This is a genomic window from Alteromonas sp. S015 (assembly GCF_036864485.1).
Lineage (GTDB): Bacteria > Pseudomonadota > Gammaproteobacteria > Enterobacterales > Alteromonadaceae > Alteromonas.
This window is the reverse complement of the sequence record NZ_JAZETO010000004.1, coordinates 115,343-173,013: the sequence shown is the minus strand read 5'-3', so window position 1 is coordinate 173,013 and position 57,671 is coordinate 115,343. Positions and strand designations below refer to the sequence as shown.

The 57,671-nt window shown below is 44.3% G+C and carries 46 protein-coding genes (1 of these 46 cut by a window edge); 25 read left to right on the top strand and 21 right to left on the bottom strand.

Annotated features, from left to right (window positions below; translation table 11 throughout):
• A protein-coding gene (gene tal, locus V7R42_RS09440; RefSeq protein ID WP_334019935.1) for a transaldolase crosses the window boundary here: on the bottom strand, window positions 1-587 show its 5' portion. The gene continues 373 nt to the left of window position 1, outside the view; the window shows 587 of its 960 coding nt (coding positions 1-587); its start codon is at window positions 585-587; its stop codon lies beyond the left edge, outside the window.
• A gap of 376 nt (window positions 588-963) precedes the next feature.
• Here tal and yaaA point away from each other — a divergent pair, with 376 nt between their 5' ends.
• Window positions 964-1,737, top strand: coding sequence for a peroxide stress protein YaaA (yaaA, locus tag V7R42_RS09435; protein ID WP_334019934.1), 774 nt, complete (start codon window positions 964-966; stop codon window positions 1,735-1,737).
• A 53-nt stretch (window positions 1,738-1,790) separates the two neighbouring features.
• Here yaaA and V7R42_RS09430 read toward each other — a convergent pair whose 3' ends face one another.
• Both V7R42_RS09430 and V7R42_RS09425 read right to left on the bottom strand, forming a co-directional pair.
• The gene (locus V7R42_RS09430) at window positions 1,791-4,709 is read right to left on the bottom strand and encodes a TonB-dependent receptor (RefSeq protein WP_334019933.1); all 2,919 of its coding nucleotides are present in this window, start codon (window positions 4,707-4,709) and stop codon (window positions 1,791-1,793) included.
• A 366-nt stretch (window positions 4,710-5,075) separates the two neighbouring features.
• Window positions 5,076-6,632, bottom strand: a complete 1,557-nt coding sequence (locus V7R42_RS09425; protein WP_334019932.1) for a rhamnogalacturonan acetylesterase — start codon at window positions 6,630-6,632, stop codon at window positions 5,076-5,078.
• 339 nt (window positions 6,633-6,971) lie between these two features.
• Here V7R42_RS09425 and V7R42_RS09420 point away from each other — a divergent pair, with 339 nt between their 5' ends.
• A complete protein-coding gene (locus V7R42_RS09420) occupies window positions 6,972-7,322 on the top strand; it encodes an RNA recognition motif domain-containing protein (RefSeq protein ID WP_334019931.1) in 351 nt (116 codons plus the stop codon).
• A 60-nt stretch (window positions 7,323-7,382) separates the two neighbouring features.
• On the opposite strand, the gene V7R42_RS09415 is transcribed toward V7R42_RS09420, so the two are convergent.
• Window positions 7,383-8,642, bottom strand: a complete 1,260-nt coding sequence (locus V7R42_RS09415) for an MFS transporter (protein ID WP_334019930.1) — start codon at window positions 8,640-8,642, stop codon at window positions 7,383-7,385.
• A 576-nt stretch (window positions 8,643-9,218) separates the two neighbouring features.
• On the opposite strand from V7R42_RS09415, the gene V7R42_RS09410 reads away from it, so the two are divergent.
• Genes V7R42_RS09410 through V7R42_RS09400 form a run of 3 tightly spaced genes read left to right on the top strand, consistent with a single transcriptional unit; the run spans window position 9,219 to window position 10,781 of the window.
• Window positions 9,219-9,710 carry a helix-turn-helix domain-containing protein gene (locus V7R42_RS09410; protein WP_334019929.1) on the top strand — a complete coding sequence of 164 codons (492 nt, stop codon included), beginning with the start codon at window positions 9,219-9,221 and terminating at the stop codon, window positions 9,708-9,710.
• The gene (locus V7R42_RS09405; protein ID WP_334019928.1) at window positions 9,707-10,429 is read left to right on the top strand and encodes an AzlC family ABC transporter permease; all 723 of its coding nucleotides are present in this window, start codon (window positions 9,707-9,709) and stop codon (window positions 10,427-10,429) included. Before V7R42_RS09410 ends, V7R42_RS09405 begins: the two co-directional genes overlap by 4 nt.
• Window positions 10,419-10,781 (top strand): AzlD domain-containing protein, encoded by a 363-nt coding sequence (locus V7R42_RS09400; RefSeq protein ID WP_334019927.1) that lies wholly within the window; start codon window positions 10,419-10,421, stop codon window positions 10,779-10,781. The genes V7R42_RS09405 and V7R42_RS09400 overlap by 11 nt, the downstream gene beginning before the upstream one ends.
• Here the strand turns inward: V7R42_RS09400 and msrA are convergent.
• On the bottom strand, window positions 10,778-11,389 hold the full coding sequence (gene msrA, locus V7R42_RS09395; protein WP_334019926.1) for a peptide-methionine (S)-S-oxide reductase MsrA: 612 nt from the start codon (window positions 11,387-11,389) through the stop codon (window positions 10,778-10,780). The two genes, V7R42_RS09400 and msrA, sit on opposite strands and share 4 nt — an antisense overlap.
• Before the next feature lie 431 nt (window positions 11,390-11,820).
• On the opposite strand from msrA, the gene V7R42_RS09390 reads away from it, so the two are divergent.
• A complete protein-coding gene (locus V7R42_RS09390) occupies window positions 11,821-12,255 on the top strand; it encodes an OsmC family protein (protein WP_334019925.1) in 435 nt (144 codons plus the stop codon).
• Window positions 12,256-12,388: 133 nt separating this feature from the next.
• Here the strand turns inward: V7R42_RS09390 and sodC are convergent, their stop codons facing one another.
• Together sodC and V7R42_RS09380 are read right to left on the bottom strand one after the other, a co-directional pair.
• Window positions 12,389-12,934, bottom strand: a complete 546-nt coding sequence (gene sodC / locus V7R42_RS09385; protein ID WP_334019924.1) for a superoxide dismutase [Cu-Zn] SodC — start codon at window positions 12,932-12,934, stop codon at window positions 12,389-12,391.
• Window positions 12,935-13,193: 259 nt separating this feature from the next.
• Window positions 13,194-13,721: a hypothetical protein gene (locus tag V7R42_RS09380; protein ID WP_334019923.1), complete on the bottom strand. Its 528-nt coding sequence runs from the start codon at window positions 13,719-13,721 to the stop codon at window positions 13,194-13,196.
• Between the two features lie 354 nt (window positions 13,722-14,075).
• Between V7R42_RS09380 and V7R42_RS09375 the strand changes: the two genes are divergently transcribed.
• The 13 genes from V7R42_RS09375 (at window position 14,076) to V7R42_RS09315 (ending at window position 34,308) form a co-directional block, all read left to right on the top strand.
• Entirely contained in the window at window positions 14,076-15,368 is a 1,293-nt protein-coding gene (locus tag V7R42_RS09375; protein WP_334019922.1) for a class I SAM-dependent methyltransferase, read from the top strand.
• A gap of 36 nt (window positions 15,369-15,404) precedes the next feature.
• Window positions 15,405-15,890: a GNAT family N-acetyltransferase gene (locus V7R42_RS09370; RefSeq protein ID WP_334019921.1), complete on the top strand. Its 486-nt coding sequence runs from the start codon at window positions 15,405-15,407 to the stop codon at window positions 15,888-15,890.
• A 113-nt stretch (window positions 15,891-16,003) separates the two neighbouring features.
• Window positions 16,004-16,306 carry a DUF6916 family protein gene (locus tag V7R42_RS09365; RefSeq protein WP_334019920.1) on the top strand — a complete coding sequence of 101 codons (303 nt, stop codon included), beginning with the start codon at window positions 16,004-16,006 and terminating at the stop codon, window positions 16,304-16,306.
• 18 nt (window positions 16,307-16,324) lie between these two features.
• Entirely contained in the window at window positions 16,325-16,852 is a 528-nt protein-coding gene (locus V7R42_RS09360) for a phage tail protein (RefSeq protein WP_334019919.1), read from the top strand.
• Window positions 16,853-16,863: 11 nt separating this feature from the next.
• The gene (locus tag V7R42_RS09355; RefSeq protein WP_334019918.1) at window positions 16,864-17,394 is read left to right on the top strand and encodes a phage tail protein; all 531 of its coding nucleotides are present in this window, start codon (window positions 16,864-16,866) and stop codon (window positions 17,392-17,394) included.
• A 13-nt stretch (window positions 17,395-17,407) separates the two neighbouring features.
• Window positions 17,408-17,950 (top strand): phage tail protein, encoded by a 543-nt coding sequence (locus V7R42_RS09350; RefSeq protein ID WP_334019917.1) that lies wholly within the window; start codon window positions 17,408-17,410, stop codon window positions 17,948-17,950.
• 252 nt (window positions 17,951-18,202) lie between these two features.
• A complete protein-coding gene (locus V7R42_RS09345; protein ID WP_334019916.1) occupies window positions 18,203-19,381 on the top strand; it encodes a TIGR03032 family protein in 1,179 nt (392 codons plus the stop codon).
• Window positions 19,381-28,869 carry an Ig-like domain-containing protein gene (locus tag V7R42_RS09340; protein ID WP_334019915.1) on the top strand — a complete coding sequence of 3,163 codons (9,489 nt, stop codon included), beginning with the start codon at window positions 19,381-19,383 and terminating at the stop codon, window positions 28,867-28,869. Before V7R42_RS09345 ends, V7R42_RS09340 begins: the two co-directional genes overlap by 1 nt.
• A gap of 14 nt (window positions 28,870-28,883) precedes the next feature.
• On the top strand, window positions 28,884-29,489 hold the full coding sequence (locus V7R42_RS09335) for an outer membrane beta-barrel protein (RefSeq protein ID WP_334019914.1): 606 nt from the start codon (window positions 28,884-28,886) through the stop codon (window positions 29,487-29,489).
• Window positions 29,490-29,753: 264 nt separating this feature from the next.
• Complete coding sequence (locus V7R42_RS09330) at window positions 29,754-30,395, top strand: glutathione S-transferase family protein (protein WP_334019913.1); 642 nt, start codon at window positions 29,754-29,756, stop codon at window positions 30,393-30,395.
• 182 nt (window positions 30,396-30,577) lie between these two features.
• The gene (locus V7R42_RS09325) at window positions 30,578-32,422 is read left to right on the top strand and encodes a DUF885 domain-containing protein (protein ID WP_334019912.1); all 1,845 of its coding nucleotides are present in this window, start codon (window positions 30,578-30,580) and stop codon (window positions 32,420-32,422) included.
• Between the two features lie 276 nt (window positions 32,423-32,698).
• Window positions 32,699-33,034 carry a VOC family protein gene (locus tag V7R42_RS09320; protein ID WP_334019911.1) on the top strand — a complete coding sequence of 112 codons (336 nt, stop codon included), beginning with the start codon at window positions 32,699-32,701 and terminating at the stop codon, window positions 33,032-33,034.
• A gap of 116 nt (window positions 33,035-33,150) precedes the next feature.
• On the top strand, window positions 33,151-34,308 hold the full coding sequence (locus V7R42_RS09315) for a tetratricopeptide repeat protein (RefSeq protein ID WP_334019910.1): 1,158 nt from the start codon (window positions 33,151-33,153) through the stop codon (window positions 34,306-34,308).
• 31 nt (window positions 34,309-34,339) lie between these two features.
• On the opposite strand, the gene V7R42_RS09310 is transcribed toward V7R42_RS09315, so the two are convergent.
• The 5 genes from V7R42_RS09310 to V7R42_RS09290 all read right to left on the bottom strand — a co-directional run bounded on the left by V7R42_RS09310 (window position 34,340) and on the right by V7R42_RS09290 (window position 39,363).
• Window positions 34,340-36,394: an NADPH-dependent 2,4-dienoyl-CoA reductase gene (locus V7R42_RS09310; RefSeq protein ID WP_334019909.1), complete on the bottom strand. Its 2,055-nt coding sequence runs from the start codon at window positions 36,392-36,394 to the stop codon at window positions 34,340-34,342.
• 298 nt (window positions 36,395-36,692) lie between these two features.
• Window positions 36,693-37,133: a DUF4426 domain-containing protein gene (locus V7R42_RS09305; protein ID WP_334019908.1), complete on the bottom strand. Its 441-nt coding sequence runs from the start codon at window positions 37,131-37,133 to the stop codon at window positions 36,693-36,695.
• A gap of 102 nt (window positions 37,134-37,235) precedes the next feature.
• Window positions 37,236-37,772 carry a YggT family protein gene (locus tag V7R42_RS09300; protein ID WP_334019907.1) on the bottom strand — a complete coding sequence of 179 codons (537 nt, stop codon included), beginning with the start codon at window positions 37,770-37,772 and terminating at the stop codon, window positions 37,236-37,238.
• A 20-nt stretch (window positions 37,773-37,792) separates the two neighbouring features.
• On the bottom strand, window positions 37,793-38,614 hold the full coding sequence (gene proC, locus V7R42_RS09295; RefSeq protein ID WP_334019905.1) for a pyrroline-5-carboxylate reductase: 822 nt from the start codon (window positions 38,612-38,614) through the stop codon (window positions 37,793-37,795).
• Window positions 38,615-38,664: 50 nt separating this feature from the next.
• A complete protein-coding gene (locus tag V7R42_RS09290) occupies window positions 38,665-39,363 on the bottom strand; it encodes a YggS family pyridoxal phosphate-dependent enzyme (RefSeq protein ID WP_334019903.1) in 699 nt (232 codons plus the stop codon).
• Between the two features lie 27 nt (window positions 39,364-39,390).
• Here V7R42_RS09290 and V7R42_RS09285 point away from each other — a divergent pair, with 27 nt between their 5' ends.
• The 3 genes from V7R42_RS09285 (at window position 39,391) to V7R42_RS09275 (ending at window position 42,040) form a co-directional block, all read left to right on the top strand.
• Window positions 39,391-40,434: a type IV pilus twitching motility protein PilT gene (locus tag V7R42_RS09285; protein WP_014950464.1), complete on the top strand. Its 1,044-nt coding sequence runs from the start codon at window positions 39,391-39,393 to the stop codon at window positions 40,432-40,434.
• An 8-nt stretch (window positions 40,435-40,442) separates the two neighbouring features.
• Window positions 40,443-41,555 carry a PilT/PilU family type 4a pilus ATPase gene (locus tag V7R42_RS09280; protein WP_334019901.1) on the top strand — a complete coding sequence of 371 codons (1,113 nt, stop codon included), beginning with the start codon at window positions 40,443-40,445 and terminating at the stop codon, window positions 41,553-41,555.
• A 167-nt stretch (window positions 41,556-41,722) separates the two neighbouring features.
• Complete coding sequence (locus V7R42_RS09275) at window positions 41,723-42,040, top strand: putative signal transducing protein (RefSeq protein WP_334019900.1); 318 nt, start codon at window positions 41,723-41,725, stop codon at window positions 42,038-42,040.
• Window positions 42,041-42,064: 24 nt separating this feature from the next.
• On the opposite strand, the gene ruvX is transcribed toward V7R42_RS09275, so the two are convergent.
• The 4 genes from ruvX to V7R42_RS09255 form a co-directional block, all read right to left on the bottom strand.
• On the bottom strand, window positions 42,065-42,496 hold the full coding sequence (gene ruvX / locus V7R42_RS09270; RefSeq protein WP_334019899.1) for a Holliday junction resolvase RuvX: 432 nt from the start codon (window positions 42,494-42,496) through the stop codon (window positions 42,065-42,067).
• Entirely contained in the window at window positions 42,489-43,055 is a 567-nt protein-coding gene (locus V7R42_RS09265) for a YqgE/AlgH family protein (RefSeq protein WP_334019898.1), read from the bottom strand. The genes ruvX and V7R42_RS09265 overlap by 8 nt, the downstream gene beginning before the upstream one ends.
• Before the next feature lie 128 nt (window positions 43,056-43,183).
• On the bottom strand, window positions 43,184-44,137 hold the full coding sequence (gshB, locus tag V7R42_RS09260) for a glutathione synthase (RefSeq protein ID WP_334019897.1): 954 nt from the start codon (window positions 44,135-44,137) through the stop codon (window positions 43,184-43,186).
• 144 nt (window positions 44,138-44,281) lie between these two features.
• Window positions 44,282-45,010 carry a 16S rRNA (uracil(1498)-N(3))-methyltransferase gene (locus V7R42_RS09255; RefSeq protein ID WP_334019896.1) on the bottom strand — a complete coding sequence of 243 codons (729 nt, stop codon included), beginning with the start codon at window positions 45,008-45,010 and terminating at the stop codon, window positions 44,282-44,284.
• Window positions 45,011-45,791: 781 nt separating this feature from the next.
• On the opposite strand from V7R42_RS09255, the gene V7R42_RS09250 reads away from it, so the two are divergent.
• Window positions 45,792-46,634, top strand: a complete 843-nt coding sequence (locus tag V7R42_RS09250; RefSeq protein WP_334019895.1) for a mechanosensitive ion channel family protein — start codon at window positions 45,792-45,794, stop codon at window positions 46,632-46,634.
• A 97-nt stretch (window positions 46,635-46,731) separates the two neighbouring features.
• On the opposite strand, the gene V7R42_RS09245 is transcribed toward V7R42_RS09250, so the two are convergent.
• Complete coding sequence (locus V7R42_RS09245; RefSeq protein WP_334019894.1) at window positions 46,732-47,529, bottom strand: M48 family metallopeptidase; 798 nt, start codon at window positions 47,527-47,529, stop codon at window positions 46,732-46,734.
• Window positions 47,530-47,934: 405 nt separating this feature from the next.
• Between V7R42_RS09245 and V7R42_RS09240 the strand changes: the two genes are divergently transcribed.
• Entirely contained in the window at window positions 47,935-49,737 is a 1,803-nt protein-coding gene (locus V7R42_RS09240; RefSeq protein ID WP_334019893.1) for a choice-of-anchor I family protein, read from the top strand.
• Between the two features lie 304 nt (window positions 49,738-50,041).
• Here the strand turns inward: V7R42_RS09240 and V7R42_RS09235 are convergent, their stop codons facing one another.
• The 4 genes from V7R42_RS09235 to V7R42_RS09220 form a co-directional block, all read right to left on the bottom strand.
• Window positions 50,042-53,068, bottom strand: a complete 3,027-nt coding sequence (locus V7R42_RS09235; RefSeq protein WP_334019892.1) for a TonB-dependent receptor — start codon at window positions 53,066-53,068, stop codon at window positions 50,042-50,044.
• A gap of 92 nt (window positions 53,069-53,160) precedes the next feature.
• Window positions 53,161-53,331: a hypothetical protein gene (locus tag V7R42_RS09230; protein WP_334019890.1), complete on the bottom strand. Its 171-nt coding sequence runs from the start codon at window positions 53,329-53,331 to the stop codon at window positions 53,161-53,163.
• A gap of 355 nt (window positions 53,332-53,686) precedes the next feature.
• On the bottom strand, window positions 53,687-55,000 hold the full coding sequence (locus V7R42_RS09225) for an MFS transporter (protein WP_334019889.1): 1,314 nt from the start codon (window positions 54,998-55,000) through the stop codon (window positions 53,687-53,689).
• A gap of 51 nt (window positions 55,001-55,051) precedes the next feature.
• Window positions 55,052-55,930, bottom strand: coding sequence for an NAD(P)-dependent oxidoreductase (locus V7R42_RS09220; RefSeq protein WP_334019888.1), 879 nt, complete (start codon window positions 55,928-55,930; stop codon window positions 55,052-55,054).
• Window positions 55,931-56,546: 616 nt separating this feature from the next.
• Here V7R42_RS09220 and V7R42_RS09215 point away from each other — a divergent pair.
• A complete protein-coding gene (locus V7R42_RS09215; RefSeq protein ID WP_334019887.1) occupies window positions 56,547-57,671 on the top strand; it encodes a beta-ketoacyl-ACP synthase III in 1,125 nt (374 codons plus the stop codon).

Sequence of the window (57,671 nt, the reverse complement as noted above, 5' to 3'; positions counted from 1 at the left end):
GCGTATGACTCAGTACCAGTCGCTTTCTTGTACCAGTCTAAAATACGGCCTACAAATGGAGAGATAAGATAAACACCGGCCTCTGCACAAGCTTGTGCTTGGGCGAAGCTAAACAGAAGCGTTAAGTTACATTGAATGCCTTTCTTCTCTAGTTCCTCTGCTGCCTGGATACCTTCCCAAGTCGACGCAATTTTAATAAGAATGCGTGACTTATCGATACCTGCGTCTTCGTATAGCTGTACCAAACGCTCCGCTTTTTCGATAGTGGCGGCAGTGTTGAACGATAGGCGTGCGTCTACTTCAGTTGAGATTCGGCCTGGAATAGTTGCAGAGATTTCTTTACCAATCGCTACCGCTAGTTTGTCTGCTGCATCGGTAAGCTGCTGGTCAGCGTCGTTTGACTGAAGTTTTGCCCATGCTACAGCATCATCAATTAGACTTGCATATTGAGGAAGACCAGCCGCTTTTAAAAGTAGCGACGGGTTAGTTGTGGCATCGACTGGTTGATACTTTTTAATGGCATCGATGTCGCCCGTGTCGGCAACAACGGTAGTGATATCACGTAATGAAGCTAACTGATTGCTCATAATTCTCTCTGTTCTTTATCAAAATAAATTTGGACAACTCGCTGGAAAAGCCAGTTGAATAAAACGGTTCGCTTGCGCGTGTGTAGGGCTTCGCGCTTGCGTTCTTTTTTACCAGTTCTTAGTTCTTTAATAAGTACTGGTACATGCAGCGCTTTGGTAATTGAGGTACGTTCACGGAGGGTGTATCTCAATTATTGTTTGAATAATTATTTGTAACGCTATTTATATCAAACCCGTGTGACAATTCATACATTGAATAGCGACAAAATGGCTAATCGGATTTCTCTGTTAAGCCAATTTACGTCTTTCTTATGCCATTTTGCTTTTTGAAGCGTATCAGGTGGTACAATACCAGTGTAAAATTTAAGGAGTCGAAATGTTAGTTGTAGTATCCCCAGCAAAAAACCTAGATTTTGAAAGCAAAGTTCCTGTGAGTCAGTTCACTCAGCCTGCCATGCTTGAAGACACTGAACGTTTGATGGAAGTATGCCGCACTCTATCTCCGGCTGACTTATCATCGCTGATGAAGATAAGCGACAAGTTAGCAACGTTGAACGCCAACCGTTTTGCTGAGTTCTCTACACCGTTTACTCCCGATAATGCACGCCAAGCAATGTATGCGTTTAATGGTGATGTGTATACTGGGTTGGATGCCTACTCGCTTGATAGCGATACCGTAGACTATGCGCAAAAACATCTTCGAATTCTGTCTGGCCTATACGGATTACTTCGTCCTTTAGACTTAATGCAGGCCTATCGATTAGAAATGGGCACTAAATTAGCAAACCCTGAAGGTAAAGATTTGTATGCGTTTTGGGATGATCGCATTACTTATATGCTTAATAAGGCATTGGAAGCGCAGGGTGATAACGTGTTGATTAATCTTGCTTCGAATGAGTACTTCAAAGCGGTGAAGAAGACGTCTTTAGACGGCATGATCATTACGCCAACGTTTAAAGACTGTAAAAACGGTCAGTATAAAATTATCAGTTTCTTTGCTAAGAAAGCGCGTGGATTGATGGCGCGTTATATTCTTGAAAACCGAGTTGAAGATGTTGATGGTTTGAAAAACTTCGACGTAGACGGCTATGCGTTTAGTGAAGAACAGAGCTCATCAACTGAACTCGTTTTTCTGCGTAATCAAGAGTGACTATTAGTTAAGTAAAATAGGGGCTGTTAGCCCCTATATCTACATACTGCTATTTACATCTTATAAGTGAAGCCAACAGAAAACTCTCTTCCAGAGTATCGGATGTCACTGATACGGCCTGGGCCATTGACATATATATTACCTTCTTTAAGTAGGTTTCTAACGTCGAAGTGAAATTTGAAGTTCTCCAACATGCCATCTTGAGGGCGATAGACTACTTTCGCGTCTAAGAAACCTGCATCATCTACGTATACAGGGTTACCGCCCCTATCTGCAGGTGCTTGAAGATAGCTGTCTCTGTAATTATAAGCGAATTTAACGCTCACTTGTGGCGTTTCATAAAACCACGTTATGTTATAGCTGTTTTGCGATTGAGAAGGGAAATCTAGTTCCTCCCCCGTTAGTTGATTGAACAAGCCGACATCTTCAGAAGTCATGTAAGTGTAGTTTGCGTTGATGCCCATATTGTTAAACGGGGCTGGTAGCATAGAGAAGAAAGTTGACCCTGCCAATTCTATACCATTTGTTGTTACGCCACTTCCATTAATTTTCTGTCTTACATCGTATAAGTTCCCGTCACCAAAAAAGTCCTGATCGAACGTTTCAATTGCATCTAGAATCCAACTATCCATTTTCTTGGTAAAATACGCTCCAGAAACCATTGAATCCTCGTTAGGATACCAATTTAATGCCACGTCCAGTTGCTTAGCCACGTAGGGCTGAAGGCGAGGGTTACCCGCAGTACATGTATTTGGGCGTCCTTCTTGTTGTGAGAGTGCGTCTAAACGGAGAGTACAGCTCGCTGATATATTGAGATCTTTAGCTTTTGGGTGGGCCATAACTTTGGCAGCGCCAAAATAAAGAATTAGTTCATCAGGAATCAATCCAAAGTTTACGTTAAAGCTGGGCAAAAGCTCATTATAGTCGTTTGATAACGTCGTTTGGTCGTTAAAAGCTTCCGGGTGGTCTGGGTCAATCACATTGCCTTGATCTGGATCGCCATCTACCACATCTACCTGTACTTGAACGATAGCATTACCCGTTGTATCTACTTGAGTGCGAACGTAACGCATACCCATGTTCCCCCAAAAAGGAATATCGCCTATTTCAGATTCAAAATCAGCCTGGACATAAAAGGCCTGGGAGTCCATCTCTACTTCATAGTAGCCTGCCTGAGTAAACGCTTTTTCAGTGTCGGATATATTGTCTCCATGAATGTCCATAAAGCCGTTGTAAAAATCGAGTGGCTTAAGTGCTAACCAGCTATCAATAACCGGCACTCCAGGATCATAGTTTCCAAAATAGTTATCTACAGTATAAGAGTTAGCGTCAATTAACGAGGCCTGGTCTTCTAACGTCCACTCACTACCGCCGTATTCATTGCCAGCAATTCTAGTAATACGGCGGTCTAGCAATTCATGATCTTGGTACTCTGAGCTTACACGCACACCTGAACGGACTTTGGAAAAAAAGCCTTCTGATATATAGTAGGTAAAATCAAGTTTACCCATTAGTTGGTCATTATCTTGCGCAATTGGCTTATCGTAGATTCGAGAGTAAAACCAATATGAATCTGCGCTATTCGCGTCAAACACTTGATTAACATCAGCGCGATCGTTACCGGTATTGAGGTCATATATCGGAGCGCCATTGTCAGCAAATTCTACCAAGATATTCTCGACTCTGTTGGCATTTACCCGTGATTCGATTTGATAAATATTTTGAGTCTGCTTGGTATAACCTAACACCCCTGCGACTGAAAATAGACCGTTGCTATAGTCAAAACCTGCATCGTATATTGCCGTTTTTAAATTCCAATCATTATAAATGCTACGGTTTACTATTGTGGCATCACGTGTGAGAAAAGATGAAGCGTTGTGATTATCGCCAACAGTAAAGCTGTCTTCATATAGATGACTTTCACTAGGCACTTCTAGTTGAAGATTAGTATCGACTTGAGTAAAGTCGCGCTCGGTATATGTCACGCCAAAATGAGTTGAAAGGTCTGTACTAATGCGATATTGAAACATAGCGTTAGCACTTATTCTGTCTTCATCCCTAGACCATACACTGTTTCGCGGGATTCTCGCACGGAAATCATACCATTGAGCTTCACAGGCTGAGTCGGGGCAATTCGTTACGTCAGTTATATCGGCGTAGTCTTCATCAACAAAAGTTTTTTCTAAAGAGCCATCGTAATCAGCTTGTCGTACCCATTCTGTATTTCTCAATGCATGAAAAGCTGTTGCGCGATCTTGAGTTGTAAGGTTTAACATGGCGCCAACGTCATCGCTAAACTTATAAACACCTGTGAAATTGTACTTCTGATTATTAATTTCAGTTAAGTCGTTGTACTGATTTTCAGCGCTTACTTGCAAGAAGTTTTCTTCGAAATCGTTAGGCTTACGAGTTATCACTTTAATTGTGCCGCCAATGCCCCCTTCGGTTAAACGAGCCTCAGAGCCTTTAATGACGTCTAGGGCTTTTACTAGTTCAGAAGACATACTAGCAAAGTCAACAGAGCGTCCAGAGCCGGCAAATGGATCAGATGCTCCTACAGCAGCAACGCCGTTAACTTCAACATTCACTAATTGAGGCTCAACACCGCGGATACTTACAGCTGTACCCTCACCGAATTCTCGTCCTAACTGAACGCCAGTTACGCGTTGTAATGCTTCACCAATATTTTTGTCAGGAAACTCACTAATATCTTCAGCTACGATAGAATCCGTTGCTGTGCCAGCTTCCTTTTTTCTATCGATAGCACTTCTCAAACTAGAGCGCATTCCGTAAACTTCAATAATTTCAGTTAGCTCCTCTTTCGCTTCTTCATCTTTATCTGAAACCTGCTCTTGAGCAAATGTTGGTATCGAAGCAAAGCTGGCTCCAGTTAATAGAGCAATTGAAATACTGTTTGCAATAAATTTACGTGTAGCAGGCAATGAACCATCGGCGTATTTTGTGTTTTTCATTGTAACCTCGTTCTCCATATCAAAACTGGTTTAACAATCTGGCAATTAATGAATGGCCTAAACCAACCCAAATAAACGTTTTTTTAATATTTTGTTTACATATGTTGCATGCTAGTGACAATTAAGGTGTCAAGTCAATACAAAATCCATCAAAACCACTCATAATGAAGCTTTATTGGTCAAGGAGTTTCATATATGAATTTTTAAAGTTTCGAATAAAACCCCAGAGCGTTGGTGAAGCGCTTGGTGCTCAATAAGGTTGATATTCTAATTGCTTGTGGAATCTGATTGACCATGTGTGGGTAAAGGGCTTAGCGTTACCCACGCACACTGTTCGAACTGGCTAGAAGCATATTAATTTAGGTTTTAACTTTCTGGAATTGCTGAGATTCCAACTATTGGCGCAAGTTGCTTCGCTACGATACCTGCAGTGAGCTTCGCGCCATCTTTATTCGTGTGAGTGCGGGCATCGCCAAAGAGAGCGTTGACTTCTTCTCGACCTAGCGCTTCGTAGCGTTCAGCAACTAAATTGTGTAAATCGAAAAAAGGCGTGTTGCTTTGTCGGGCTACCTGCAAAGCCCACAAAGGATAACTTTCATCATCTCTAGCAATAAAGGGTGTATTTTCATGCCATATTTTGCGGGGGACAGGCGAGCATATTATTGGAAGTATTCCATTTGCTTTTGCATCACCGATAATTTGTCGCAAATAAGCACCATAACTTTTCACAACTTCCTTTTGTCCTGTTAGCATATTTTCTATTGCTTTTCGCTCATGTCCTATTCCAGGAAGCGTACCACGTGCCCGAGTGGCATCATTGATTTGACTTGAATCATTATGACCAAACTGCACAAGTACGATGTCTCCAGGTTTCATCATAGCAAGAGCGCGTTGCCAATGTCCTTGGGTAATGTAAGTTCGGCTAGATAACCCTCCTACCGCGCGATTAACAATATTTATCCCAGAATCATCTAGCCACTCATAAACAAAATCACCCCAACCCCATTGTTGATCAGCGCCGTCTCCTCGACCATTTCTCACCGTAGAATCTCCTACAAAGAAAACACTTCTGAGCTCTTTATTGGCTACAACGGGTAGTTTTACAAAAGTCCACTCATAACCTTTTACCGCGTTTCCTTTATCAGAATAAAGAGATTGAGCTAATGACGGCCGTAAACCTTTAAGCTGGGCCACTATTAAACGGGCATGGAGGTCTGCTCCTTCACTATTGAAATGAGTATGATCTTTGGGGTATAAGGCGTCAGTGCTTGTTTTACCTAGGCTTTCAAGTTCGTCAGCTGCGGCATTTGAAAGGTCGATATAAGGAATGTCGAGTTCTTTTGCTAACTGATACATCCATAAGCCATACTGTCCTGAGCCTCGTTCTATTCGGTGGTTTTTCCAGATGTTCCTAACAGTAAGAGAGACTAATATAGGCAGCGCCTTTTTTGCTTTCACATCCTCGACCATTTTGCGAATATAGTGGCCAAAAGAATAGACGCGCTCTTGTTGATTGGTTATCAGGTTTTGTATATCAACAGTATTATCACCAATCCCTGCTAGTGTGCCGCGTGCCCTCCGACTATCATTAATTGGGCTTGCATCATTATGACCAAATTGAATTATGACTACATCTCCGGCAGTCACATTAGCAATCAATTTCTGCCACAATCCTTCAGTTATGAATGTCCGTGAACTTTTACCGCCACTAGCGTGATTTTCAATACTTATATTGTCATTGTTAAAATAGCGCTGGAACATTGGACCCCAGCCTTGCTGCGCCGAGTTTGTATAACTGGCTGCTGTCGAATCTCCAGCGATGAAAATTGTTGAAGGACTTAGGGGATCGAAAGACTCCGCGCTCGCTTTATGGGCGAATAATAATATAAATAGGAACAAAGCGTTTTTTGTTATAAATTTCATGTGTATAAATCTCATTGATGAGGGGTTGTAAACGCGATAACCAAATAGCTGTAGCCGCGATTAATGTAAGTTTGAATTTTTGTTAATTTATTTGTTGGGACATTAACACTGCATTATCTAAGCGAAAATATCGTGACTGTGTGGAAGTACGTGATTTGATGATTTGTTCCATATTTGGAAAAAGCGTATTTTTCCATTGAAATTTGTTTCCAAAAGAGGCGGGGACAAGCGGGCGGTGTCTATTTCGAAAAATAAATGTGCTCGGATTAAGACTATAGAGCAAGCGAGCGCATGCTATAATAGATTTTACTATCAACATTTAATGAACTGAGTTACACATTGAGCATATTAGTTCGCAATTTACCTAAATCCTTCACTCAGGAAAATCTTGAAGACTTGTTTATTGAGTTTGGCACCATAGCGTCGTGCGACTTGGTGATGGATGAGGCTTCTGGTTTATCTAAAGGCTTTGGTTTCGTAGAAATGAGCACGCAAGAAGAAACCGATAAAGCCATTGAAAGACTTAACGCCAAGGTTATTGAAGGTAAGAAAATTCGCGTTAAGTGGTCAAATCAAGAGAAGAAGCAGGCTGAAGCGATAGCCAGCGCGCCAGCGCCTAAAAGAGACATTCCCGAAGATGTATGGGGAACGGCTCGAAATGCTTCTGAGCGCGAAAACGACGCCGAATAATGCTGAAAAAATGTAACGATGTAGCGCTGACAACCAAGACTGTCAGCGCTGAATGTTAAATTAACCAGATGCGGTTGCTGTTTGTACTTGAGTATTGCGAGCAGTCATAACAATGGCCAACCATACCAGTACACCACCACCGGCAAGTGCTAGGCCTACCCAACCCGTTGATGTATAGCCATAACCCGCTGACAGTGTCATTCCTGCCAACCAAGGGCCAAGCGCATTAGCCGTGTTAAACGCCGCATGGTTCATGGCGCCGGCCAAAGTCTGTGCCTCGCCTGCGACGTCCATAAGCCTTGTTTGCAGTGGTACTACCATGCCGCCACCGATGCCGATGAAGAACAGCGATGCTGCCATTAGGTACGGATTGCCCATGGACGCGGCGTAAGCGGTAGCTGATAGGCCCAGCAAAACCTGAAACGTAATCGCTGACGTCAATAGCCTGCCTTCAGAATAGCGGCCTGCAATAATATTGCCCAAGGTTACGCCTATGCCATAGATAAGCAAAGTAGCCGAGATCCCCCATTCTGGTGAAGTGGTGGTATTGAGGTGCGAGGCACTGAAATAAGAATACACGGAGAACATGCCACCAAAGCCAATAGCGCCCATTAGTAACACTAGCAGCACATCTTTGTTTTTCAGTGCTTTAAGCTCGGTTAGCGGTTTGGCATCTGGGTTAGGCCCGCGGTAAGGTGCGGTTTTCCACACCATTAAAGCAGTAACTAACGCAAAGGCTGAAATGATAAAGAAGCCGGTTCGCCATCCGAACATTTGCCCAATACCACTAATTGACGGCACACCAATAATATTGGCAATAGCCAAGCCTAAAATGACGTTACTTACAGCTTGCGCTCGTTTGTTTTTCCCGGCAATGTCTGCAGCAAATAGCATGGCAATACCGAAGTAAGCGCCGTGAGGAAGGCCAGCAATAAAGCGTGCTATGTTCATTGTCCATTCTGACCATGCTAGTGCTGTTAGGAGGTTTCCACCGGCGTAAAAGACCATCATCGAAATGAGCATGGTGCGTCGGGCCAGTCTGGAAAAAAAGATAGTGATAAGCGGCGCGCCCACTACAACGCCAATGGCGTAGGCGCTTATCGCATGACCTGCGACATTTTCAGTAATGCCAAAATCGTGCGCAAAGTAAGGCAATAAACCCATTGCCGCAAATTCGCTGCAACCAATTACAAAAGTACCGAAAGCTAGCCATAATGTAATCGTTGCCAGTGAATATTCTACTGTCGCTGATTTTTCTTCCGAACAGGCTTGCACAGACGTAGCCTGAGTAGAAGTGATATCGTCAGTCTGATTCGCCATAAACTACCTTTGTTCCTTCATTTCTCACCATTTATTCGCTTGCTTGCTGCTTGAGCATGGCGCACTTGCACAAGGCTAAATGAAAAACCGGCAAATGGTATGTCTGCCGGTTTTCTATTTTTAAAAGCTATTGTTTTGGCTATTCAGAAAAAGCCAAAAGCCCCAAACTTGTGCTTTTTTCATTCATTAATAGTCAAAGATTTTAGCAGCGAATGAATATCTAGTAACGGTAGTTGATAAGATTTCTTAATCATTTCAGCGCTTTAAATGTAGTGTGTTTGTTAATGGCTTGGGTCGGTTAATTATTTTAGTAGAACGCATGAGTTCTAACTCAATACTGAAGTGATTGTTTTGTGAGCTGAAAAGCCCTCATCTTCTAACGTTATTACTTAGCTAACTATTAACATTTAATGCTGGGCTAGCTGGCATAGCTGTTTCTATATTCGAACAATTATTTGAGTCAAAAAACAAAATTCTTGACTTTACTTTGTTCAATATATAGAACGTTCTTTAAATGGAACAAAATTAAGTTGGCAAGTTGTGAATCAATCTACGCATAACATCCTCGGTAGGCATTTGCAGAAACTCAGGCAGAATAAAGGTGTCTCGCTGTCTCAATTAGCCGCAGGGGCGGGCATTGCTAAATCTAATCTTTCCAGATTAGAGCAGGGCAACGGTAATCCTACGTTAGATACGATATGGCGATTGGCAAAACAACTAGACGTGCCCTTTGGTCAGCTTGTCCAACCCCTTAGTACAAGCGTTGGAGAGAATGGGGTGGAAGTGCGTCTCATTGAACAAGGGCAGGGTGTACCCAATGTCGATGCTTACTGGATGTCTGTAGCACCTAGTACATTTCGCGAAGCCGAGGCGCATGCTACAGGAACTCAAGAAACCATAACCATGGTAAGCGGCGTGTTAGAGGCCGGCAATGTTGGGTCAACTCGGGTTTTGCGTCCTGGTCAAAGTGTGACATTCAATGCTGATTTGCCTCACATCTACAAAACACAAGACGACTGGGCGACATGTCTTATCACAATCGTGTATCACAAAGAGGCTAAGGAATGAGCCAACTTTCATTAAATAGCGGACTTAAGCAAGGGGTTATTGACGGGTTACCTTTGTTAGGTGGCTACATTCCGGTAGCTATTTCATTTGGCGTGATTGCAGTTCAAGCCGGTTTCTCCACACTAGAAGCCACGCTTATTTCCGCATTCATCTACGCAGGCGCGTCACAGTTTCTTTTGGTAGCCATGGTGGCATCAGGTGCGCCACTTTGGTTAGCAGTTTGTATGACGTTATTAGTTAACGTACGTCATGTGGTTTATGCGCCAAACTTGGTGCCTTATTTACCGCAAAGTAAGGCATGGCCCTACTTAATGCATGGACTTACTGACCAAATTTTTGCGCTAGCCCACACTTGTTTGCCGGGAATGGATGATACTAATAAGGTAGGTTGGTTTAAAGGTGTATCGATGGTGGCATGGCTTAGCTGGATAATAGGAACGGCGCTTGGCGGTATTGGAGGTGATTCGCTTACCCAACAATGGCCAATGTTAGACAGCGTGATGCCTTTTGCCCTGCCTGCACTTTTCCTAGTGTTATTAGCGCCTAAATTCTCAAGTAAATTGTGGAGTCTTACCTTGCTTGTTACCATGACGGCGGCCCTCGTGTTGGCTCTCAGCACCTTTAAAAACGCAGCAATTCCACTGGCTGCAATGTGTGGTGCGATAACCTACTATCTTCTTACCTTGAACGGTGAAAGGAAGCAATCTCATGCAAATTGATATTTGGATAGCCATTGTTGTTGCAGCCATCGGGACATATGCATTGCGCGTAGGCCCGTTGTTGTGGACTCAGCGTCACTTTAATAAACATAAAGCTAACAACACCGAAGCGCGCTTGCCCCTGTGGTTAAGTGTATTAGGCCCACTGATGATTGCCGCAATGTTAGGGACGTCACTTATTCCAAAAACACCGTCTACTGCAAGCTGGATAGCAACTGTAATTGGCACCGTTGTAACTGTATTTATTTGGCGCAAAACCAAGAGTTTAGGGCTACCCGTATTTTGCGGTGTGCTTTCTTTTGGTATCGTTTTCGGTTTGGTTCTGGGCGCAGACGTTAAGTTGCCGGGCTAAGACTTTTTCTTGCCCAACGCTTTCTCGCCCCAAATTTCTTTCAAGCGCTGGTCGCGCCCACAGTTCCATCGATAGAACTTGTAGCGAACGGGACTTTTTTTATAGAAATCCTGATGACCACTTTCATCACCTTTAATTGGATAAAAGGTAGATGCGTTGAGTATGGGCGTTACCACCTCTTTATTGGGAAACTGGGCTACCACATCAGCTTTCGTTTTTTCGGCGATAGCACGCTCTTTATCGTTCGCCACAAAGATGGCGCTTAGGTAGCTGGGTCCTTTGTCACAAAACTGGCCTCGGTCATCAAAAGGGTCAATGTTCACCCAAAAATGATCGAGAATATCCTTGTAAGAGAGTTTGTTTTCATTATAGGTGATCTTTACTGCTTCGTAGTGTCCTTTGTGGTTTCCATAATAGGTTGGGTTCGGGGCAGCTCCACCAGTGAACCCTGATACCACATCAGTAACCCCTTCTAACTTTTCAAAATCAGATTCCATACACCAGAAGCACCCCCCAGCTAAAATAGCTTCACCGGCATTCGTTGATGGTGTGAATATCGAAGTGCTCAACGCTGTGCTAATTAAAACTGCAGAAAGTGTTAATTTCATCATTCACCTTTTATGTGTTGGTTTAACGTTGAAGCGACCTTCGCGTTTAATTCTTCAGGCCCCAGTTCGCGAAGATATACGGTTATCGAATAAAGAACGGTTTAAGCTGAAATTAATTTCATCGCAGTGCAGCGAGTTAATTCGCTTTTGTTTTACAAGCGTACATTTTTTTTACAAGTGTACATTGCGAAGCTTGATGCTTGGCGCGAAAGCATAGGTAGTGAAAAAGACTAAGAGGATGTAAGTAAAATTTTCATCTCACTCTGTAGTCTTCTTTCAAAAAAGGAACTGTCCTTAATTCCTCCATTTACAAGACGGGGCTGTAAAGCCCCTATGACAGGGGATAGAGCGATTTCTTATGATCGGCAGAGCACTTGCATCTTATCCAACTACATGAAAATCAGTTTAGTTAAAATGAAAGGAAAGATGATATGTCGATAGTCAAATCAGGTAGTGCAGTTTACAAACCGCTAGGTAAAAAGGGAAAGGGGAGCATTTCTACGGAAACCGGTGCTTTATCAAACCAGCCTTATGGTTTTAACACGCGGTTTGAAGATGGCAAGGGAACCAACCCCGAAGAATTAATCGGTGCGGCGCATGCGAGTTGTTTCACCATGGCACTTTCTTTTGCGCTTTCAGACGCGGGATATGATGACGGCGAGTTAAATACCACTGCAAAAATCAGTTTAGAGAAAAACGACGACGGCTTTGAAATAACTCAGTCGGCGCTAAGCCTTGATGCTAATGTCGAAGGTATCACCGAAGATGAATTCGAAAAGGTTGCGCAGGAAGCAAAGGAGAATTGCCCAGTATCTCAACTTCTTAATGCCAACATTACGTTGGAATACCGATTGAATAAGGGATAAAGGTTATTACTATCCTTATCGAAAGATAGAACTCGCTTTGTTAGACAAGAGCAGACACGTTGTTTTTATCACGTGAGGTATAAAAAAGCGGCTTTTGAAGCCGCTTTTTTGTATAAGATGAGGTAGCGTTAGTTTATTTCCCAATTACGCCGCAAGCGACGCGTTCGCCACCGCCGCCTAATTTTTTAGGTGAATCAGAGTAGTTGTCCCCGCCTGCATGGACCATTAGTGCGCGGCCTTCGATATCTTCCAGCTCAAGCTCTGGCGCGAAGATAGGCTGGGTTGCTTTTCCGTTTTCATCAACATAAAGCACTGGTAGATCGCCTTCATGACCCTTTTCAGACCATGGCGCACGGTGTTTACCGGTATCTTCTGGGTCGTAATGTCCGCCTGCTGCACCACCTAAAATCTTTTTCCCATCTTTCATCGCAGGCGAACAATTACCATTTTGATGAACATGGAAACCATGAGCTCCCGGGGTTAACCCTGAAAGTTTAGGCGTGAAAACTACGCCGTCATCATCGTAGCCACTCACCATAACGGTGCCCATGCTGGCGCCTGTCTTGAGGTCATTGAATACTACTTCTTTTCCATCGCTTTCATGATGCCCTGCAAAACTACTTGCACTTAGCACTAAAGATAATGAACCTGCGATGGTCGACAAAAAACGTTTCTTCATGGTGTTCTCCTTCACTCGACGGTTAACGCATTTGTAAAATTACGAAGTTACATGAGCATAAAGTAAACCAGCTCGGCGAATAGCTCTTAAAAGGTGCTAGACCTCCCAGAACTTATGGCTTAGCGGCATCTATCGAACGTTGAAGTGAAAGTAGCTATGGGGGCCTTTACTGAAATGGTTATAATCGCGGTGTGAAAAAGTTACCTATTTGACACTCTATGTTTACCGTGGCGCTTTCTTTTGCGCTGTCAGATGCGGGTTATATCAAGTTCCGAGTGTTCAAAGAGGGTGTAATTGAGGATTGTCTCAACCAAACGCGCATCTTGGGGAAACTTAAAGGATGCTCTCCTAAAGGTTCGCACATTCGCCAATAACTCAACATGGGATGACCGAAGCCAAATCCCTCGCTAAATGCTTTAATAATGTTGGGTGATTCGCCTTTGTAGCCATTTTTATGGAATACTATAGAAGGTGCTAACCCTATGGCGGTAAGCGCTGCCCAAGACCAGGCAATTGCAGCCATTTCTTCAGCGGGACCTTGACCGAATTTTGCGACGTCGTCCTGCAGTGTTGGACGAATGTCAGGCGGCGCGATGGCGATATGACCGGCTTCATGAAGTAAATCACCGGGAAACATTAACTTTTCGGGGTCATAAACCAATTCGCCGTTTCTAATTTCGACACCTCGTAAAAACGGGTTGCTCATTACTTTGCCTTCCTTTACCACGATATCTATTTTGGCAAGAAACTGCTTTATCTCTTTTAGAATGTCGGCATTGTTTTCCATCAACCTTCCTTACATGCTCGTATTAATCCGTTGCTAAATAGCACGTGTTCAGCCATTCACAATAAACCACATTAATGGCGCAGTTTAATCAATGGTAGTGGCGGCTAGTACTACCACAATGAATTGGTAATTAATAAAGATTAAAGTAGTCTTGATTTGAACGGGTGTCTAAAACTTGAACTAATCGGTGAAATGTACAGCGTTAATTAACTCAAGTTAAAAGAGATGGAGAGATGGAAAAACTATCCCCCTTTTCATTGAATTTATGCTAGCCGGATTGTGGGCTAAGCATAACCTAATTGGCTGCAAGCTGGCGACGAGTTTTCTGTGCTACGTAAGAAAGGTTTCGTGTATATGCTACCAAATAAAGCGCACTTTATCGACTGTGTGAAAACGTTACTGAAGTCCACAACAAAGAGCGTTAATAGCTATGAGTTTTCAGCTATGTCCGCCATGTTATCTCAGGTTACCGGAATATCGGTAGACGATGACATGGCGACATACCATGACGTGAAAACAGACGCTGGTATTGCAATTTCACCGGTAAAAGCCGCTAAGTGTTTCCAAGAAGTAATACGTACGAAAGTGTTTCTTCAGGGCGTTAATGAGGCAATTTCCCAGCGCCTAAAGGCCATTAAAAACGACACATTACATGTACTCTATGCCGGAACCGGGCCTTACGGTGCTATTCTTTTGCCCCTATTACCCTTGTTCAGTGGGCAAAAAGTCACGGTTCACTGCATTGACATCCACCGAGCCAATATTGAAGCGCTTAAGAAAGTTATTGCTTGGTTAGAAATTCGTGACCTCGTGGTGGGGGTTGACCTTGCAGATGCAAAGCAATGGCGGCCTGATAAAGGGCAATTACCTTTATTTGACCTAATCATTTCAGAGACCATGAACACCTTTTTACAGAGAGAGCCACAAGTAAGAATCTTTGCTCACCTTTGTCAGTTTCTTAAGCGCGAAGGTACGTTGATCCCTCAAGAAATCCGTACAAGTGTTGAACTTAACCGTGTTTGTGATGAAAAGGAAGAAATTTACAGAAAGGATTTATTGGTACTAAACGTAAAGAGCTGTCGTCGAATTGCCCGTGGTAAAGACGAGGACTTTAAGCATGAAGTCGTGTTGCCAGCTTCTGACAAGCTATATCAGCACATGTCGTTGAATACAGATATTCAGGTTTATCAATCTCATCATTTAGGCTTGGGTCAGAGTAGCCTTAACCTTCAACATAGCCGCACTGGTTTGGCCGCTGAAGCAGGTCAAGTAGTTAAGTTTGAATATAAATTAACAGATAGTCCTTATTGGGAAATAGATATTCCTAATGCGTTTGAAAGCCTTGATTTGTGTTCAATAAATGATCAGGGGACGTTAGGGCTCTACTATCTCGCTAGGTTCTGGGATAAATATCGCAGACTGGCTTTTGAATATTACGATACCACGTTAGCTAAGACTGAATTTGAACTCGATATAAAGCTTGCGGCTTTGGTGGGTGTAAACTTGCAGGTGTTAATGGCTAAGGCGCTCGAGTTTATGAGTAGTTTTAACGCTTTTGAAGCATGGGTAGATTCACATGTGGGAAGTATTAGCACCGACGCTATCGATAGGTTCAACGGCGAATGTACGAAGTTTCAAGTGCAGTGATAGTATTTTGTATACATTATATAAAAGGAAGTAAAAATGAACGTTACTATTCCCGAAGGGTTAAAGATGAGACCTTCGCAGCCATCAGACGCTCCGTTTCTTGAGCAATTACACCGATCACAAAGGGATGATTTACAGCTTATTGATGGAGAACAGGATTTTATCGAGAGCATCGTCGATATGCAGTTCAGGGCACAAAATGAAGGTTATGGTCAGCAAACGCCTAATGCGATGTACTTTGTCGTAGAGAAGCATCAGGACAAAGTTGGAAAAGTCACAGTAGATTTTGGGCACAACAGCGTACATGTTGTCGATATTGCATTTATTCCTCAGGTGCGTGGCTTGGGGTTTGGAAAGGACGTTTTACGGAGCCTCCAGGTTGCAGCAGCGCAAAGCCGTGTGCCTTTAACGTTGAATGTGTCAGAACAAAATATACATGCTCGAAGGCTTTACACATCACTTGGCTTCCAAATTGAACATCATACGCCGCCGACAATAGGAATGATTTGGTACCCACAATAGTGTTTTCGATACGTCATGCCTATCAATAATTGAAAATATTGAGAAAGCATCTAGGCTAATTATAGGCACTATAATCATTAGTGGATTTGCGTCAACAAGGAGAGTGTATAGCAATGTCGAAATTTAACTTTCCAACACTGTCAAAAATGAAAGGCGAGATGATTGATGTCACGCTCACTGGCACTGATCATAACTTTGAAGCCGAGCTTACTGACGTCTTTGAAGCCAGAATAAATGGTGAGAGATGGGAGTCGTTCATTGTGATAATGGCAATTCCCAATGCATTGGATGTGCCGCTTGAGCAAGGGCATTACCACATAGAACATGAAAATTTCGGTGGACTTACGTTGTTCTCCAGTCCAAATAGTCCAACAGAACTTGAGTTTGTGATCTGTCGGGATCGCGTTCCTTCCTAATTCAACTCGGAGACAGTTATGTCCGATCCATTTACGAGCATGATTAACATGACCGGTTTTGCCTGGGCACCAGAGAAGTACGCCTTATGTGATGGTCAGACTATGACAATTAGTGACAATACGGCGCTCTTCGCACTCATTGGCGATAAGTTTGGTGGTGATGGTAAAACGACATATAAATTGCCAGACTTACGAGGGAGAACACCAGTAGGGTTAGGCGAATGGGATGAAGAATATCCACGAGGTAAAATAGGTGGGCAAGAAAGTGTTGTGCTTACAGAAAGTAATCTTCCTCCTCACTCGCACCGTGTCATGTGTCAGCCTGAAACCTCTTCGACGAATTCCGCTAATCCTGAAGGCAGAACATACTCGTCGACGATTCCGCAAGTTCAAGCGTATAGCACGTTACCCACTAATTTTGTTGATTTGCACCCCGCTGCGTTGCCAACTGCTGCTGGGGGGAATGCTCCTCATACTAACATGCAACCTTATACGGTGATTAATTTCATCATCGCTATTTCTGGTCAATTTCCAACGCGCAGTTAAAGGAGAATGGGATGTCTGATGCTTATGTCGGTGAGATTAGAATGTTTGCTGGTACTTATGCACCCCAACATTGGTCTTTTTGTCGCGGCACGTTGATGGGAATAAGCGAAAACACGGCGCTTTTTTCGCTGATTGGTGCTCAATATGGTGGTGACGGAAGAACGTCATTTGGCCTACCTGATATGCGGGGGCGGGTTCCTATCCATTTTGGGCAGGGCGATGCATTACCTTTTTACGCTATAGGGCAAAGGGGGGGAGAGGAAACGGTAGTGTTAACGTCGTCACAAATGCCTGCTCATTCTCACCGAGTAAAAGCGTCCCAAAATCTTGCTAATTCTATCAACCCGAGCGGGAATGTGCCCGCCAAAGTTACAAATACGTTTTATTCTGACAAGGTTGCTGATGAGAGTGATCCTCTTGAAATGATGGCTCAAGGCATGGTTAGTAATACAGGCAACAATAATGCGCACAGCAATATAATGCCTTATCAGACCTTGTCTTTCATTATATGTCTTACAGGTATTTATCCATCCAGAAGCTAAAAGGAGAAAGCACATGGCAGATCCGTTTATCGGTCAAGTACAAATCTGGGCCAACAATTATGTTCCCTCTGGATGGGCTATATGCAGAGGAGGATTATTAGATATCAACCAAAATACGGCATTGTTTTCCCTTATAGGAAACACGTATGGCGGTGATGGGCACATCTCTTTTGGAGTCCCAAAACTTGACGGTCACGCAGTGATGTCTTGGGGAACTGGCCCTGGCTTGTCGTCATATGTGTTTGGAGAGAGAGGAGGCTACCACCACGCCGCTCTAGCTGTTGATGAATTGCCTACTCATACTCACGGTACTATTCATGCCCAAAAGCGAGCAAATTCGAATGTGGGAACACCTTCAAATAATGTTGTGCAAGCAAGGCTTCACGCTCCAGGGGTCACTCGCTCGTTTGATACTGTTGGCACGGATGATAGCGAATATATGAATGAAGATATGATTTCTACGGTAGGTGGGTCTGCTCCCCATGAAAACAGACAGCCGTTTCTGGCATTGCAATTTTGCATTGCGTTAATGGGAACTTACCCAAGTCGAAGTTAGATCCACATTAAATGTAAGTTGGCTTAAAGTTGATGTATATTACGTAAAATGAATGTATGAAAAGATAATACGCACTAAACAGTCAATAAATCGAGTTTTTCTCGTGTGCCAGTAAACTTCTGATTTAGTGTGTTGTTGTGTTCCACGATAGCAAAACGTTGTTTTGTTGTTAATTGGCGCTAAAAGCTTGGGGCGCACAGTCTTACTTAGAAAAATAACAACTAAAAATGCAAAAAATACAAAGTTTTCTTTATGGATGATATTTCTAAAAGTTCCAGTCAGGACAAATCTGAAGACAATAGTCAAGACAACTATGGCTGTCGTTACTCTAACTCTTTTCCCGCTTTTCTTCTAAAACACAGAATATCTTTGGCTTTTACCAGTTATCAAGCGTCTAGGGTGTGTTTTTTACGCGCTACTGACAACAAGATTAACTTGCATTTACGCGCTTTTCCAAGGCCAATGGGGATTTATGCAGACGAAGAAAGGATAACGCTTGGAACGTTTTCCGAAGTTATCGATTTCAGAAGAAGTCAGTCGGTGTTAGACGAAGTACAACAAGGTGTACACGATAATGACGCTAGGTTGAGTCGCAAGCTGAAAGAAAAGGCTCAACAGGCTCGGGAGATAGTGAGATTACGGAAAAATCGAGAATTGGAAGAGGTTAAGCAAGCCGATGCGCTGTATTTACCTCGTGCCTCACACTATTCGGGCATGATTAATATTCATGATATCGCGTGGGGAAAATCAGGACTTTGGGTAGTAAACTCTACGTTTTCCTGCCTGTCTACCCTCTCTCCCGATTCAAGTTTTGTCGCCAGATGGAAGCCATGGTTTATCAGTGAGTTGGTACCAGAAGACCGGTGTCACGTAAATGGTATGTCGCTTCGCGATGGTGATCCTCGGTATGTCACCACCTTTAATCAGCACGACCATATGGACTCGTGGTCACAAAGCGCTATTGGTAAAGGCACATTAATTGATATTGAAGATAACCGAATTATTCTGGACGATTTAACCATGCCCCATTCACCCAGATATCACAACGGGTATGTCTATGTGTGTAATTCTGGTAATGGCACTGTGTTAAAAGTTAATCCAGACACCGGAGTTACACAAACAATACTTGAACTTCCCGGTTTTACTCGTGGCATCAGTTTTTACAAAAATTATATGTTTGTAGGCACGTCGAAAACCAGAAAAAGCGAAGTCAGAGAGCAAATTCCGTTACTTAATAAATATGACACTACACAAAGTGGTGTTTGGGTGTATAACTTTGACACAAACGCGATTATTGACCACCTTATATTTGATGACAGTTTAGAGCAAATTTATGACATTGCCGTCATTCCCGAGAGCACAACCCCTGAATTAGTGTCACCTCAAATGGTTACGCCACGACATATGTTCGACGTAAAGGATGCCATATAGTGAAAAAAAATATGTTGAAGAAAAATAGTAAAGTAAAGGCACTGGCTGCGTTAGCGCCATTAATTGCCGTTGGTGGCGTTCACGCTTCTGTGTCATCCAGTCGTAGGCGAGTTATCAGCTCTGGACATCCTAGCTACACTATAAGCGATATTAAGAAAGCAGCACCTGAACATACCAACGCACCACTGCATTCGGTGTTTGAAAGAGGGATTGAACAAGCCCAAATAGATGCTCTCGACAATCCGCGGGTTACCAATCAGCCACCCGCGGCTCAATCTTCATGTTCTGACTTTCCTGCACGAGGTAGTGACTACCTGAAGAGCGTAAGGATGAGTACGTGCTCTGTCAGCGGAGACGACCTTGTAAATGCAAAGGCCGCTGCTGGTGAACTTGAAGCATTATATGAATCTATAATGGTGGAAAGCGAAAACCAATCAGCGTCAGAAAAAGAGGATAATATTGAACATCGGGTTTCCGTAACCGATGTGTTGATTTTAGACCAAGGCGTAGACGGAGGCGAAGCGCTCCTAAACGGTCTTGATCCAAATATCATGGTGCTGCATATCTCGAAAGATTCTAATGGCGTTGAGGCATTAATAGATTTGCTATCATCGCTTAAAGATATCAAGCGGTTGCACTTAGTTTCTCACGGTGGAAACGGTCAACTGAATTTGGGGGCGTCGTCGCTTTCAAGTGCAAATATGAAAGAATACAGCGAGAAACTTTCAGCGCTATCACATTCATTTGCTGAGAATGCCTCTATAAATTTATACGGCTGTTCACTGGCTGCTGATGAATCTGGCATAGCATTTATCGATACACTTAAAGACACACTCAATGTGGCTTCTATCTCTGCGTCTAATGATATTACTGGCCCCGCTTATCTTGGAGGCGACTGGGAGCTTGAGCATACCTCTGGCGACCTTATTGCCAATGTCCCCTTTCAAGAGTTGGCAATGGAGCAGGCAAAGTTCACACTGGCAAGTTGTACCATTAGTGGTAACAACATTTATCATCCTTTTGTTAATGGCGGGACAGGGTTCGCTAACCGAGTAGGTGTGCATGTTGGTGGAACAGGTGCTCGCTCTGTTACATTTTACACCAAAAGCGGCGTGGTAACGGTTTACAATGCTCCAGGAGTAAATAGGCTTTACCGTACGTTAACATTGAATGCCGCTATGAACGATTCAGTTTGTACGGCAAAAGGAGGGGGCGGCGCACCAGAAATCAATTTACAAGGGAACGGGAATACGATTTCGTCAGGTGATAGCTCTCCTTCAACCACGGATGACACTGATTTTGGTAATATTGCAGTGGGCAGTAACGATACTCATACCTTTACAGTACAAAATACAGGTAATGCCGACTTAACAATTACTTCTGTGGCTGAATCGTGTGCCGATTTCTCGATTTCTCATTCATTGAGCACAATAGCGCAAAGTGGGTCTGGCACCTTTGACGTTACCTATACCCCTTCTGGGGTTGGCAGTGCCACTAACTGTACTATTACCATTAATAATGACGATGCGGACGAAGGTACGTATACGTTTGTGGTAGGGGGAGCTGGCGTTGATAACGATCCTCCTGTTGTTCAATCAATAACTGAGTCAAGCGCTGATGATGCAACCTCTGTAGATTTCACCGTCACCTTTAATGAAAACGCTAACAACGTTTCGGTAGATGATTTTACTATCACTAATGTTGTAGGCGATGCGTCAGGAACGATTAGTAGTGTTACCACGGCAGTCGCGAACACAACTTACACGGTAACCGTAACGCCAATTAGCGGAGAAGGAACATTTAGACTCGATTTGTTATCCAATACCAATATTACCGATGACGCAGGCAACGGTAATGGTACCAATGGCAGTGTTGCAGCGTTTACATCTGGTACGCCGCAATTAGTTTCTTTTACATCAGCATCAACGTCAGCAACGTCTTTTGATACGACAGACGGTAGCAATTTATCGCCTTCATTTACCTTTGATTCAAGCGATGAAACGCTCACGATTGGAAATGCTAGTCATACAGTGGGTACCGCGAATGGTGGGGGCGGGACAGATGAACTAGTCACGGTTGACAGTTGGGATATGTCCAGTGTGTCAGTGTCTAATTTTGAAACCCTGACTATACCTGCAAATACATCATTAACGATGACGTCTTCGCAGCATGAGTTATTTACCACGTTTACCGACAATGCAAGCCAATCGATAACATTAAGTTCAGGCAGCGACGACATTACTGGTGATGGTGCCATAGAGAACTTTTCACTAAGCGCCTCTTATTCGGGAACCTTTACGCTAGGTAGTGCAGGGCAAAATATTACCGGTGCAGACAGTGCTGTTGATACTATAAACATTGGTGCTTTGACGGTAACGGGGAGTCTTGAGGGGGGAACGGGTGAAGATGTTCTGCAATTGTCTACTGGAGCAAATATTGCCGGTGCAAGCACGTTAACAGGGTTTGAGACTGCACAGATTAGTGGTGCAGTTACCATGACAGAAATACAACATGATGGCTTTACGACTGCGATTACGGCGTCCGGGGGCTCAGATCAAATTACCATAAGTGCCGCTAATGATGGGCTTAATGCAGACGCAGATATTGAAACGTATGTGTTGGGTGTAGCGAATACTATCACCGTGGGTACGGCAACAAGCAATCTTGCACAAAATGTAACGGGAAGCTCAGGTGACGATACGGTTAATTTAGGGAGTGGCTCCTACACCGGGACGTTAAATGGTGCGGGTGGCACAGGCGATACACTTAGCTTGGTGAGTGGTGCTGGCGTTGCGGGCGCTACGGTATCAAATTTTGAAAACCTGACCTTGGCAAGTGGCGCTTCTGTATCTCTTGGAGCTAGCCAGTTCAGTAGTTTTAGCGGTTCTGTTAGCTCACCAGGCAATGAGACTATTTCAGTAAGTGGCGATGGAGATTTTACTACATTAAATAATATCGAAAACTGGGTGATTGGTGATGATTCGTCCAATACCCGCACCGTTACACTGGCCGCCAATGTCTCAAGCATTTCCGACTCAAATACGAACGACGCCGTTACCTTTAGTATTGGCACCTTAAACTTTACAGGCAGTATAACCGGTGAAGATGCTAATGATACCTTGCAAATGGGCAACGGAAGCAGCATTACTGGTGCAAGCATAGATGCTACCAACGTGCTTAATTTAACTGTTGATGCAGGTGCAGCTGTTACGATGACCGAAAGCCAGCATGATGGCTTTACCGGCACAGTGACTGCGCTGGGTACAAATCAGATTACGATAAGTAGTGCTAGCGATGGTTTTAACGCCAATGCTGATATTGAAACCTACGTACTGGGCGCGGCTAACAGCGTTACGCTGGGAACGAGCGGTGGCTCTCTAAGTCAGAATATTACTGGCAGTAGTGGCAACGATAGCGTCATACTAGGCAGTGCAACATATACTGGCACACTTGATGGTAGCGGTGGTGCCGCCGATACGCTATCTGTGGTCAATGGTTCCAATATAGAAGGGGCTACCGTTAGCAATATTGAAAACCTCTCGTTGTCATCTGGTGCAACATTGACCTTGTCGGCAGCAGATTTAAGTAGCTTTAGCGGCACGATTACCGCGCCCGGTACAGAAACCCTTATCGTTAACGGCGACGCCAATTTCAGTACACTAGATACTGCTGTTATCGAAAATTACACGGTGGGCGCAGATAATACCGATGACGCGCGCACTATTACCCTGGGGAGTAGTAATACCGCTACCAATATAACGGCATCAGACGGTAGCGACGCCATTACGTTTTCGTTGCCTGGAATTACCTATACCGGTGCACTCACTGGGGCTGACAACAACGATGTTCTTGCTTTGGCGACAGGGGCTGAATTAGGCGCTGCGGCAAGCATTACCGATATAACAACGCTCTCTGTAACGGGCAGTGTCACCATGACAGACGTTCATTACAATGGTTTCACTGCGGGTATTACCGCGCCAGGTAACAGTGGTACTGCTGAATCTATTACGATTACTGGCGACGGTGATATTACCGTTAATGACTCTGATATTGAAAGCTACACTATTAACGATGCTTCAGACGATGCTCGTACTATTACATTAGGCCTATCTGTAAGTAACAACTTTACATCCACGTCAACATCCGACGCCATTACATTGGATATCGACACCTTCGACTACACAGGTTCATTTGCGGCAAATGCTACCGTGGCAAATACCTTGATATCTGAAGGTACCAACAGTATTAGTTCGGCAGCGTTAACGGGTTTTTCTAACCTGATATTAAATGGCGCAACCAATGACCTTTCGTTGCTGGTTGCACAACTCAATAGCTTTTCAGGCACTGTTACCGCTTCGGGCACCGATACATTGACAATCGTGGATTCGGGAACGTTAACAGGGGGGAATCTTAGTAGCATAGAGAGCTTTGCAACCGGAACTGGAGGCGGTATCACTGTCACCATGTCTGCGTCTGATGTTGATAACAAAACCCTTGTGGCTACTACACCTGCCAGTGATAGCTTTGTTGTTACCGGAGCGACGGGTAGTCAAACCATTACCGGTAGTGCTGGTGGGGATAACCTTAGCGGCGGAGATGGCGCCGACATCATTAATCCAGGTGCAGGCACAGATTCTATGTCTGGTGGAAGCGGCAATGATACCTTTGCTGGCTCTAGCAGCGATTTAAATGGTGATACCATTTCCGATTTAGCTGGAGGTGATACGGTCAAATTGAATGGAGTGACAGGCCTAGCGCTGGCCAATGTCCGATTTAGCGGTTCAGGAACGCTACAAATTGATACTGATGCTACTGACTTTTCTTCCGTAGAAGTCTCACTTTCGCTGGCCAATAGCGCGGGTGATAGTTTGAATTTATTGGCGGTAAGTGACAACGGTGGCGATACAGATATTACGTTTGAACAAAACAACACATTACCTGTGTTCTCTGGTCTAAGTATTTCTCCACCAGTTGCATTTACGGAGGATGGCAGTGCGGTCACCTTAGATGATAACGTAACGGTGTTTGATACTGAACTAGACGCTAATTCAGACAATTATACTGGATCAACGTTAACTATTAGCCGAAACGGTGGAGCAAGTGTCAACGATGTATTTAGCGCTGATACTGCCTCTAACTTAAGCTCGTTAAATTCAGGGCAACTGCTATACAACGGTATTGATTACGGATCAGTGACCAATGCGAGTGGTACGTTAACGCTGTCATTCGAATCAAACGCGCCTAGTGCGGCGATCATAGCCAGCATTATGCAAGCTATTCAGTATAGTAATGCCAGTGACACACCTGTACCAAGCGTAACGCTCAACTGGGTGTTTAATGATGGTACTGCTGATAGCAACGTTACCGCCAGTACCCAATCGCTCATCAATATTACAGCCGTAAACGACGCGCCAGTGTTAGATAACGCTCTTAGTCCTGCTATTACTGCCATTGATGAAGATAGTGGCGATGACGTGACTAATAATCCTGGTACTGATGTCGCTGCTATGGTTGTAGATACCTCTATTACAGACCCTGACGGCGGTGCTGTAGAGGCCATTGCGGTCACTGCCGTCAATAACACAAATGGTGTTTGGCAATACAGTACCAACAACGGAACAAGCTGGAATAACTTCTCGGCAACAACAGAGGGGCAAGCAAGTTTCGAGTCTACTTCACGTCTATTGGATGGAACCTTATCTGGCGCAAGTACACACAAAGTTCGCTTTGTGCCCGCAGATAACTACGTGGGTACAAGTACCTTAACTTTTAGGGCTTGGGATAAATCTACGGGGACAGCTGGTAATACTGCTGACGCATCTACCAATGGTGGAACAAGCGCGTTTTCAAGTGCCAGCGATACTGCGTCAGTCGCTGTTAATGCAATTAATGACGACCCAGTCGTGGATATCAATAACGGTGTCGCGGTACAAAATGGCTCAGTTGTTACCATTGGGAGCAGTGTGCTAAGCGCAAGTGACATTGAAGATACCGATGCCACAGATATTACGTACACGGTAACGGCGGTACCTACAGGGGGGGCGCTGCAAAAATCGAATGGCAGTTCTTTTAGTGATTTAAGCGTTAATGGTACGTTTACCCAGCAAGATATTAATAATGGATTTGTGCGCTATGTGCATGCGGGAGGGAGCAATACTGCTGATAGCTTTACCTTTAGCGTGGCTGATACACAAAGTGGGTCAGTAACCGGCCAAACCTTCGCGATCACGGTAACTACAAACCAAGCGCCTGTCTTTACTTCAACGCCTGTGACGGGGGTTGCAGAAGGCAACTTATATAGCTACGCGGCGAGCGCATCAGACCCCGATACTGGCGATACATTAAGCTTTTCATTGACCACTGCGCCTAACTGGTTGAGCTTGAATACCACTACGGGGCTATTAAGAGGCACACCGACAGCGAATGATATTGGCAGTCAAACCGTTGTTTTAGTGGTAACCGATAATGGTGGTTTGACCGCCACGCAAGCCTTTACCATTATAGTGAGTGACGTCAACGCGGCGCCAGAAATTAGCGGTAATCCAGCAACGCTTGTTGTAGAGAATAATGCATACAGCTTTACACCTACGGCCAGTGACGAAGACGGCGATACGCTTACTTTTTCAATTAGTAATGCGCCGAGCTGGAGTAGTTTTGATACCACCTCTGGCAGACTGTTTGGTATTCCTTCTAATGATGATGTGGGTGTGACAGAGGGGATTAGCATAAGCGTTAGTGACGGGACTGATTCTGCATCCTTGCCTATCTTTTCCATTACGGTAGAAGCACGAGATGAAGCCCCTACGGGCGAAAACATGCAGGTTGAATTGTTAGAAGACGAGAGTATTACTATTACGCCAACTATTGAAAGTGAAGGTGCGCAAACCTTGACGTTAGATATAGTTACTGGTGTCGAGAATGGTACGTTGAATCGCTCGGGTTTAGGATTTTTCTATCAGCCTGATGCTGATTTCAATGGAGAAGACCGCTTTACTTATCGGGTTTCAGACGGAGAATTCACATCAGACGTTTATACCGTAGATATTAATGTGATAAGTCAAAATGACGCCCCCGTAGCAGAAGATGATCAATTTAACTTCAGTGAAAATGAAACCGGGGTTTACTTATTGCCTGTTTTAGATAATGACTTTGACGTTGATGAGGACGAGCTTACCCTTTTGGCGGCTAATACTGAATTTGGTGAAGCAGTCATTGAAGGCGAATCACTGCGACTTACTGTGGGTGAGAACTTCGCGGGAACGATTAACGTTGGTTATTCTATCGACGATGGAAATGATGAAACAGCGACGGCAATGGCAACGGTAGTAATAGGAGAGGGCGTCAATGATTCCTCCCCTTTATTAACTGTTCCAGAAGATATCAGTGTCAATGCTACTGGTATAATTACTGAAGTAAATTTAGGGGTTGCGACGGCAGTAGATCCTGTCACCAATAATCCTATTGCAGTTACTGTTGAGCGAGAGCAACTTCGCTTTAAACCTGGCCGCCACAATGTAGTGTGGTCAGCGACAGGCACTAATGGCAATAAAACGACAGGCAGTCAGCAAGTAGATGTCAATCCACTCATTTCTTTCAGTAAAGATTCGTCTGTAAAAGAAGGCTCTCAGGTGAAAGTGCAGCTTTTATTAAATGGGCAGTCACCGGTTTACCCAGTCATTATTCCACTTACAGTTGGTGGAAGCGCTGAGATCAATACAGACTATACATTGAGCACTACAGAAGTGGTTATTGACCGTGGCCGCTCTGCAACGGTTGTCGTTGATGTTCTGGCTGACGGTGAGTTAGAAGAAGAAACTATTGTGCTAGGAATGGGCGGAGATCTCAATGTTGGCGTAAAAAATACCATCACACTGACCGTGGTTTCTGACAATGTTACTCCTGAAGTTAACCTTTCTGTTCATCAAGATAGTGAGACAAGATTAACGGTGGAACGCGCTGGGGGAAATGTCACTATTGAAGCATCTGCAACAGATGCAGACACGCAAGATGTGCTGTCGTACCAGTGGCAATCTGATGAAGATGTCATCAATATCAGTGACAATGATGCCACTTTCGTATTCACTCCAGCGGATTTGGAAACCGGGGTGTATCGCTTCTCGGTTACGGTGAGCGACAGTGCTACCGTTCCTCTGTCTGATTCGGATCAAGTGTTCATCAATCTTGTGGATAGTTTGCAAGCTTTGGGCAGTGAAGATTCAGACGGTGATCTTATTCCTGATAATCAGGAAGGCTACAATGATAATGATGGGGATGGAATTCCAGATTATTTAGATGCTATTACTGATTGTAATGTGGTACCGGAACAGGTGTCTAATCAAAACAGTTTCCTTGTAGAGGGTGAGCCTGGATCGTGTTTGCGGCGTGGAGCGGCATCTATTACAAGTGAATCGGGAGGCTTGCAGGTCACGCAAGAAAGTGCCGACGGTTTACTCGTGGAAGATGAAAACGCTGAGAACATTGGTGGACTGTTCGACTTTTACGCGACGTCTCTTCCTGAACCGGGCCAGGTATTTAGCATCGTCTTTCCTCAACGACTACCTGTACCAAGTGGTGCGGTTTATCGCAAATACCGAAATGGAGAGTGGGTCGATTTTGTAGTCGACAGTGAAAACACGGTACGTAGTGCTATGGGTTCAGAAGGTGTCTGTCCTCCACCAGGCGCTGAGCAGTTTACTGATGGATTAATAGAGGGGGCATGGTGTGTGGAAGTCAATATACAAGATGGTGGTCCCAATGATGACGATGGTGTGGCGAACGGCGCTGTGCTCGATCCGTCTGGTGTAGCTATTCCAGTTAGCAGTAATAAAGCTCCGCTTCTGCAAAGCGATACTGTTACCCTGACATTCAACACAAGTGTGACCATTGATGTGCTAGAAAATGACAGCGATCCTGATGGTGATGCGCTAACGGTCACCAATGCCTCAGCCAATTTTGGTCGTGTTGAAATTAATACTGACAATACCCTAACGTACACGCCATTCATTGACTATGTGGGCAGTGATATCATTAATTATGTAGCGGTTGATGGCAATGGAAGGAGTGGCATGTCTCAGGTTAATGTCTCTGTTATATTTAACCGAGCGCCTATCGCTGTTGATGATACGGCGTCTGGGTTCAATACAGATGTCATTACTATTGACGTGCTGGCTAACGATACCGATGAAGATGGCGACACGTTAACAGTTATAAATGCAAGAGCAGATGAAGGAGATGTAGCTATTGCTGGCGATGGCACTTTACGCTATACGCCGAGGGCGGAGTATAAGGGAACAGCAACCATTACATATACGATCGGTGACGGTAACGGAAATACGGCAACTGGTGAGGTGGAGGTCACTGTGAAAGGTTATGACAACGTTTCCGTAACGAATAAGGCGTCGGGCGGTGTACTCTCGTGGCTCACCTGTTGGTTCTTGATCTTAGCTGCTAGTTGTCGGCTTACGTATCGCTTTTCGTCCAAAAGATAAACGGGATTATAACTATGTCGAGGAAGATAAAAGGTTTTTTTATCTCAGTATTAATGTGTGTTGGCGGTGCCGCAACGGCAAATGATTATTTCGTCTCGGTTGAAGTGGGGAATGCTTCAACCAACGCACCTACGGTTAACGTACCCGAAGACATCGCTGAAAATGTCATTACGTCAGCTGATGACAGCGATGTTGGCTGGGCACTACAATTTGGCTATCGCTTCAATCAAAACTGGTCTGCGGCTATCGGTTATGTAGATTTAGGTGAAGGGAAAATGGTGTTTGAGGGAGATACCGATGATCCCGCCTCGTTTTTGCAGTTTGCGAGTAACGCGCCTATTTTAGCGAAGGGAGGAACCGCTTCGGTTGTTTACCATTTATTTCGAAAAGACAACCTTTTTGTGGATGTGGAATTTGGTGTGTTTAAATGGGATTCAGACATTGAAAGTGTCACTTCGTCAGCGCGTTTACGTCGCGAAGAGAGTGGAACGGATCTTGTGGCTGGAGTTACCATTGGTGTAGAAGTAGCAACCCAATGGAATGTTGTGGCTGGATACAAGCATTATAATTTGGATGAACCCATTAAAGTACCCTATTTAGGCGTTAAATATCGCTTCTAATTGCCCGGGCAACGTACGGTTAAGCTAACACTTACTTGAGTAGGTGTTAGTTTTTCTTAGGGTCATCCGCGGTACGTCTCTAGATTTCAATCACTTTATTTCAACAGCAATAAATACCTTCCCCATTTTACGCTATTGGTTCATTGCGCAACGTTTTATGACGTCAGTTGTTACAAATCCTATGTCTTCAAAATAGTATAATTTTGCTATGGTAGCGCTCAATCATTACACATAGCCTTACTCTTAAATAAAGGGAATAGAGTCATGTATACACTTTACGGTTATCCGAAAACCCGCTCGGTTCGCGTGGCATGGGCACTGGAAGAACTAGGTTTGCCTTTCAAGTACAAACTGGTTGATTTAAAACAAGGTCAACACCTGTCTGAGGAATATAAAGCCATAAGCCCTGCAGCAAAAATTCCAGCCCTTGTGACAGACGAAGGTACTTTGACCGAGTCGGCCGCTATTGTCACTTTTTTGGCAGAACGTCACGGCATGCATGAGTTTGTTTCAGAGCCGGGAAGTTTCCAGCGGGCAAAATATGAAGAGATGATGCTGTTTCTTACTAGTGAATTGGAGCAGCCCATTTGGAACTTAGCAAAACACACCTTTGCGTTGCCTAAAGAACAAAGGTTGGAAGAGATGCGTGGTGTGGCGGTATGGGAATTTAAGCGCGTTTTGCCAGTATTTTCTACTATGCTGGGCGACAAAGAATTTGTATGTGGAAATATGTTTACCATGGTCGATATCATAGCTGGGCATATTTTAGCGTGGGCTAAAGGCAGCAAATTAGATATTACTTTAGATGGTAAAACAGACAATGTAGCCGCATATGCGCAACGTGTGTTAGGTCGTGATGCGTATGAGAGGGCGTGGCGAAACGAGATGGCTCATCTGCCAGAATAAACAGCGCTGGGTGCAAAAACTGAATTATATCGTGCCGATGATATGCCTGATATTAGGCAGTCGGTTCGCGTGGCGGACGTTGATAAATGTTTGCAACGCGTTGTATGGCATCAAAAACATAAAGCGACAGCGCTATTTTGCAAAATAAGGGCAAAATAGCGGCAAATAACGAGGGAATAAAAATGAGAGCATTTAAAACACTACTTGTAAGTAGTGCTGTAACCATGGCATTAGGGCTAAGCTCGGCCTTGGCACACGAACACAACAACGCAAACATGCAAAGTTCATCAAAAAGTGCTTCAGTGTCAAAAGAAGCGTCTGAGCACGAAAAACTCTTTGCGTTATTTGCAGCTGCGGACCAGCGCGATATCGAGCTAAACCCAATTATGGCTATTTTTCGCGGCGATATGCGTTATGCAGATAGATTAGGTGACTTTTTCACGGACTCCCACGCTTTAGCTGGAAAAACAGCAACATTGCTCAATTTGTCAGAGCTTAAACAAATTGACCGCAGTAAGTTAAGCGACACCGACAAGCTTGCCTACGATGTATTTAAATACAACGAAGAGCGTTCTTTAGAGATGTCCACAGACGAAATAGAGGCGCTAACGGAAGTACGCCCTATTAACCACTTCAGCGGGTTTCACACTTTCTATCCAACGTTTGCGAGCGGAAAGGGCGCAGCGCCATTTAAAACGGTAGAGGATTACGAAAACAACTTATCACGCCATAAAGACTATATCGCTACGTCTGACCGTGCTATTGGAAAATTCCGCGAGGGTATGGAAAGTGGTGTACTTGAAACCAAACTAACTATTGACCGTGTCATCAAACAATTTGATACACAGTTGGCAATTCCTATTAAAGAGTCGCAATTCTGGGGCCCAATTACTATGTTCCCAGACAGCTTTTCTGATGAAGATAAAGCGCGTTTAACCGAAGAATATGAAGTTGCCACGCAAGCTATTTACGATGCGACGATTCGTATGCGTGACTTCCTGCGTGATGAGTACTTGCCTGTTGCCCGTGAAAGCATCGGTCTAAGCGATATGAAAGGCGGCGAAAAGTTGTATCAGCTAATGGTTGAAGGTTCAACCACGCTGCCAATGACGCCAGATGAACTTCACAAGCTTGGTTTAAAAGAAGTAAAGCGTATCAAGAATGATATGCTTGAGATTAAAGACGAAGTAAATTTTGACGGTACTTTAAACGAGTTCTTCGATTATGTGCGTACCGACCCTAAGTTTAAGCCGGAAAGTCGCGAAGCGCTTACACAAAGCTACTATGATATTGGCCGTGAAGTAGATGAGAAAATTGATCAGTACTTCTCGCTTCTTCCTAAGTCAAAGTTAGAAATAAAACCGTACGACCCTGCCATTGAGCAGTTCAGCGCGGGTGGTTCTTATCAGCCGGGTACACCTGACGGTTCACGCCCAGGCACGTTTTACTTTAATGCCTACGACCTGCCTAGTCGTTTAACCACGGGTAACGTGACTCTGTATCTACACGAAGGCGCGCCAGGCCATCATTTCCAAGTGAGTTTAGCGCAGGAAAACGAAGCGCTACCATCATTCATGCGCTTTAGTTTCTTGCCTGCGTTCGGTGAAGGCTGGGCACTGTATTCTGAAACATTGGGCTATGAAATGGGCTTCTTTGATGATCCATGGAACCGTTACGGCACGCTTCAAGATGAACAACTTCGTGCCATGCGTTTAGTGGTAGATACAGGTATTCACGCAAAGGGTTGGACCCGTGAACAGGCCATCGACTTTATGCTTGATAATTCAGGTATGACACGAACAGAAGTGGTGGCAGAAGTAGAACGCTATATTGCAATTCCCTCGCAAGCGCTATCTTACAAAGTGGGAGCGCTCAAAATTCAAGAGTTGCGAGCACGCGCTGAAAAAGCATTGGGTGACAACTTCGATATTCGCGAATTCCACGCGCAGGTGTTAAATACTGGCGGTATTCCATTGGCTATTCTTGAACAAAAAATTGACCGCTGGATTGCTAGTCAAAAAAGCTAAAAGACAGTGATGAAGCTTCAATATGTTAGCTAACTGTGCATGCCAGCGAGAATAAAAAAGTGAGTTGCCCATTCAATAAGCGGTGCAGCTAACACGCTGTCGATTTATCAACAGGCAAGCCGTTAGCATAACGTTATTATAAAGCCAGCAAACGTTTTACAACTTGCTGGCTTTTTTGTATTTGCGACCAACAGCAGTGATCTTGTAGCGCCGCTTCACTAGAGTAATAAATACACAATTGTGCTACGGTTCGAGTATAAAAGAGGGAGTTTAAACGTGGAATTAGGGCTTTTTTCGTTAAGTTTAACCGTGAAGGATATTAGTAAGTCGAAAGCGTTTTATGAAGCATTAGCCTTTGAAGCAATGCCTTCATGTGGTTCGGTTGAAGATAAATGGCTTATGATGAAAAACGGCAATACCATGATTGGGTTATTTGAAGGTATGTTCGACGACAACATTATGACGTTTAACCCAAGTGATGTTAGGGCACTTCAGGCCCAGCTAGTTGAACAGGGTATTGCTTTAGAAGTACCAGTAAAGGGTGATAGCGGCCCCGGACATTTAATTGTTAAAGACCCAGATGGAAACGCGATTATGTTCGATCAGTTTTGATGAATTGTTTTCATTTTCTTAGAATGTGTCACTGTTGATGAGCGACTTTAGCCTTGTAAAGTACCTATTGAACCTTTAATCTCCAAACATAGAAAGGTTTTCAAAAGGAAAGGGAATTGGATTTAAGACCGTTATTTTTAGCCGCAGCAGTAGTGGCTATTTCTGCATGTCAAAGCTTTGATGAAAACAAATATGTAAATGAAGTTGAGCAATTAACGCCAAGCTGGCGGCTTAATGCGTTCAAAGTTACTGATGTTGAAACGCCTGCCGATTTATTCAAATTATCGCCTCAACAAGAGCAACATTTTTTAACCTACTATAATGACCCTGCCCACAAGAACGTTTTACCAAATCTTCGACTTGCTAATTATTTAGAAGATTTGATGTCAACGTTTAGCTATGCAGGCGACACATTGAAAGCGCAAGATGTAGTTGATAATCGCTACGGTAACTGCCTTTCATTGGCATTACTTACTACCGCGTTTGCGAAGCTGGTTGGATTAGACGTGAAGTATCAGCAAGTTCACACACCGCCTCTATATCGTCGAATTGATGGCATTCTTACGACCTCAACCCACGTTCGCAGCGTTGTTCTGGGGCCTAAGCCTGAAAGAACAGGTGATATCATTTTTACTAGAAAGAGAGTAATCATCGATTATTTCCCTTCAAGGCTAAACGACCGTGGTAACTATATTTCGGAAGCCGACTTCATTTCAATGTACTACCAAAATAAGTCAGCTGAAGTGCTGGGAAAAAATCCCGATTTAGCTTACAGCTATCTAGCTCAAGCGATGAAGTTAAGCACTGCTAATGCGTCTACACTAAATACGCTTGCCGTACTTTATCGGTCAAATGGCTATACTAAAGAAGCCAGAGCGCTGTATGAATTTGCCATTGAAAACGATATTGAATCAGTGCACACACTGTCAAATTTTGCGGTGCTGCTTAAAAAAGTAGGTGACATTAAAACGCTAGCGAAAATTGGCGAAATGTATTTGAAAGCCGATGATGATAACCCTTATCGATGGGTTGATTTAGGCGATGCGTTTTTGGCAAAAGGCAATCTTTCAGATGCCGAAACCTTTTTCAATAAGGCTATTGCTGCTGGGCCTTATTTAGGCGAGGGTTATTCTGGGTTAGCGAAAGTTTACTTTATGCAAGGTAAGATGGTGCATGCAGAAAGTATGATGGAGAAGGCTGTGTCGCTTACATTGCCGTCAGAAAATCGAGAGCTCTACACCGCTAAATTGAACGCTATTCAAAATAGCAGGTAGTGCTTAGTTAGGTTTTGCCTGTCAGCACGTATTAAATACGTGCTGCCAGTTCTGCCCCTTGGCGTATTGCGCGCTTAGCATCAAGCTCTGCTGCGACGTCAGCTCCCCCAATAATGTGCACGGTAAAGCCGGCCTCTTCCAGTGGTTGTTGTAAGGGCTTGAATGGCTCTTGGCCTGCGCAAACAATCACATTATCAACGGGTAACACTTTAGGCGTGTCGTTTATCAGAACGTGAAGGCCCTCATCGTCAACTTTTTCATAGCTCACGCCGTTTATCATTTGTACGTTGTGATGTTTCAATGATTGCCGGTGGATCCAGCCCGTTGTCTTGCCCAGCCCTTTGCCCACTTTTGATGTTTTACGTTGTAATAAATAGACTTCGCGCTCAGAAGGTTCAATCGCTTTTTCTTTAAGTGCGCCTGGCGCAGAGTACTCCTTATCTATGCCCCAATGCGCTAGCCACTTCTCTTTATCCTCAGCTAAATGTTCATGCTCTACTAAGAATTCTGCAACATCGAAACCTATGCCTCCGGCACCAATAATTGCCACTTTCTTTCCGACAGGTTTGTGATCTCGAAGCACGTCTAAATACCCCATCACCTTAGGATGGTCATGGCCTTCAATCGAAAGACTACGTGGGCGAATGCCAGTTGCTAATATCACTTCATCGAAGTCATTCCCCGAAAGGCTGTCTACACTGACTTCGGCATTAAGGTGAATGTTAACGCCGTAGCGCGCCAGCTGATTGCTGTAAAAGCGCAATGTTTCGTAAAACTCCTCTTTGCCGGGTACTTGTTTCGCATAGTTAAATTGGCCACCAATTGCTGCGGCTTTATCGTATAAATGCACATCGTGCCCACGTTCGGCTGCGTACATGGAAAACGCGAGTCCAGCAGGACCGGCACCAACTACAGCCAGCTTTTTCTTGTGCTGTGCAGGGGTAAACGTGAGCTCGGTTTCATAGCAAGCCTGAGGGTTAACCAAGCAACTCGCGCGCTTTTGTTCAAATGCGTGGTCAAGACATGCCTGATTACATGCAATGCAGGTATTAATTAAATTCGATTCGTTGCGCATGGCCTTCGCAACAAAATGTGCATCGGCAAGAAAAGGACGCGCCATAGACACCATATCAGCATGACCATCCGCTAGTACCGACTCTGCAACCTCAGGCGTATTTATTCGGTTAGTTGTCACTAATGGTATCGACACTTCCTTTTTCATGCGCTGCGTAATCCACGTAAATGCTGCACGCGGTACCGAAGTAGATATGGTTGGTACACGGGCTTCATGCCAGCCAATACCTGTATTAATAAGCGTTGCGCCAGCCTTTTCAATTTCTTTGGCTAGGTACACCACCTCGTCCCATTTAGCGCCGCCTTCAACCAAGTCCAACATGGACAGTCGATATATAATGATAAAGTTAGTGCCCACTTTCTCACGAACGCCTTTTACTATTTCAATGGCTAGGCGTGCTCGGTTTTCTAGGCTGCCACCCCATTCATCGCTTCTATGGTTGGTGCGTTCACAGAAAAACTGATTAATGAGATAACCCTCAGAACCCATTATTTCAACGCCGTCATAGCCAGCATCTTGCGCCAGGCTTGCGCACTTAACGTAGTCTTTAATGGTGCTTCTTACGCCACGAGAAGAAAGTTCTCGCGGCTTAAAAGGCGTAATAGGAGATTTCATCGGTGACGCTGATACCGCAAGAGGGTGGTAACCATAGCGGCCCGAGTGCAGTATCTGCATGCAAATTTTGCCGTTTTCTTTGTGAACAGCATCGGTTATCACGCGGTGTTTCTTGGCATGGCGGGAACGCGTCATTCTACCGGCAAACGGTGCTACCCAGCCAGAAATGTTCGGGCTTATACCGCCTGTTACAATAAGTCCTGCACCGCCTTTTGCACGCTCGGCATAAAACGCAGCAAGTTTATCAAACCCACCTTTCTCTTCTTCTAGTCCTAAGTGCATTGAGCCCATAAGGGTACGGTTGCGAAGCATTGTAAAGCCCAAATCTAAAGGGGCTAGCAGGTTAGGGTAATAAGCATTGAGCGCCTGCGAGGGCTGCGGTGAGGGCGTATTCATAATTATTCTCTATTTTATTTTGCTATGAAGGCAGCTAGCGACTTTTTTCTTAACCCCAGCTCCATCAGCTTCAGGTAAAAAACATCTATTTCTTTTGCACTAACTTGCCCGACCAGTTGTTTTGATTATTTACCACTGCAAACAAATGGTAAAGCGAGATAGGTAATTTTTTAACCCTAATAAAAAAGCGAGATGCCTGATAAACGGCCATCTCGCTTTTCATTTGTACGTTTCGTCGGTAAACGACCAGTTAGAATAATACGCAGGCTGCTATTGAAGAATAGTCCTGCGGTTGAAGCTATTCGTCTACATACATTTTTTGTTGAAACTTTAACGTTTGCTTGTTTGAGCCTTTTTGAACGTCAATTTCGAATCTAAATGTTTCTTGATCGCGAAATGGCAGCACGGCAAGGTAATAGATAGCATCACCGTCTTCTACTTTTTTGAAAGTGAGCTTTCGCGAGTTGCCTAATAGATTTTTGGCTGTTCCAGAAACGTCTACGCGTTGTGCCTCTCCAGACGTTTTATCTAGCACAGAAATGTTTACCAGCGCGTTGAACTTACTTCTGACAATGCCATAACTAGCCGCAACTTCAGGTGTTAAAAATGGGGTACTAAACACGATATAATGCACATCCCATTCACCCAGCGTCTGCTTTTGCTCTGCAAATGCAGAGAAGCTGAAACATGACATAACCAATGCTATAAATGCCATGTAGCTTAATTTTATTTTGTTCATGATAAACCTTACCTTGGACTACCTTTTTTACCTTCATGTTTCAGCGGAACTCACTGCACCGTTTAAGGTTTCACCTAATGACTGTCGTTCACACAACATTAATTAGATGGGAAGCGTGTCTTGGATCAGAAGCTGTAAAAACTGTAATGCGATAATGGCAATAAGCACTGACAAGTCTAGCCCACCCAGCGGAGGAATGACTTTGCGAATAGGTGCCAAAAACGGTTCAGTAAGCTGATAAAGGACGTAGTCTATCGGAGACTGGCCTTGAGATACCCAGCTTAAAATAGCGCGTAAAAGCAGTACCCAGAACATTAACGATAGGGTTTCTTTTACTACGCCTAGCACCGACAAAATCGCGATGCCCACGGGGTTTAAACTACCGCCAAACATAAGCCCCAATGTTACAAGCTTAAGGGCACATACCGCCACCGCTAACACAAAGGTAGCGGTGTCGAATCTGCCGATTGATGGGATAATACGGCGCAACGGCCCCACAATAGGGTGGGTTGCTTTTACTACAAATTGACTCATAGGGTTATAAAAGTCTGCTTGAACCATTTGTAACCAAAGGCGCAGAATAACCACCATCAAATAAAGGCTAAATAAGGTATCAACCAAAAATACCGTTGCGTTCATGTTGTATTTTTCCTAAAACGTTATAGCTGTTTTGCCATTTCTTCTGCACGTGCTACGGCGGCGCGCATCGACTTGCTGACAATATCCTTTAAACCTTCATTAATGAAAGTGTTAACGGCTTCTGCGGTCGTGCCGCCCTTAGACGTAACTTGGGCACGAAGCTCACTTAATTCAAGATCTGGGTTGTTACAAACCATTTCTGCAGCACCTAACATGGCTTGCTGGACCATTAGGCGAGATTGCGCTTTATCAAAGCCCATGTTCATGGCTTCTTCCTGCATGTTTTGAAGAAACAAAAAGAAATACGCTGGGCTGCTGCCTGCCGCGGCAATAACACCATTAATGCCATCTTCTTTTTCGACCCACACAGTTTCGCCCACGCTGTTTATCACATCGTCAACGTATTGTCTGTCAGATTCAGACACTGTAGCGTCGGCGTACATGCCAGACATGCCTTTGCCTAATAGGCTTGGAGTATTTGGCATAATGCGAACAACCGGGTATTCGCCACCTAGCATTTCTTGTAATCGAGTAACCGGTAAACCAGCAGCAATACTCATAAACAATTTACCTGACAGGTCGTTGTTTTTTTGCAGTTCGCCACACATGTCGCCCATTATTTGTGGTTTTACCGCAAGCACTATGGCATCAGCAAATTGGCAAGCTTCATCATTAGACTGCGTGGTATGAATTCCAAATTCGGCTTTCAAACCTTCTAACTTGGGTGTTGAAGGGTTTGCTGCAAGGATGTTTTCTTTCGCGTACCCAGATTTGATAAGACCACTGATGATGCTGCGGCTCATGTTACCCGCGCCAATAAATGCTAATTTTTTCTGTTGCATGTAAATCCTATTCGTTGGTTGCGTTTAAGTCTGTTTGGTGAGGCGATGTGCTATTCGGTAGGATAGTCTCGTTTACCGAAAATAGCGGTACCGATTCGCACCATCGTAGAGCCATGTTGAATCGCTTCCACCATATCACCACTCATTCCTACGGACAGGGTATCAAAATTGCTCAGCGATGTATGGTAGTGATCGAATAATTCTTTGAGTTTAGTCAGCGTTTCACGCTGCTGTTGTTCATTTGGATTAGCTTTAGGAATCGCCATTAACCCACGCAATGTCAGGTGCTCTTGAGAGTTAACAAACTCCACTAGCGCATCTAATTCACTTAGGGCTACCCCAGACTTACTCTCTTCGTCATCAATATTAACCTGAATGCATACGTTTAACGGCGGCATCGAGTCAGGGCGCTGCTCGTTTAAGCGGCGGGCAATTTTTTCTCTGTCTACAGACTGAACCCAATCAAAGTGTTCGGCTACAACTTTGGTTTTATTCGACTGAATTGGACCAATCATGTGCCACTCTATATCGCTTAGGTGGGAAAGTTCCTGAACCTTTTCAACACCTTCCTGCACATAATTTTCGCCGAACATACGTTGTCCGGCTTCATACGCTTCCATGATATCTGATACGGGTTTTGTTTTGCTAACCGCTAGCAATTTAACGGAATTTGGTGGACGATGTGCACTGGTAGCGGCTTGGTCTATTCCTTTTCGTGCGGAATGTAGTCTTTCTGCTATTGTTTGCATTATTCACCTTGTTTTGGAGAAGTGGTTGTGGATATTACCGAACTTTTGGCTTTCAGTGTTAAGAATAACGCCTCAGATTTACACTTATCGGCGGGCTTACCACCAATAATTCGTGTAGATGGCGAAATGCGTAAGCTGAATGTGCCAGCCCTGGATCACAAACAAGTACATGGTCTTGTTTATGAGATTATGAACGACATGCAGCGCAAAGAATACGAGGAAAATCTTGAAACCGATTTTTCTTTTGAAGTAAATGGTCTGTCGCGCTTTCGTGTTAACGCGTTTGTTCAAAACCGAGGCGCTGCAGCAGTACTGCGTACCATTCCTAGCAAAGTGTTGACGTTAGATGACCTTGGCGCGCCTGAAATCTTCAAAGAAATTATCAATCAGCCTACGGGCATTGTACTTGTGACAGGCGCCACCGGTTCGGGTAAAAGTACCACGCTTGCGGCTATGGTGGACCATATTAACACGCACAAGCGCGAACACATTCTTACCATTGAAGACCCTATTGAATTTGTTCACGACAATAAACTTAGCTTGGTAAACCAGAGGGAAGTGCATCGCGATACTCACTCGTTTAACAATGCTCTGCGCTCAGCGCTTCGTGAAGACCCCGACGTTATTCTGGTCGGTGAATTACGTGATCTTGAAACCATACGTCTTGCCATTTCAGCCGCGGAAACGGGTCACTTAGTATTTGGCACACTACACACCAATTCTGCACCAAAAACCATTGACCGTATCATTGATGTTTTCCCAGCAGAAGAAAAAGCCATGGTGCGTTCAATGTTATCTGAATCGTTGCGGGCGGTAATTTCACAAACTCTGCTCAAGAAAGTGGGGGGAGGCCGTGTCGCTGCCCATGAAATTATGGTGGGGATCCCTGCTATTCGCAACCTTATCCGTGAAGATAAAGTGCCGCAAATGTACTCAGTTATTCAAACGGGTCAGGCTCACGGCATGCAAACCATGGATCAGTGTCTTCAGCGCTTAGTGGCAATGGGGGTCATTACTAAACAAGACGCAGCAGCGAAGTCCGTTGATAAACAGTCGATGAACAGCTTCTAGAGGCCATTATGTTAGATTCATTATTACAAAGAATGGTTGATACCAATGCGTCGGACTTATTTGTAACGGCAGGGTTTCCGGTAAGCGCCAAAATCAACGGCAAACTTACACCAGTGACGGAAAGCGCGACCTCTGAAGAGGCATCGCTGGCGCTGGTTCACGAAGCGATGACCGAAAAGCAGCAAAATGAGTTTCATACCTCGAAAGAGTGTAACTTCGCGATTGTGAGAGAAGGCATTGGCCGCTTCCGTTGTTCAGCATTTTGGCAGCGTGACCAAGCAGGTATGGTTATTCGCCGTATCGTTACTCAAATTCCAAAAGCTGACGATCTGGGCCTGCCGCGAGTATTAAAAGAAATTATTATGGCTAAACGCGGTCTTGTTCTATTCGTAGGTGGAACAGGCACGGGTAAATCGACGTCACTGGCTGCGCTAATCGGGCACAGGAATGAAAATTCTCATGGGCATATACTGACCATTGAAGATCCCATCGAATTTGTGCACGAGCATAAAAACTGTGTGATTACTCAGCGAGAGGTGGGCATTGATACCCAGTCATTCGACGATGCACTTAAAAGCTCGCTACGTCAGGCGCCTGACGTCATTCTTATCGGCGAAATTCGTTCAATGGAAACCATGGAATATGCCATGTCGTTTGCCGATACGGGGCATTTATGTGTAGCAACGCTTCACGCTAACAACGCAAACCAGGCGATTGAGCGTATTATGCATTTAGCGCCGAAAGATCAGCACGATAAGTTGCGTTTTGATTTAAGCTTAAATATTCGAGCCATAGTAGCCCAGCAATTAGTACCTACGCCAGACGGTAAGGGCAGGGTAGCGGCCATAGAAATACTGCTTAACTCGCCGTTGGTCCGCGACCTTATTCAGCGCAATGAAATCGGTGCGTTGAAAGAAGCGATGAAGAAGGGTAAAGAGCAAGGCATGCAAAGTTTCGATATGGCACTTTATGATCTGTATAAGGCAGGCAAAATTGACATGGACCAAGCGCTGCACCACGCCGACTCGCCTAACGATCTGCGCTTAATGATAAAACTTGATACCAGCGACGGTTCTAGCTTGGGTACGCTATCAAATGTATCTATAGATATGGATGATTAAACGCTTTCGTTTTATGCGGAAACACCATTAGGGTGAGGCGTATTTGAAAAAGCTCACTTAAAAGAACCGGTAGTAGAGAAACTCGTTTTTTCGCGCGATGAGCAGCCCAAGGGCTGCTTTTGTATTTAACAAAGGTGAGCATTTAATTTTTAACAAGAAGGTAGCCAGTGAAAAAACTCTTTACTTCACAAGACGCGTTTGAACTTCAAGCGGTGAGAAGCGAGCTTGACGCACTATCTATTCCCTATATGGTAAAAAATGAATTTGCGGGCGGTGCCATTGGAGAACTGCCATGGCAGGATTCTCAACAAGAAGTTTGGCTTATTGATGATAGCTGGTATGCCAAGGCGTCAACGGTCGTTAATGCGTTTATTCATAAAACAAGTGAAGCGCCGCGTACTGGCGAGGACTGGCGCTGCAATAACTGCGGTGAAGAAAATGGCAGTGCCTTTGATGTGTGCTGGCAATGTGGAGCAGATAAGTAGACGCTAGAAGCGGCGCGAGTTTCGCTACTCGTACTGACTCTCGCTCCAACTGGCAAAAATTACGCAAGCCGACACGCTGTCTACCATATCTTTACTCAGCTTCTTATAGCCACCTAACTCAAACAGCATAGATTTGGCGTCGGTGGTGGTAAGGCGTTCATCGCAGGTTTCTACTGCAACACGAAAACGCCCATGAAGTCGGTTGGCGAACTTGCGTGCACGCTGAGTCATCTCCTGCTCTGTGCCATCCATATTAAGCGGCAAACCAACAACAACCACATGCGGTTGCCATTCATCATAAAGCTTTTCAATCAAGTTCCAATCTGGAATACCATCACGTGCTTTCAGTGCGGGAAGAGGAGAGGCGGTACCCGTAATCTCCTGTCCTATTGCCACACCAATACTTTTAGTACCAAAATCAAACGCCAGTACTGTTCGGTTTCCTATATCAGGCATGGCCGGCCCCAGGCGCAAGTTGCCACACATCCACACCCAACTTATTCACCGTTGCTTGCCATTTTTTATGCATTGGCGTATTGAACAATATGTCTTCGTCGGCCTCGATAGTGAGCCATGCGTTTTCCTGCATTTCCTTTTCAAGCTGACCTGCTGTCCAGCCCGCGTACCCTAAAGCAATCAATATATTTTCAGGGCCTTCATCATTGGCGATGGCAGTCAAAATGTCCTTGGAGGTGGTAACCATAACCCCCGGTGCAAGTTTCAAGCTAGACGCCCACTCTTTTTGAGACGAGTGCAGCACAAAACCTCGCTCCTGGCTTACAGGACCGCCAGCCAGCACAATTTGCTCTGCTTTGTCATCAGACACATTAAGTTCTTTGTCGGTTTGCTCAAGAAGCTGCTTCACGTTCATAGTAGAAGGCTGATTTACCACGATACCCATCGCACCTTCGGCATTGTGTTCGCAAACATAAATGAGTGAACGAGAAAAGTACGGGTCGTCCAGACTCGGCATCGCGACTAGAAAGTGATTTTGTAGGCTTTTTAATTCCGTCATAGCTTGTCTTTTATCTACTATCTTTTACTTTGTCAGGGCCTTTACCCTATTAATGACAAATGCGCTCTATCCACTCATATTTGCTTGCTACAACACAAGCTGAACTGTGTTACAAATGCGACCTTACTTTATTTACTAGCTAAGCGCTTTTCAATGGCGTCAAACAGCGCACCCATTATGTTAATATCGTAAGCTGCTTCTATTTCTCTTACGCAAGTTGGGCTAGTAATGTTTATTTCCGTAATTTTGCTACCTATCACGTCAAGACCCACAAATAGAATATTGTTTTCCTTAAGCTTAGGTGCAATAGCTTCCGCTAACGCGCGGTCAGATTCAGAAATTGGCTGCGGTCGTCCCGTACCCCCAGCCGCTAAGTTGCCTCGGGTTTCGCCCTTGGTTGGTAGTCGTGCTAAGCAATAAGGCATAACCTCACCATCAACAATTAATACGCGTTTATCGCCGTCTTTAATTTCTGGCAGGTACTCTTGAACCATCATATAACGTGTGCCTAACTTGGTTAGGGTTTCAATAATCACGCCTAAGTTATTGCCGTCAGGCTTCACTCTAAAAATAGAAGCGCCTCCCATACCGTCCAAGGGCTTACAGATTATATCTTGATGCGTCTCATGAAAATCACGAATAAGCGCTTGGTTGTTCGTTACCAAAGTATTGGGAATGTGTTCTGGGAAGTATGACGTGAATAACTTCTCATTGTAGTCTCGAAGCGCCTGAGGATTATTTACAACCAGTGCCCCAGCTTCTTGCGCTAGCGACAACACCTGAGTAGCGTACAAAAATTCGCTATCAAAAGGGGGATCTTTGCGCATCAACAACACATCAATGGCGCCTAAATGCAGGGGCGATTCGCTTTCAATGGTGTAAAAGTCTTCGGCTTGGTCTTTCACCGACACGGTTTTACCAAACCCCATAGGCTTACCATTGTCTAAATACAGGTCTTTTAATTCAAAATATACAACCTTTGCACCGCGGCGCTGCGCTTCAAGCATCATCGCGAAGCTTGTATCTTTGTGTGGCTTAATGCTCGCAATGGGGTCCATAATTACGCCGACGGTATATTGCATAATGTTCTCACCTTGAATATTGATAAAATGCCGGCACAAATGGCCCTGCTGGTTGCTAAACTATATGGGGACTCACCTAATTTCTTCAAGTTATTGAGCCAGCAACATGCGGATTGGTATTAAAAGCTCGATTAAAATATGTGCTTACAAATCGCCGTGCTGAGCCTGAAGAATACTTAAGCTAGTAATCGCCGCTGTTTCGGTGCGCAAAATACGCGGCCCCAAACTTACTGACTGATACCCGTTTTCATTTGCTTGATGGATTTCTGTTTCAGATAACCCACCTTCAGGGCCAATAAGCAAACGAAAGCCCTGAGCGTTGTAGGGTTGCCTTGCTAAACTTTGCTCAGCACCTGGCGCGAGTACGAGCCTTGTCGTGTTGGTTGATGCAGATAACCATTGATTAAGACTTATCGGAGCATTGAGTACGGGAATGATGTTGCGGCCACTTTGTTCACAAGCGCCGATAATAATCTTCTGCCACTGCTGAATTTTCTTTTCCCAGCGTGACTCGTCAAGCTTCACCGTACAGCGCTCGGTGATGACAGGCGTAATGTCTGTGACGCCAAGCTCTACGCTTTTTTGCAGTACGGTGTCCATTCTGTCGCCTTTAGAAACGCCTTGACCTAAATGCAAACGAAGCGGTGATTCTTTCGCGAGTGATAAACACGCGTCGGCTTCGACCGTTACTTTTTTTCTTTGAACGCTGATAACCTGTGCACTGTATTCATTACCGTCACCATTGAACAGCACGATTGGCCGGTTGGGTTTTATGCGCAGTACGGTAGCGATGTGATGACCGGCATCTTCAGTTAATTCAAATTCATGTTCTAATGGAATAGGGTTGGGATAATAAACTCTTGGTATACGCATAAGGAATCAGGTGTTTGGTTTTAATGCGTATAATACTGGTGTGTACACACAGGTTGCAACGCTGTCGACGGCATCATGTAAATATTTGAATAAAAACTTACACAAACGACAGCATGCGGTCTATTTCAAAAATACCTGATTGGTACATTAACTCTACGCCGCATAAGGCGAAGATTTATTCGAAGTTGATTTCAACACGCTGGAAGAAGACTTCGATTGTGATGCTGAGCGGTGGTCCGCTCTTGCATACTTAGTGTGTTTTCCTTTATCAGTTCGCAGTGAATATAGAAATAAACACAAAACCACCGAAAACAGGGTTATGAGAAGCAACATGCGTTAATCCTTTACGTGACATAGTTTGCTAAAGCTCCTTCGTGAAGTTGAATATCACTCACCGTGATGGCGCAGTGATAGTTAATATCCACGAGACTTTAGTCTAAAACTTTGTGGCTTAAAAAACATTAAAAAAAATGTCTTATAACTCGGTAACTTCCAAAAAATTGGAAAAGAACTCAAAGCGCATTCAAGCTTCGGGATTAAATGATGCGTGTGTAGGGTGACAACCGTGTGACAAGTGAAGAAAAAAATGTTCGGTTTTTGTCTTAATGTAAAATAATGATATTTTCGCAACTTTTGTATAATGCTAATGCGTTTAAACGCCTATGTAGCTTAGACTTTAGAGCAAATTTACCAGGTTTGAGGCCACACAGTATTGGTATCAATTTAAATTACTGCTACCGTGCTTATGCAAATTACTACTAACCATGACAAGGACCATATTATGGAAGAAAAACTCTCGCTTTTTTCTGCAAGCGATGTCGAAAGGTACATAAACGATTATGCCATCCCGTGGGGCATTAACATTCTGATGGCAATCGCGATTTATGTGATTGGTAGGATCGTAGTTGGATTCATTTTATCTGTGTTTAGACGTCTTATGTCCAAGTCTAAATACGACAACATGCTAGTAGACTTCCTTGAAGCTATTCTCAGCGCCATTCTGATGTTATTTGTCATTGTCGCTTCGCTTGATCAGCTAGGCGTAGATACAACGTCTCTGGTTGCTATATTAGGTGCGGCTGGTTTAGCTATCGGTCTATCTTTGCAAGACTCACTAAAGAACTTCGCTGCTGGCGTAATGCTACTTGTTTTCAAGCCATTTAAAGCGGGTGATTTTGTTGAAGCCGCGGGAACTGCAGGTTCTATTGTTAAAATTGGTATTTTCACCACAACAATGAATACACCAGACAATAAAGAGATTATCGTTCCTAATGGCAATATCTACGGTGGCAATATTACTAACTATTCAGCAAGAGATACGCGTCGTGTAGACATGGTTGTTGGTATTGGTTACGACGCAGACCTTCTAAAAGCGAAGAAAATTCTTGAGGAAATGGTTGCAGCAGACGATAGAATTCTCGCTGAGCCTGCGCCGAAAATAGCAGTATCTGAACTGGCTGACAGCAGCGTAAACTTCGTGGTACGTCCATGGGTAAACTCCGCCGATTTTTGGGGGGTTAAATTCGACTTCACTGAAAATGTTAAACTGCGTTTCGATGAAGAGGGTATTTCAATTCCATTCCCTCAAATGGATGTTCACCTGCACAAAGCAGACAGCGAATAATTCCTTTAGTGTTAATTGAAAAAACGCTGCATTTCGCAGCGTTTTTTTGTCCTAAAATTAAGTGCGACGCAATACCCCCATCTCTTTTTAGTGACTTTTAACGACAGTTTGGGCGATACGCGGTAGCTTGGTAATTTGCATATGCGTTAGGCATGTTCGCTTGCAAATTATTTATTCTGGTTTGAGGTGCTGGGTGAGTCGACAAAAGCTCCATTGGGCGGTTGCCACCGCTTGCTGCTTCCATGTTTTGCCACAAGTTTATAGATTGTCTTGGGTCAAACCCAGACTTCGCCATTAACTGAAGACCAATGACATCGGCTTCTGATTCATGAGTTCGGCTAAACGGAAGCTGAACACCCACTTGAACACCTAATCCGATTGCGGCCATGATTGGGCCTGACTGGGGAACTTCATTCGCGGCTAATACTTGACCAACTGCCTGACTGCCCATGTTTATCAATGTAGACTGAGACATCCTCTCATTCCCGTGCTCTGCAATAACGTGACCCACTTCATGACCGATAACAGCAGCGAGTTGATGCTGGTTTTCTGCTACGTTGAGCAGGCCTGTATATACACCAATTTTTCCGCCGGGTAGTGCGAATGCGTTTACTTGTTCATCATCAAATACAACGACTTCCCATTGGCCATTAAATACGGTAGCAGGTACTTGAGCAGTAATAGCATTGGCGACGCATTCAACGTAGGAGTTTTGAACTGCCTTATTTGAAATCTTTAACTCTTCTTTCATGCCTGTGAATGCCTGATCACCCATTTGCGCTAGCTGAGTATCAGAATAAAGCAACACTTGATTTCTACCCGTCGGTGAGGTTGCACAGGCGGTTAACGTGAGCACTGCCGTAATAACTGCCGAGGCTGTGAATTTCAATTTCATGGTTAATCCTTTTGATTGCTGGAGACCGCTTGCCGTATTTCGTCCACGAAAAACGATACGTCGTCCAGTTTAGTCACCTATTTTGAAACATTGGTATTAGTTAGCTTTGGTAAATAATACCAGACCACGCGCAAAAACGTCGACAAAGCGATTTTGGGCTTTTCACCGAACTTAGTAAGCTTTAAATAATACATGAAACATACGCTTGCATCTGGCTGAAGACAGCGTAACGGCTTACCTTTGTTAAGAAAAATTATTCGCTTTTGCCTTGTTAATATTTGTGTCATAAACTGGTTCTAGTTTATACATAGAAGTTAAACAAATTTTTCTGGTGTGCTAGGAAAAGAAATCTCAGGTTTCTCGGGCCTCGCAACGTACGACAAAAACAAATAAAAAGGAAAACGAATGGCAGCGCGTAATAAGTTCAGATACGGATTAATTGCATTTTTAGTTTCAGCAGCGCTCACTGGATGTGGCCTTGATGGTGACGATGGTGCTCAAGGTGAGACTGGAGCGCAAGGACCTCAGGGCGAGCAAGGTGAGCCCGGCACGGATGGCAGCGACGGCACCGATGCTTCTATTGGCATAGCGATGGATATCGTTGGCCGTGCTTTCTTGGGCAATCAAACCGCGGCTGAAATCGTGCAATATCACGCAGGTACCAGTACCATTTACGCAACAAATGGCGAGACAAACACAATTGCAGTTATTGATGCTTCTGGCGTTAGTACGGCTACCATGCAAAATCCAATTAGTACGATTTCGTTAGCGCTTAACACTATCGCACTGCCAGCCGATATTAATGGCGTGGCTTTAGGTAGCCTAACCAGTATTGCTATAAGCGGTGACCTTATGGCTGTAGCAGTACCTGCAAACACAAAGACCGACAACGGCTATGTGTTGTTCTACAACGGGCTAGACAGTTCTGCTCCTGCCTTTTTGGATTCTGTCGAAGTAGGCGCACTCCCCGATATGGTTACCTTTACCCCGGATGGTGGCAAAGTGTTGGTAGCGAATGAAGGCGAGCCTTCTGACGACTACACCATTGACCCAGAAGGTTCGGTTACCGTTATTAATATTCTTGCAAGCGGAGAGCCTGAAGAAACCGGGACCACGGTAGGCTTTACAGCGTTTAATGGTACGGAAGCGGATTTGATGGCGCAGGGAATGATGTTTCCGAACCCGGCAGGGCGCACTATTAAAGGCACCGCTATCACCTCGACGATAGCGAAGGATTTGGAGCCTGAATACATCACCGCTACTAACGACGTTGCATACGTTAGTCTTCAAGAAAACAATGGCCTTGCGGTTATCGACTTGGAAGAACTAACGGTAGAGGTCGTTGGTCTCGGAACGAAGTCTTGGGCTGGGCTTAATATTGATATCCAAGAAAATGACGCGGTGAGTTTTGGCCAGTATACGGGGATTTATGGCGTATACCAGCCTGATACCATTGCCAACTTCACGTGGAAAAATGCGACATTCATTGTAACGGCGAATGAAGGCGATGCCCGCGAGTATTTTTTTAGCGCTGCTGATGAAGCTGCTTGTACTGCTGCAGGTGGTGTTGATTTTGACGAAGACGATGGCTGTTTAGCTTATACTGACGAAGTTAAAGTAGAAGATCTTACCGCAGCGGCTAATTCTGAATTAGCCATGCTACAAGCAACAGGTGAAGCTGACGATTTACGTGTAACTTCGGCTATGGGTGATGCTGACGGGGATGGTGAATACGACGCAGCGTACGCTTTCGGTGCACGTTCATTTACCATTTGGGATCAAAATGGCTTGGCTGTGTATGATTCAGGTGACGATTTCGAGCGTATTACTGCTTCGGTTCACGGCGCACAGTTCAATAACGGTGACGATGAAAATGCCAGCGATTCCCGCTCCGAAAATAAAGGCCCTGAGCCAGAGGCACTAACCGTGGGTCAAGTAGGCGATCGCACTTACGCGTTTATTGGCACTGAGCGCATGGGCGGTATTTTTGTTTACGACGTGACTAATCCTTATGACGTTCAATTTTCAGAGTATGTGATCAACCGTAACCTTACTGAAGGGTTAACAAGCGATGATATTATTGGTGATCTTGCTCCAGAAAGCCTGGTTTTTGTAAGTGCTGAAGACAGCCCAAGCGGTGTTCCTTTGCTTGTAGTAGGTAATGAAGTCAGCGGTACAGTGACAGTGTGGCAAATTAATCAGCTATAAGCGCCCACTTCGATTACGTTAAACCCCGCTTTAAAGCGGGGTTTTTATTGTTTGTAGAACACCGAAAAATACCATCAGCTTATCACCTTGGGCTTTATTTATTCCTTTAGTCTTTCAGGTCAGCGCATCTCTAATAAAATCAAATATGCTATATGAAAGTACTTCTCAGGCCCTTTGCTCAATGAATCTCGATGCTTGTGCGTCACGACAAGCAAAAAAGCCCGAGTTCAGTATGAATGAGCTAAGGCTTTCTTACTTTGATATTACCTTAGGGGTAAGGCATCATTTGTCTCTTTTACATCGGTTAGTACTTAACAGTTACCCCTGCAAATAAGCGAGGGCCATAGTCATTAACTTCGCCAAGGTTACCTTGAACATAGTAGTCTTGAGACTTAGGTGCACTGAATAGATTAATGGCTTCAACCTTAACGCGTACGTGGTCGTTCACTTTGTACGATGCACGGGCTTCCCAAACACCTACCTCATCGACGTAACGCAAGCGTGTGCCATTGCTTGTATAAGGCTGGAAATACTCGCTTCTGTACTTGTAGATAAGCGCTGTATCTAGGTCGCCAATCTGGTAATAAACCTGACCGCTAAACACATGCTCAGAGAAGCCTGGTACAGCGCCTGGAGGAATGATACCTTTGGTTAACTGCGTTGTATTACCATTAAGGTCGGTAATAAAGGTATCACCGTAATTACTGTCCTCAAACTCATAATCTGTGTCAGCATAGTTATAGCCGAACTTAACGCCAATACCGCTATCCCAACGATAAGCTATTGAGGTTTCGATACCAATGATACTGCTGCTTTCGTCTGTCGTTACAGAGTTAGTAATAGGCAAGTCATAATCATCACCTTCAATCTCAAAGGTTTCTAGCACTGTTTGCTGCTGGAAGCCACCGTTAAACTGCTTGTAGTAAACGCCAAATGCAAAAATTGAGTCTTCATTTGGATACCATTCAATAGCAACGTCATAGTTCCATGACATAAGCGGCTTTGTACTTGGATTACCCGAACCATTTACGCCTACAATTAAATCTGAAACAGTCGTAGGAGCAACTTCATCATCCGTTTGGAAGGTGCGGCTGTAGCCCAAGTCTGATGGATCCGCGCGAGACATACCGCGATAGATACCAGCACGTAATAAAATGTCATCGCTATAATCCATTACAAAGTTAGCGCTCGGAAGCACCTCTGTGTAGCTACCGCCACCTTCGATTCGTTCAACGATTGAGTCATCTTCCACAAGCGTCAGCGTACCAAGCTCTCCTTCAATAATTTCAAAAGCACTTCTGAAGCCAATTGACGTAACTTCCGTGTTTACGACACGAACACCAAAGTTACCGCGAATAAACTTACCCCACATTTCGGTATCAAAGTTTGCCATCAAATAGCCCGCGTATGTGCGTTCAGTTACATCTATTGTCCCCGAGTTTTCATATTCTAATTCAGGATAAGCAAAGTCATCGCCGTTAGATGCCGCTACGGCACGGGCGAAGCAGTTGTTGTTATACGTTGCCCACGAAGAACCAGTGCCGCTATCTAGAATATTGCCGTCTTCATCAACATGAGTGATGATGTCACCGTCTGACACAGAGGATAAGAAGTCACTTTCTGGGAAGTCAATTTGACAACCTTGCATAAGTGCAATTGCTTGGGCGATTTCTTCTTCGTCAGATGAGCCTTCAGTAGGAGAGAATGTCCATTGAGTTCTAGAGCCATTGCCTTGAGACCCGCCTAGCTGAACGAATGTCATTTCAGATGCACGTAAGCCACCTTCTATGCTTACGAAAATGTCATGGTCAAGAATATAACTGAAATCTACTTTAGCCGACTTAACCTCGTTTTCGCGCGTATTTTCTCTATCAGCACGTGTACGTAAGCTATCGTAGAAGTTTGTGATGTCAGTCACGTCAAAATTCTGTACCGTGAAATGAGGAATGTCATCACCCATATCCCACGAAAAGAACTGTCGGTCTTCGGTGCGGGCACGGTTCGAAATTTGAAGTTCTTCACGCTCTGTTTTCGAATAGGCAAGGTCGAAACTTAACGTTAATGCATCAGTAGCAAAGTGCTCTACGTTAATACCAACCCCGTGATAAGTCTCGTCACGCGAGAACTGTTCACCAGAGCTTTCAATACGATCCTGACCTTCCCAGTGTAAAATGCCGCCCACGTCATTGGTTATTAACGTAGGGCCGGTCAAGCCAGGTATCGCACGCTTTTGCAGGAAGATTAAGTCGTGCCTTGCTTCTTGTTGCAAGCGATTCGAGTACTGGAAGTCAGTGTTAATATCCCAGGCGTCATTAGGCTGAAACTGCAGTGCTAAGAAGAATGCATCTCGCTCATCAGATGTTTCGTTTTGACGATAGCTACGAGAGCTACCTGTCCACGCATAAGGTGAACCTGCACTGATTGCCTCTCCAGTTTCTGGGTCGATTTCTGTGTTATAGCCTTGGTTAGAGCTACCGCTAACCTGGTCTTCACAGTCGCCAGCGCTGCTGCGGAAAAAGCCTTCATTAGTGTTAGTAGGATCGTTCAAACATGCCCATAGTGAGGAGCCCGTTGGGCTAGAGCTTCTGTACTCGGCTTCAGGTTGAGTTATGTCCTGACGCTGGGCACCGATAGAGATACCTAATGCAGAGCCGTTATTAAACTCAAACTGGTCAACATAGCTTATCGTTCCACGATAACCCAAGTCATTGTGAAGAGAATTGTCTACATTGCCTTCGTCGGGGTTATAGTTGCCTTTAATTTCACCCTGGATACGCTGTTTACCGTAATCGAGAGGGGCAACAGTTTCTAGCGCTATAACACCAGCCACACCACCTTCAATCATAGAGGCGTCTTGGGTTTTATAGATAGCAATTTTCTTAACCAGTTCACTTGGGAACTGTGAGAAGTTGACTGAACGATCACCGCTACCATTAGTCGCTTCACGACCGTTAATGTGCGTAGCACTTAAGAACGGACCAAGGCCACGAATAGTAATTTCTGTAGCACCACCATTTTCACGGTGTGACGCTGCACCTGTAATGGATTCCAATGCTTCACCAATAGAAAGCGCTGGTAGATCACCAATGTCTTCGGCCGATAAGCCGTCAACAACTGTCGTCGATTCGCGCTTGATTGAAATTTGGTCCTGTATTGTACGACGTGAGCCAACAACGTCGATAACTTCTACGTCTTCAGCTGTAGCTTGTTCCTGTGTTTCTTGTGCATGTAGTGAGAAAGTCGAGGTGCCTGCTACACCAGCGATAAATACTGCTTTTATCCAGCGCGCTGTTGGGTTTAGGGTAAAGGGCGTACTTTTTTTCAACAACATTACAATTTCTCCGTTGTGTTTTTTTCCATGCACAGCGCCGTACCGCCGCTGTGACTTATGTAGGGTGTAGGGTTTATTACCTGGTCTTACTTTTAGTTATCTGCAGTCCACGTAGAGCCCGCGCCTACATCAGATGACTGAATGTAGTAAAGCTCTTTAGCTCCTGCGACAGCGTGAGCACCATTAAGGTCGTTATCTGAATCTACATCACATCCCGTAATGGCTGCTGCAGTCGAGCAAAGTGCAAATGCTTTTTTCTTCATGATGGCATTGTGTTCCAAGTTAAATGGTAGGGTGGTAAAGTTGCATCTTTATTTTTATGTTACCAATGTGTGTTTTTGTGTTTACCAAATTGGTAATATAGATAATAAAAACACAATTTATTAACATTTGCTAGAAGATTCACTAAATTTCTTAAAAATTAAGACATTTAAATTGAGATCGTTAATAGCAATGAACGGAATTGGTCAGACAGGTTTGGAGTGGAGAACTTTTCTCTGTGACAATCAGATGAATTTTAGATTAGGGGCAGGTTACAGACACCTGTGAGTTACGTTTAAGCTTTGTGTACAAAATGCGCTGCCAGACACCTAATAATTCTGATAGCGCATCAGTTTACTAACGCTTAGGCTTAAGCATTTCTATTTTTGGAATAAGAAGCCAAATGGCTGCAATCGCAATGATAGCTAACGACGCTCCGATGACAAAGGCTGGCGTATAATTACCATCTGCAGTAAGCCATGGAACTAATGATGTTAAGCCCACAGCACCTAGCTTTGCCGCCATACCTGAAAAACCAGATAGCGTACCTACGGCTTTTTTACCAAATAAATCACTCGGAAGCGTTTGTACATTACCTATTGCTGTTTGAAAACCGAATAAGATAACAGCCATGATAAGTACCGCGACGGTGGGCGCGCCAGGGTTTGACATTGCGATAAGGGCAGGAAGCATAATTAAACAGCCTAACGTGATAACTAACTTTCGAGTTTTATCCGTGTTCCAGCCAGCCGCTATCCGGTTTTGCGCCAACAAACCGCCAAACCATGCACCAAGCATCGCACCCACATAAGGAACCCAGCCATATATGCCTATTTCAGTTACGTTCATCCCGTACACTTCGTTAAGATAGATAGGGATCCAAAATACAAATAGCCACCAGATAGGATCGATGGCAGCCGACGCTATGATCACGCCCCAACTTTGTTTTCTAGAGAGCAGCTCACCTGTTGAAGGACTATACTCTTGCGCTTCTTTCTCACCCCTATTTTCATTTTTACCTTCGCCCATAATACGTTGACCCGAAAGAATATAATGTTTCTCTTCTTCGGTAATCCACGCGTGCATAGCTGGCGGCGCTTTTACAATAATTACCCATGGTAGAAGCCACAGTAAACCAAGGACACCCACGATGACAAAAACCGCTTGCCAGCTGAAATGGAGGGTTAAAAAGCCGATAATAGGGAAGGCTATAATACCGCCAATAGCAGCCCCGGAGTTAAAGATGCCCTGTGCGAGCGCACGCTCCTTAGTAGGGAACCACTCTGCATTACCTTTTGTCGCGCCTGGCCAGTTACCTGCTTCGGCAATGCCTAAAATTGCTCTAAAAACACTAAAGCTCAGCATACCTTGAGCAAAAGCATGCGCAATGGTAGCAAGGGACCAAATACCAATAGAGAGAACGAATCCGACACGCGTTCCAATCCAGTCGAAAATTTTACCGAAAATAGCCTGACCAAACGCATAGGAAAACACAAACACGATGGATATGTTAGCGTAAATCTGCTTCCTTTCTAACGCTGACTTATCGGGAAACAAGTCTTCTACAATAGCAGGCCACAGCACGCTTAAGGCTTGTCTATCGATGTAATTTATAATCGTTGCGAGAGCAATAAGTGTAATTACCCACCAACGTAGACCTTGAATTTTCACGGCATCACTTCTCTTTTAGGTAGTGTATAATTTCGTCAGAGCGTTCGCTTACTATTTATTCAATGAAATGAAATAGTCGTAAATTTCAGGTACGTTGCCGTTACCTAAGCCCGCGTCTAAAGCAGCTTGTAAATTAGCTGATGAACCTTCAGCAATTTTTGATTCTGTGCCTAAGTCTTCTACCATTTTCAAGAAATAGCCTAAATCTTTATTAGCGTTTGCGATAGAAAAGCCTAGATCGCTATTATTATCAACTGCATAGTTTTTGCAGAATTGCATAAACGGTGAATTAGACGGACCTGCCGACATGATGTCGAAAAGTTGTTGGCGATCAACGCCGGCGCGCTCTGCTACCGCAAACGCTTGTGACATTGCACAAACCGTGGTCATACCCATGAAGTTATTAATTAGTTTGGTGGTGTGACCTGCGCCAAGCTGACCAAGATAGAAGACATTCTCACCTTGTTCATCAAGAACAGGTTTAACTTTTTCAAATGTTTCTTTGTCGCCAGAGGCCATGATATTAAGTAGACCATCTTTCGCGTGTGCCGGCGTGCGTCCTAGTGGAGCATCTATCATGCCTACACCCTTGGCTGCCAAGTCAGCGCCAATCTTTCTTGTTGAAGAAGGTATAGAGGTACCGAAATCAATAACTACAGCACCTTCTTTAAGTCCGGCCATGATACCGTCTTCCGCGTACATAACTGACTCAACGATGTTTGATGTGGTCAAGCACAACATTACAACCTCTGAGCTTTCAGCCAATTCTCTGCCAGTGGTTGCGACCTTTGCTCCACGTTCAGTGCATTTTGCAACAGCATCCGGATTTAAATCCATAACCATAGTTGGAAAGCCTTTATTCAAAAGGTTTTCGACCATGTTTCCGCCCATTAGACCAAGTCCGATGAAACCAATTGATGGTTTAGACATTATCTTTTCCTCATAAGTAAAATTTCGAAGGTTAGATACAACCTTGTCACTTTTGGTATCACTTAGTCCTCACAAGATTACTGACGAACAAACCGCACATAATAATCTTACAACCAATGTTGTTACCAATTATGTGTTTAAACCCTATTTATATCTTGCCAATTTGTCAACCAATATCGTATTTTAGGTCACCGGTTTGTAAATTAAATGTGTAAGGTTAACGTTGGTAGTCGAAGTTATTATTGCTGAAAAGGTAGTATGGAATGGTTAGATTTATCTGTTTTTTTTAAGGTTTAAGGTAGCGGCAGATGCAAAGAAGTAAAGTGCAAGGCTGTAATTAAATGAGCCGCTTATTTTTAAAGCTCTGGTTTGTTTAGTGTTGTTTTATTGGTCAAGTCAATTTGTTTGGATGCAAATAGGGCGTAAAGACAATTTGGTTTTATGTGGGATGGTTACACCGTTGACGGATTAAGGTAAGCTATACCTCATAAAATGCAGTCGTATTTGTAGATGTAAATACGATAAGGCTCAATTGCACAGGTATAGAAGCGTTTAGGACATCATGTAACGCAATGCTCAATACCACTTGTAGTGCTTTAAATAATAGAGAATGCCTATGTCTCAGCAAGTTGTGATCAGTGGTGTGGGTGTATGGCACCCTAAAGATAGTATAACTAACGAAGAGCTCGTAGATAGCTACAACGCTTACGTAGATGCGTTTAACGAAGAAAATAAAGCGAAAATCGAATCTGGCGACGTAGCGGCTATGCCTTATTCAAGTGCAGAATTCATTGAAAAAGCATCGGGAATTAAAAGTCGCTACATCTATCAAAAAGAGGGGGCGCTAGACATCACTCGAATGAAGCCTAAGATTTCTCCTCGAGCAGATGATGAACTTTCTCACCAAGCTGAAATTGCCGTTGAGGCGGCCAAGTTAGCACTGACATCAGCCAATGTTACTGCCGATGAGATTGATGCTGTGATTGTGTCGTGTGCTTATACTCAGCGCGCCTACCCGGCGATTGCAATTGAAGTACAAGAAGCGCTTAACATTGAAGGTTTTGGTTTCGATATGCTAGTTGCTTGTTCTGCAGCAACGTTCGGCATGCATCGCGCCTATGAAATGCTATGCGCGAAAAATGCAACTCGCGTGTTGGTCATCAATCCTGAGCTGGTTTCGCCGCAAATTAACTACGCTGATCGCGATAGTCACTTTATTTTTGGCGATGTAGCTACGGCGACGGTGCTTGAGCTTGCTGAAACCGCCAAAAGTGAGCACGTGTACGACGTTCTAAGCACCAAGGCACTGACGAAATTTTCAAACAATATTCGTTCAAATTTCGGCTATATGACGCGTGCGGAAGACGTTGACCCGTATGGACCTGATAAGTTGTTCCATCAAGCGGGTCGCAAAGTATTCAAGGAAGTGTGTCCGTTGGCAGCGGCGCACATTGAAGCGCATTTAGCGAGTCACGATATTACGCCAGAAGGCGTCAAGCGTTGGTGGCTTCATCAGGCCAACATCAATATGAACACGTTAATTTGTAAACGCCTGTTAGGTCGTGATGCAGACCGAACAGAAGCGCCAATCGTGTTGGACGAGTTTGCCAACACGGCTTCCGCTGGCTCTGTAATTGCGTTTGGTTTAAACCATGAAGACCTTGTAGCTGGCGACATAGGTGTACTTTGCTCTTTCGGTGCAGGGTATTCTATTGGCTCACTAGTGATCCGTAAACGCTAA

Bases quoted from the DNA above. Each gene is read 5' to 3' on its own strand.
- V7R42_RS09380 (WP_334019923.1), bottom strand. From the start codon at position 13,721: ATGGAAAACAATGCCGACATTCTAAAAGAGATAAAGCAGTTTCTTGCC.
- V7R42_RS09350 (WP_334019917.1), top strand. From the start codon at position 17,408: ATGGCAGATCCGTTTATCGGTCAAGTACAAATCTGGGCCAACAATTAT.
- V7R42_RS09370 (WP_334019921.1), top strand. From the start codon at position 15,405: ATGAACGTTACTATTCCCGAAGGGTTAAAGATGAGACCTTCGCAGCCA.
- V7R42_RS09245 (WP_334019894.1), bottom strand. From the start codon at position 47,529: ATGAAATTGAAATTCACAGCCTCGGCAGTTATTACGGCAGTGCTCACG.
- V7R42_RS09240 (WP_334019893.1), top strand. From the start codon at position 47,935: ATGGCAGCGCGTAATAAGTTCAGATACGGATTAATTGCATTTTTAGTT.
- V7R42_RS09345 (WP_334019916.1), top strand. From the start codon at position 18,203: ATGGATGATATTTCTAAAAGTTCCAGTCAGGACAAATCTGAAGACAAT.
- V7R42_RS09220 (WP_334019888.1), bottom strand. From the start codon at position 55,930: ATGTCTAAACCATCAATTGGTTTCATCGGACTTGGTCTAATGGGCGGA.
- proC (WP_334019905.1), bottom strand. From the start codon at position 38,614: ATGCAACAGAAAAAATTAGCATTTATTGGCGCGGGTAACATGAGCCGC.
- V7R42_RS09365 (WP_334019920.1), top strand. From the start codon at position 16,004: ATGTCGAAATTTAACTTTCCAACACTGTCAAAAATGAAAGGCGAGATG.
- V7R42_RS09335 (WP_334019914.1), top strand. From the start codon at position 28,884: ATGTCGAGGAAGATAAAAGGTTTTTTTATCTCAGTATTAATGTGTGTT.
- V7R42_RS09250 (WP_334019895.1), top strand. From the start codon at position 45,792: ATGGAAGAAAAACTCTCGCTTTTTTCTGCAAGCGATGTCGAAAGGTAC.
- V7R42_RS09310 (WP_334019909.1), bottom strand. From the start codon at position 36,394: ATGAATACGCCCTCACCGCAGCCCTCGCAGGCGCTCAATGCTTATTAC.
- ruvX (WP_334019899.1), bottom strand. From the start codon at position 42,496: ATGCCTGATATAGGAAACCGAACAGTACTGGCGTTTGATTTTGGTACT.
- V7R42_RS09415 (WP_334019930.1), bottom strand. From the start codon at position 8,642: ATGGCGAATCAGACTGACGATATCACTTCTACTCAGGCTACGTCTGTG.
- sodC (WP_334019924.1), bottom strand. From the start codon at position 12,934: ATGAAGAAACGTTTTTTGTCGACCATCGCAGGTTCATTATCTTTAGTG.
- V7R42_RS09280 (WP_334019901.1), top strand. From the start codon at position 40,443: ATGTTAGATTCATTATTACAAAGAATGGTTGATACCAATGCGTCGGAC.
- V7R42_RS09325 (WP_334019912.1), top strand. From the start codon at position 30,578: ATGAGAGCATTTAAAACACTACTTGTAAGTAGTGCTGTAACCATGGCA.
- msrA (WP_334019926.1), bottom strand. From the start codon at position 11,389: ATGAAATTAACACTTTCTGCAGTTTTAATTAGCACAGCGTTGAGCACT.
- V7R42_RS09290 (WP_334019903.1), bottom strand. From the start codon at position 39,363: ATGCAAACAATAGCAGAAAGACTACATTCCGCACGAAAAGGAATAGAC.
- V7R42_RS09305 (WP_334019908.1), bottom strand. From the start codon at position 37,133: ATGAACAAAATAAAATTAAGCTACATGGCATTTATAGCATTGGTTATG.
- yaaA (WP_334019934.1), top strand. From the start codon at position 964: ATGTTAGTTGTAGTATCCCCAGCAAAAAACCTAGATTTTGAAAGCAAA.
- V7R42_RS09255 (WP_334019896.1), bottom strand. From the start codon at position 45,010: ATGCGTATACCAAGAGTTTATTATCCCAACCCTATTCCATTAGAACAT.
- V7R42_RS09430 (WP_334019933.1), bottom strand. From the start codon at position 4,709: ATGAAAAACACAAAATACGCCGATGGTTCATTGCCTGCTACACGTAAA.
- V7R42_RS09375 (WP_334019922.1), top strand. From the start codon at position 14,076: ATGCTACCAAATAAAGCGCACTTTATCGACTGTGTGAAAACGTTACTG.
- gshB (WP_334019897.1), bottom strand. From the start codon at position 44,137: ATGCAATATACCGTCGGCGTAATTATGGACCCCATTGCGAGCATTAAG.
- V7R42_RS09330 (WP_334019913.1), top strand. From the start codon at position 29,754: ATGTATACACTTTACGGTTATCCGAAAACCCGCTCGGTTCGCGTGGCA.
- V7R42_RS09265 (WP_334019898.1), bottom strand. From the start codon at position 43,055: ATGACGGAATTAAAAAGCCTACAAAATCACTTTCTAGTCGCGATGCCG.
- V7R42_RS09405 (WP_334019928.1), top strand. From the start codon at position 9,707: ATGAGCCAACTTTCATTAAATAGCGGACTTAAGCAAGGGGTTATTGAC.
- V7R42_RS09355 (WP_334019918.1), top strand. From the start codon at position 16,864: ATGTCTGATGCTTATGTCGGTGAGATTAGAATGTTTGCTGGTACTTAT.
- V7R42_RS09400 (WP_334019927.1), top strand. From the start codon at position 10,419: ATGCAAATTGATATTTGGATAGCCATTGTTGTTGCAGCCATCGGGACA.
- V7R42_RS09360 (WP_334019919.1), top strand. From the start codon at position 16,325: ATGTCCGATCCATTTACGAGCATGATTAACATGACCGGTTTTGCCTGG.
- V7R42_RS09425 (WP_334019932.1), bottom strand. From the start codon at position 6,632: ATGAAATTTATAACAAAAAACGCTTTGTTCCTATTTATATTATTATTC.
- V7R42_RS09215 (WP_334019887.1), top strand. From the start codon at position 56,547: ATGTCTCAGCAAGTTGTGATCAGTGGTGTGGGTGTATGGCACCCTAAA.
- V7R42_RS09390 (WP_334019925.1), top strand. From the start codon at position 11,821: ATGTCGATAGTCAAATCAGGTAGTGCAGTTTACAAACCGCTAGGTAAA.
- V7R42_RS09300 (WP_334019907.1), bottom strand. From the start codon at position 37,772: ATGAACGCAACGGTATTTTTGGTTGATACCTTATTTAGCCTTTATTTG.
- V7R42_RS09235 (WP_334019892.1), bottom strand. From the start codon at position 53,068: ATGTTGTTGAAAAAAAGTACGCCCTTTACCCTAAACCCAACAGCGCGC.
- V7R42_RS09230 (WP_334019890.1), bottom strand. From the start codon at position 53,331: ATGAAGAAAAAAGCATTTGCACTTTGCTCGACTGCAGCAGCCATTACG.